Raw genomic sequence first — 46,486 nt, 5'->3', positions numbered from 1 at the left:
GTACCTGGAGTACCGGGCTCACCCTGGGTGCCGGGGGCACCCTGCGTACCCGGCGTACCCGGAGCACCCTGCGTACCAGGCGTACCGGGAGTGCCCTGCGTACCAGGCGTACCGGGAGTGCCCTGCGTACCTGGAGTACCGGGCTCACCCTGGGTGCCGGGGGCACCCTGCGTACCCGGCGTACCCGGAGCACCCTGCGTACCGGGAGTACCGGGAGTGCCCTGCGTACCTGGAGTACCAGGCTCACCCTGCGTACCGGGAGCACCCTGCGTACCCGGCGTACCCGGAGCACCCTGCGTACCGGGAGTACCGGGAGTGCCCTGCGTACCTGGAGTACCAGGCTCACCCTGCGTACCGGGAGCACCCTGCGTACCCGGCGTACCCGGAGCACCCTGCGTACCGGGAGTACCGGGAGTGCCCTGCGTACCTGGAGTACCAGGCTCACCCTGGGTGCCGGGGGCACCCTGCGTACCCGGCGTACCCGGAGCACCCTGCGTACCGGGACCGCCCTGGAAGCCCTGGAAACCCTGCGTACCGGGAGCGCCCTGCGTACCCGGCGTACCAGGCTCACCCTGCGTACCGGGGGCACCCTGCGTACCGGGGATACCGGGGGCGCCTTGTGGGCCCTGCGGTCCCCGCGGACCCGGGTAACCTCGCGGCCCCCTCTTGTCGTCAAAAAGCTGCACCTTCAGCGTCTTACTGGATTCGAGCCCCAACGCCCCGTTAGGGCCTGGCACTCCGTGGCTTTCCGGCACAGCCTTCCCGTCGGCCGGGACAGCGCTGGCGGCGAACGCCTGGCTGACTCCCATAGGGCCGAGCAGGCAGGTTGTCGCCGACGCCACGAAGATGGCTTTGGCGATGTTCTTGTTCAGAGCGTTACGGTTCACGAAATTGTCTCCATTTGCGCGCATGAGAAGGTGCCGTCGTCAGCAGGAGATCTGCTCCGGGTGACACAGGGGTCGTGATTATTTCGCCGTAACCGCCATCGTCCGGCGGCCCGCCCCTCGCCAAGGGCAGGTCCGCCTATCCGCGGAAACCGACGGGATCCCCCGAGCGATGGCGATCGGACTCGGCGCGGTCAGCTCGACCGTGGGCACTCGAACAGCTAAGGAACGCCGCGGTGGGGCCAGAACGCCGCGGTGGAGGGTCGACAGGATTCGGCGCAGGTTTATCCGCTGACCCTTGAATTACGCAAGAATCCGACCGACGGAGGCAAGGAGCGAAAAGACCGCGGCGAGTAGTCACTCGCACCCCGCCGGAGTTCTTTTCATTCACTTCTTCGCGGGGCAGTGAATCAGAGCGTCGGCAGCCTTGGTCGCCCGCGGCATGACACGGCCGACAGGCCAATTCATCAGGATAGGGCGGCGCCCGGTCATGCCTCTCCATTCTGGTACCTCGGCGGAATCCGACGTCTTTTGTGTTATCCGCCAAACCTCCCGTTCGGCGGATAACAGCCTGGTCCGTCGTCGCCACCACAACGGACTTTCCCGACGACTCAACGGCCAGCGTGACGGCCTCAATCGATATCAGACCCAAGGACCTATGCCCCTGCGGCGCGCCGACCGGCAATCGGCGCGGCGAGGCGATTCGAGCGGCCATGCGCCGCATAACTCCAGGCTCACACCCCGACCACTGAAAAGCGGCGAACGTGCGCTACCAGCGTCATGCCGCGCGGAGACTTCCAACGCCCGATCCGCGAAAGAGTTTGAGAAAACCGGCTACCTGACCCCCAGCGCGTTCGCCGCCGCTAGGAAGATCAACCGACCGGGCGCGGCGCGACGGCGGCAAAGAAGGGACGCCGCGGCGCGAGCGAGGGCGCGATCCACAAAGACGGTTCCGACCGCCGGCGGGCCACCGCGGACCTGGGCCGAAAGAGCGGGAATCGGCAACGCGGGTACCTGTCCGCGAGACCGGCACCGAGGTCACCGAGAAGCTTCACGAGCCACGCCGACGGCAGGAAGACGGCGTCGTCGCCGCGACCGCGGGCAAGAAGCCGCCGACGGTCGGTCAGCGGCGCACGTTCTGGGTCGAATACGTAGCCCGGGGCACTGGTCCGCCCGTCCACGCTCGACGGCTACCGAAGTAAGGCCTTCCGCCGAATCATCCCAATGCTCGGCGGCTACAAGCTCGACGCCCTTCGACCCGAACACGTCGAAGGCTGGCGCAAGGACCTGCTCACCGAAGCGCTCGCCCTCGCGACCATTCTCCGGTGCTTCCATGTCCTCAGCCGGTTGGGGACGGCTGCCGCCGTTTCGCTTCCAGAGCCGCGAATCGCCCGGCCGGGCCCGTGGGGGCCCGGCCGGGCACAGGCGGCTGGCGTCAGTCCTCGATCGGCGAGTCGCCCGTCACGCGGTAGGGCAGCGTGGGCTCGCCGTTCTCGTCGAGCGACGTCAGCAGGGTGTCGCGGATGCAGACCGCCGGCATCAGCGGGCGAGCCTTCCCGTTGCACCGGAAGATCAGTCCGCCGCCGGCGGGCACGGGCATGCTCGGCGCCGCCTTGATCTTCGCGACCAGCGCCTCCGGCGTGAGGTCACCCGTGATGCCCTCGAGTGCCGAGTGCAGCGCCATCATCGTCATGTAGACCGTCGGCCCCATCCCGTTGCTGAGGTCGATGTCGTCGCCGTAGGTCTCGGCGATCGTCGCCCACTGCTTCAGGTCCTGGTTGGCGTCGTCGCCGATCACCAGCGTCGCGCCCAGCGTCACGCCCTCGAGACCACTCCCGATCGCCTTCCGCGCGCTCTCGGTGGTGCAGTGGCTCAGGATGCTGATCGGGCCGGTGAAGTTCACCGCGCGCAGGCCGTTGAAGGCCGCGATGCAGAACGAGTCGTTGCCGATGATGTGCACCTCGGTCGGCCCGCCCGCCGCGATCCCGGCCATCTGCGGGGACATGTCAGCGGTACCCGGCGGCACCTTGACCAGCTTCAACTCGATGCCGGCGTCAGCGAAGATCTCCTTGCCGGTGGTCTCGTAGAAGTCGGTCGCCACCGGCACGTCGATGACGATCGCCGTCACCTTCTTGAGGCCGTTTTCCTTCGCGACCCCGATGGGCACGTCGGCGAGCCCGGCGACCTGGTTCGCCATCACGAAGGTCGAGTCCCGGTCCTCCAGGGCGGACGAATCGGTGGTCGCGTAGGTGAAGACCGGGATCTTGGCGTCGTGCAGCGGTTTCCACACCTGCGCGATGTTCGCGACCTCGCCGAACACCGCCATCGCGACGTCAGCCTGGATGAGCTGGTTCGCGCAGTCGGAGGCCTTGCCCGGGTCGCCCTGGGTCTCACAGGTGACGAGCTCGATCGGGTGCCCGCCGATGCCGTTCCGGTACTCGTTGAGGAACTTGGTGACAGCCTTGGCGGCGTCGATCTGAATCGTGTTGTCGAACGCCGGTGTCTGACCGTCGCTGAGCGTGCCTATCTTGATCGGCGTACCACTGGCGACCTGTCTGGGCCCGAGGGGCGAACTGGCGGCCGTGCTGTCGGTGTCGGCGGGGCCTTCAGAGTCGCCCCCGCACGCCGCGCCGACGAGCGTCAGCACCGCGACGGCCGCCACCGCCGCCACCCGCCGCATCCCGGGCACCCGGCCTAAGCCCGCGGGCCTGCTGGTGTGATCCATGATTCCCCCTGCTGGGTCGACGGCTGGTGAGCCGCGCTGTGACGTGGTCGCCCTGGAACGTGCAGCGAAAGATATATATCTTTCGGGCGCATCTACCGAGGACTCCGCCCGAGGAGGGCCGGCCCGACGCGGCGACGGAGCACCGCCGACAGGCGCCAAGGAGCGGCGCGGCAGGCAACCTCGAGCCCGTCCAGCCGTTCCAAGGCACCGGCCGACACGCCCGCCGGACTCCTCGGTCGCCCGGAGTCTAGGGGATAACATCTATACTTTTCCAGCAACATTTAGATACTTCTCGGCGGTCGCGAGACGGCCCGCAAAGGGCGTCACCGCCGGCGGCGAGCTCACGTCGGGCCACGGAGAATGGCCACAGGACGCGGGCCGCCCCCCGGTGAACGAAACCATTTCGCGTCGTCCCAGCTCGGCCCGCTGACGCCCACGACCGGTCAGCCACGACGGCGGAACAGCGGCCGGCCACCGACGGCCAGCCAGGCGACCAGCGATGGCCGATCAGCAGCGGTCGGTCAGGTCGACCAAGGCGTCGGCCTGACCATCAGTCACCCACGGCGGACCGCCGGCGACCGGCTCCGTCGCGCAGTCGAGTCCAGTATCGCGGCCCGCCGGCAACAGGCCGCGATACATCTATATATTATGCGGCCGAAGCCGCGTTGTCGCCGGGTGGGTCCTCACGGGACGGTCGATCGCCGCTACACCGGCCTCGCCTTCCGGGAACTCACGACACCTTCCTCGACGAGAAGACGACGCAGCGCGTTGACGTCGACCTTTCCGCTGGCCAGCCGTGGGACCCGGTGCGGGTCACGGAGAACCAGCCAGCGGGTGGGGACCTTGAAGCTGCTCAGCCGGGCGCGGGCCTGCTCGGCGAGCTGGTCCGGGTCGTCGAGCGAGCCGGCGACGACGACCGCCGCGACCGCCCGCGTCACCTCGCCAGCGCCCTGGGCCGCGCCGGTCCCGCCGGTCGCGGTGGTCTCGCCGGGGGTGGGAGTGCCGGCGGGCCTGGCGGCGGCGCCGGCGGGGAGGTCGGTGACGTAGGCGTCGGTGACGCCGGGCAGGGCGCGCAGCGCCGCCTCGACCTCCATCGGGTAGACGGTGGCGCCGGAGACCTTGAACATGTCGTCGAGGCGGCCTCGGTACCAGAGGTAGCCGTCGGCGTCGAGCATCCCGCGGTCGGCGGTCGGGTAGAACCCGTCGGCGTCGAACACCTCGCCGCGCTGGCGGCCGTCGATCCCGCGCATCACGTTCGGCCCGCGCAGGCGGATCTCGCCCTCGGCGCCCGGTGGGAGGGCGGCGCCGGTGTCGGGGTCGACGACGCGCACCTCGACGCCGTCGAACGGCCGCCCGCAGCTTCCGCGCTTGCCCGCGGGCAGGTCGGTGTCCAGCGGCGAGCCGCAGTACGGTCCGAACGTCTCGGTCATCCCGAACAGGTTCGCCCGCGCCCCCGGCGCCGGCCGCAGCGCCGCCGGCAGCACGGCGGGCAGGCTCGCCGGCCGCAGCGCCGACAGGTCGGTGGCGGCGAAGTCCGGGTGGGCGGCCAGGCGCGCCGCCTGGTCCGGCCAGCCGCGAAACAGCGTCACCCGCTCGCGTTCCAGGAACCGAAGCGTCCGGGCCGGTTCGGGCACCGCCTCGGTGAGCAGGGTCGCGCCGGCGACCAGCGCCGAAAGCAGGCCGCCACCGAACCCCCCGGTCCAGAAGAACGGCATCGGGATGTAGAGGCGCTCACCGCGCCCGATCCGGCGGCTTTCCAGACTGGACGCGACCGCGCGCAGCCCACCGCCGTGGGTGTGGACCACTCCCTTGGGCGCCCCACGGCTGCCCGAGGTGAACAGGACGACCAGGTCGTCGGCCGGCCGGACCACCCGCTCCAGCCCGTCGACGACCGGGGCCGGCGCCGGCTCGTCGGGCAGCTCGTCCGACAGCCAGATCCGGCGCAGCGACGGCGCGGCGGCGTGCCCGCGGCCGTGGCGGGCCGCGCCGGCCAGCCCGGGCGCCACCGACTCCAGCTCGTCGAGGTAGTCGCGACCACGCAGCTCAGGCACCACCACCAGATGCGAGACCGCGGCGGCCCGCAGCTGGGCGAGCAGCTCCGGCGGGCGCAGCAGCGTGCTCAACGGGACGAGCACCGCCCCGACCCGCATCGCCGCGAGCGCCAGCGTCGCCCACTCGATGCCGTTCGGCATCGCCAGCCCGAGCCGGCTCCCCTTGCTGACGCCGGCACCGACCAGGCGGGCGGCCAGCGCCCGGCTCGCGTCGTCCAGCTCGGCGAAGGTGACCGCCTCGTCGTCGCTGACGAACGCCTGGACCGCGCCGTCATGCCGCCGTCGGGCCGCCAGCAGCGCCGGGATGGTCCACTCGTCCGGCGCCACCACCGCGCCCGGGCTCGTGCCGGCGGTGGGCGGGGTGTCAGCCGGCGGCACGGAGCAGCTCCTTGAGCGCGGGCACGTCGATCTTGCCACTGGACATCGTCGGCACCTCGTGGTCGGCGAGCAGCACGATCCGGCGCGGCACCTTGTACGCGGACAGCCGCTCGGCGAGCTGGCGACGCAGCCCGTCCGCGTCGACGCTGTGCCCCGTCGGCACCCGGACCGCCGCCGCGACCAGCTGGCCCCTGGCGGCGTCCTCGATGCCCACGACGTGCGCGGTCAGCCCGGTGACGTCCCGGATCGTGGCCTCGACCTCGACCGGCGAGACGTTCGCGCCGCCTGTCTTGATGACGTCGCCGCCGCGGCCCTTGAAGTAGAAGAACCCGTCGTCGTCGACGACGAACAGGTCACCGGAGTGGTACCAGCCGTCCGCGTCGAACACCTCGTGCCGCTCGCGCCCGTAGTAGCCCTCCATCAGGAACGGGCCCCGCAGCCACAGCTCCCCCACCTCACCGGGACCCAGCACCCGCCCGTCGTCCGGGTCGACGACCCGCGCCTCGAACCCGGGCGCGGGGCGGCCGAACGAGCCGCGCCGGTGCTCCGGCTGGTCGCCCTCGTCCTCGCTGACCAGGCACACCGACCCCGTCTCGGTCATGCCCAGCATCTGGTGCCGCAGCTGCGGGTCGGCCGGACGGACATCGTCCGGCATGATCGAATACAGGTTGCCGCGCCGGATCGACGACAGGTCCCGGCGGGCGAAGCTCGGGTCCGCCGCCAGCGCCGCCACCGACTGCGCGTAGCCGTTGACCATCGTCGGACGCTCGCGCTCCAGCACGTCGAGAGCCGCCGCGGCGTCCACCGCGTTCGAGCAGACCAGCCGCCCGCCGGCCAGCAAGGTCCCGAGCAACGCGTAGGCGAATCCGCCGATCCAGAAGAACGGCGAATTCGAGAAAAGCACGTCGTCAGCGGTGTAGCGACGGATCTCGTTCAGGTTCACCAGGTGGCGGATCAGCGCGCCGTGCGTGTGGATCACGCCCTTCGGCGCGCTCGTCGACCCGGACGTGTGCACGATCACCAGCCGGTCACTCGCGTACACGGCCTCCTCGGCCGCCTGGGCGACGTCCTCGCCGACCTCCCGGCCGCGCGCCAGCAGCGCGGGCACCGTCCAGGCGGGACCGGCGCCGCCGCCGTCCGCGCTGACGACGGCGGCACCGGTGGCCTCCCGCGCGTCCGCCGTGGCGCCGAAGAAGACGTGGCGTAGCACCGGCATGGACGCGGCGAACAGCGGCGGTGCGCTGACCGCGCCCGAGGCCGCGTCCGACGCGGTGGCCGGCGCGGTGGCCATGGCCGTCGCGAGCTCGGGCACCGCCTCGGCCAGCGCCGCGGCGTAGTCGTGGTCGCGGTACGAGCGCGCGGCGAGCAGCACCCCGACGTCGGCGCCCCGCAGCAGGGTGCGCAGCTCGGCACTGGTCGAGAACGTGCTCAGGGGCACCGTCACCGCCCCGACCCGCGCCGCGGCCAGCCACCCGACGACGAACTCGCTCCCGTTCGGATACAGCAGCCCGACCTGCGTCCCCTTGCCCACGCCCACCGCGAGCAGCCCGCGGGCCAGCGCGCGCGACCGCCGCTCGGCGGCGTCGTAGGTGAGCACGTCGTCGTCACAGGCAAGCAACACACGCGATCCGTGTCGTTCGGCCTGCTGGCGCAGCAGTGCCGGGACCGTCAGCGGGACGCTGTCCCCGGCATCGACGGTCGCGGCATCGACGGTCGTGGCGATCATGAAATCACCCTTCGTGGCGACACCGCCGGCAACCGGGAACGGTCGCCCTTGACCGCGTCCATCTCCGCCTCGCACAGCACGACGTCGCCGGCCAGCAGCTGGCCGGTCGACCGGATCCGCGTTCCGTCGGCGGACCGGGTCAGCGCGAACCGCAGGTCGGTGAGCAGCGGGGTGGGCCGCCGGTAACGCAGCGACAGCCCCGCCGTCTTCCCGGCGAGCCCCAGGTCGCAGTTGTGGTGCTGGATGGCCGCGTCGAAGAACAGCGCGAGGAAACCACCGTGGACCAGGCCCGGCGGCCCCTCGTAGGCCACCGGAAAGTTGACCGTGCCCTCGGCGCGGTCACCCTCGACGGTGATCTCGTACTCGGGGAAGCCGGCGTTGAAGGCGCCGATGTGGCGGGAGTGGTCGAGGTACACGCGACCGTCACCGTCCACCGCCGCGCCGACGCGGGGCGCCTGGTCGGCCGGGACCCGTCCGGCGAGCGCCCGCTCCGCCGCCTCGAGGGCCGCCAGCAGGGTGTCGACCGCCGGGTCCGGACGCTCGAGCGCGAGCACCAGACCGGTGACCTGGCGCAGGCGCGCGGCGGCCTCGATCGTCTGCGCCAACGGCTCGACACCGAACGTCCACGGCGCCGCCGAGTCCAGCTCGGTCACCGCGCTCTCCCGGCCCGCCGGTCTCCCGGCCAGGTCATCCGCCGCGCCGGCCGCCTTCGTCAACCCGTTCCTCCAATGTCCTCGGCGGCGCAGGGAAATCGATGGCCGCTCGGCACCCGTCGCGGGGCGCGCCCCCAGCGGCGCGCGTCGCGAGGATGCTAGCCATCAGACCGTCAAATGTCTATATGTATGCGGGCGCCCACCGAGTGGTCGACCAGTGGGCCAGAGCGCCCAGCTGGCGCGGGCCCGCGCTGTCCAGGACAGTGGAGACGCGCCGTCGTCCCTGGTCCATCGAGCTTGCGCCGGCCGCTCAGAGCTTGCGCGCGACCAGGCCGTAGACCCCGATCTCCGTGTCGCCGTACTCGCCGGAGCCGGCGTCCGGGCGCCACCGATGGATCGGCACCACCCCCGGCTCGACCAGCGCCATGCCCGCCGGGACCAGCGCGGCGATCTCCGCCTTGCTCCGGGCCTGCACCGCGATGCCCCGCTCCCGGTAGATCTCCGCCCCACGGCGGGCCGCCTCCGGAGCGAAATCCCCCGTCCCGTGACTCAGGATCAGACAGCTCCCCGGCGCCAACGCGTCCACGAGACGCCGCACGACGCCGGCCGGGTCATCGTCGTCGGGAAGGAAGTGCAGCACCGCGACCAACGACAACACCACCGCCCGCGACAGATCCAGCGTCGCGCCCAGCTCCTCACTCGACAGGATCGCCTCCGGCGAGCGCAGATCGGCCTCCACATAGGCCGTCCGCCCGTCCGGCGGGCTGGTCAGCAGCGCACGGGCATGCACCGACACCAGCGGGTCGTTGTCGACGTAGACCACCCGTGCCGCGGGGGTGGTCTTCCGCGCGATCTCGTGCAGGTTCGGCGCCGCCGGAAAGCCCGTCCCCACATCCAGGTACTGATCCACACCCGCGTGCGCCGCGTACCGCGCGGCCCGATGGAGAAAAGCCCTGTTCTCCCGCGCCCAGACCCGCACGGAGGGCGCGACCCGCAACACCTGCTCGGCCGCGGCTCGATCCGCCGGAAAGTTGTTCTTCCCACCCAGGAAGTAGTCGTACATCCGCGCCGCATGCGGAACCCGTACGTTCAGCCGAGCCGACCCGGGCTCACAGCTCCCGGACACGCTCACGCCCTCATTCCCTCGTCTCCACCGTCACGCCGCGATCCGCCGCACCGACAGGGCCCCGAGCCACGTCGGGAGGTCGTCCCACGCGACGACCTCCCAGACGATCACTTCCCGCATCGCCGTACCGTCGGCCACCCTCACCGCGTGCGGCACCGCTGAGCGCCTCGCCCCGGCCAGGGGACGGACGCCGCATGTCACGACCGGAAAGCCCGCCCCACGCTCCGCCCGTAGCAGGTCCGCCAGCGCCACCGCCAGCGCCGTCCGACCCGGCGACGCCCCCGCCGGGTGCATCACCACCGACAGCAGATGCGACATCCGCCCCATCGACGCCGCCACCCGCGTCAACTCCGTCTGACGGACCTCGAAGAACTCGAGCCCCTCCGCGTCGCCGACCACCAACGCCGACCGCGCCGCCAGCACCGGCGGACGCCCCGGCCCTCTGACCGGCGGACGCCCCGGCCGCGACAACCGGCGCTCCAGCGGCCGCCGCCGCACGACCAGCCCCGCCTCGTCCGGCGGCGACAGCGACACCACCGCCACCTCGCCGCCCTGGCCAGAGCCATCGACCAGACGCGCCATCCTCGTCATCGACGACCACCCCCCCATGGGTCTCCCTCGTTCCTCGCCGCCGCACGGCACCCGGACCGGCGACACCTGCCGGGCGGCCCGGGAACCACGGCGGGTGTGGATGGGTCGCCCGACCCGCTTCCTTGTCCTGGCCGAGTGGAACGAACCGGACGATTTATTGGAAATCGCGCCGGAATCGGCACTCGGTGCCAATTAGCTCGTCCCGGCCTGTCTAAGGCGCGCGTCAGTTCAAGACCGCTTCCGGTAGCATGATCACGCCCTGTGCACAGCGGAGGAATGCATGACCACCCACCCGACATATGTCAAGACAGGCGTCATAGCCACGAGGCGACCATGACGGACGACGATGACGACATGGAAGCCCTGCTTGGCGCCGAGATAAGGCAGCGCCGCATTGCTGCCCGCCTCTCGCAACAGCGCTTGGCGGCCCGGCTCGGCGTCGACCAGGGACTGATCTCGAAGATCGAGAACGGCGTCAAACGCCCGTCGACCGCCCTCGTCCAGGCGATCGATGAGGCGCTCGCGGCGGGCGGGTGTCTGGTGACCATGCGCGTCGAAGCAGCGGAGGCCGCCCCAGCACCGGCAGGCCAGCGAGACCTGAGTGGTGAGGAGATGGTGTTGATGGCCGCGCGCCGTGCCCGCGAGTTCGCCCTAGCGCACCAAGGTGCTCTGTCCGAGGATGCGATGGAGCAAATTCGCGACGACGTCCGGTCACTGGCGATCGCCTACCCACAGCGACCGCTGCCCACGATCCTGGGTCCGCTCACGGAGGCACAGGAAGCCATCTTCACGCTTCTCGAAAACCGTCAACGGCCCCAGCAGGCACGCGAGCTTTACGCGCTTGCCGGAGTGACCACCGGACTCCTGGCCAAGGCATCCCACGACCTGGCATCGCCCCGGACCGCCATGACCCACGCCCGCACGGCCTTCCTGTGCGCCGACAATGCCGATCATGACGCGCTTCGGTCATGGATTCGAGGGCTGCAATCGCTCATCGCATACTGGGACCACCGCCCCAACGACGCCCTTCGGTACGCCCAGCTGGGCGCCACGCACCTGTCACCCAGGAGCGGAACCGTGGCGGTCTGGCTGCCGGCCAGCGAAGCACGCGCGTGGGCGGCCCTGGGGAACGCGGCTGAGACCCGAAACGCGGTCGACCGGGCCGAACGAGCCCGGGACGATCTCCAGGACGATGACCTGGACACCATGGGCGGCATCTGCTTCTTCTCTGTGGCCCGGCAGCTCTACTACGCCGCCGACGCGCTGTCATGGCTACCCGACGAGACCCAGGCAGCCGAACGGTATGGCGCCGCCGCCGTCGACGCATACCATGACCCGACGCGGCCGGAATGGGCTTTCGGCGATCAGGCGGGCAGCCATGCCGGTCTCGCGCACACCCGCGTCGCGCGGGCCGAGCTGGACGGCGCGGCCGAGGCCATTGGCCCCGTGCTCGACCTCCCGCCCGACCGCCGTATCAACGGAGTCATTCATTCAGTACAGCGCGTCCACGCCGCCCTTGTACGGTCGACGCTCGCGGAAGACCCCGCGGCGCGTGACCTGAGCGAGAGAATCGAGATGTTCGCCCGCACGCCCGCGGCGGCTCTGGGAAGGTGAGCGGATGAGCCAGCCATCCCTTCGCCTGCTCGGACAGCTTGTCACCCTGCGCGAGTTCGTTTCGTCAGATATCGACGCGGCCCTTGCCGTCGTTGGCGACCCGACCGTGACTGACTACCTCTCCTTCGATGCGAAGAGCCGTCCACAGACAGCCGAAATGATCGACGGCATCCTTTCACGGGCGGTTCAGGTGCCACGTACCGAGTACTACCTCGCGGTCGAACACGAGCAATCGTTGATCGGGTTCGCGCGGCTTGGGCTGGCGGGGGTCCAGGCGGCCAAGCTCGGCTACGCGATCCGACCCGACCTTTGGGGCCGTGGCTATGCCACGGACGCCGTGCGCGCACTGGCCACCTTCGGATTTCAACACCTGGGGCTGCACCGGATCAGCGCCGCCATCGGTCCCGACAATGCCGCTTCCGTCAGTGTCGTCAAGCGCGTCGGCTTCACGCATGAAGGCCGCATACGAGACCATGTCTTCACCAATGGTGCCTGGCGGGACAGCCTCCTGTACTCGTTACTGACTCACGAGTGGCCAAGAGATTCTGTCTAGCCGCCGATCTGGCATCCTCGCGGCGGGTCAGGCCCGCCACCAGGGGCCTAGGCGCTTCTCGCCGGCGCTACCGGCGGGCGGAGGAATCCCGGGAACGGCGCGAGCGCGTGCCGACATCGGCGGCGCGACGCTGGTTTCCCTCGGCCGCGGCGGCGCGCTCCTCGGCGACGCTACGGGCGATCAGATCGAGAGTGCGCGAACGCGTGTCGTCGTCGAGGCCGGTCACGAGGCTGCTCAGAAGGCTCACGTCTCACTCGCTTTCCCGTAATGTCGTAATACTTTTGCCCATTTACCCTCGCGGCCCGCCATTACCCTCTTCACATCCCAGATGTGATGTGCGCCATATTGCCGGCTGGCGCGTTTATGGGCGCACGCGGCCTGAACCTCGGGAGACCTGAGGACGGGCTCGTCCGCGGCACGGCCTTCCGCCTCCGCCCCCACTCGGCGGCGACACCCTCGGACAGGGCGACCGGGTGCCCATGGCGGTCCTGCGCTCCGTTGACCAGCGACGGACCGCTGGTCAACGGACCGCCGGTCAGTCGTCCGTGGTCTGCGCGGACCGGATGGCCACGGGTACCCCGACCCACAGGGTGGCGAACAGCGCCAGCGTGGCGAGGCCGGCGGCGACTCCCACGGTGAGGCCCTTGGTCACGTCGAAGATGAGGGTCGCGACGCCGGCCACAGCGACCGCGAACATTGCCAGCCCACCCTGGGCCAGCCGGTGCGCGACCAGGATCAGCGTCTCTTTCTCTCTCTTGCGGAAAATGGCCCGGTGCAGGCTGACCGGAGTCACGAGCAGGCCGGTGGCGATGATCGATAGCGCCACCACGGCAAGATACAGCCACTCCTGGGCGTTACTCAGCGTCGTGAAGCGGTTCTGGAACGGAAGCGCGAGCAGGAACGCGGTGAACAGCTGCACTCCCGTCTGCGCGACGCGCAGTTCCTGCAGGATCTCCGCCCAGTTTCGGTTGCGCCGCTCCTCCGGGGACTCGCGCTGCTCCCGATCACTGGCTTTCCGTTGCTCCGGCGCCTCATCGATTCGCTGGCTTTCCTGACCGGTTGCCGTCGCGCCTTGTTTCTCCATGATCTTCGTTTACCCCGCGTCGCGCGCGTCGATGCCGCCGTGTCGGCACGATCGCGAAGCGAGATGCCAGGAAATCCGCGGCCACGATGCCGTACGCGGCGGCGATCGGCAGCGCGTTCGGCGGGAGGGCCGTTGGCGGTGTCGCGAGGAGCGGAACACGCCCGCGGCGGGCGGCGAGACGCGCCGAGAATCGCTCCGACGAAAGACCGGCAGGCGTGAGCGGGTTGCCGGGTGACGCCGCCGGTCCTGGCGGTCAGGCCCGAGAGCCACGTCGCCGCGGGCGAGATCGCGGACCTGATCGGGCACGCCTCGGCCCCGCGGCGCGGTGGCGAGCGCGGCCCGACAGGCCGACGCCCCGGCCGGGTTCGAACCCGGCCGGGGCGTCGGATGGTGGCGCGTCACGGCGCCGAGATGGTGGGGGCAGTCGGCACTCAGCGGCTGCTGAGGACCTTGTCGAAGAAGTCGCGGTAGCCGCGCAACGCCCGGCGCAGGTCCTCGGTGGACGGCTCGCCGTGCGTGTGCCACGCCTCCCGCAGCCCCGAGTGCTCGCGGCTGATCCGCTCGGTCAGCGAGCGCACGGCATCGTCGACGAGGCGGTCGGCCTTCTCGACGGCCTCCCGCGGATGATCGACGAACTCCAGCAGCACCTGCCGCCAGGCTCCGGACTGCTCGTCGCCGGCGTTCGTGCCGGTGCTGGCACCGGACACGCTCGTGCCGTCGAACGCCTTGGAGCCCAGAGGGTCGGCGGCCACGGGCTCGTCCGCGCGGACGCCGCCGGCGGCGTCATGGGTACCGCCATGGGTGCCAGGGAACGAAGCCGCCGGGGTCGGCGCGCCCGGCCGAGCCGGGGCCACGGTCCGCTGCTTCGCGGTGGCATCCCCGGGGAGGGTGCGGTCCTTGGAAGCCGCGTTGTTCGGGGATCCGGGCCGGTCCGGGGAGCCCGGCGGGTCCGAGGGCCCACGCCGGTCGGCGGGCCGCTCCCCGGGGACGGTGCGGTCCTTGGAAGCCGCGCCATCCGGGGATCCGGGCTGGTCCGAAGGCCCACGCCGGTCCGCCGCCTTGTCCACGGGGACGGGGTCCACGGGGACGGGCCGGGGTGGGGTGGGCGCCTTCATCACGGGCTCCGACCGGTCAGTGGGCCCCGGCCGGTCCGAGGGCCCACGCCGGTCCGCCGGCTTGTCCGCGGGGACGGAACGGTCCGTGGCGGCCGCCTGGTCCAGGGGCCCCGGCTGGTCCGCTGGGACGGGCCGGTCCGCGGGAGCCGCCTCGTCCGTGGTCGGTCGTCGGTCGAACAGGCTCACTTCACGTCCTCCTCGTGAGCGGCGCCGGCCGGGGCGTTCCCGCCCGGCTCCTTCGCCCAGGGCCGCACATGCGGCGCGTGGGCCGGCGGGGTGTGCATGCCCGCGACACCGGTGTCGGGCTCGGGGTTCCCGCCCGGCTCCTTCGCCCAGGACCGCACGCGCGGTTCGTGGGCGGGCGGGGTGTGCATGCCCGCCAGACCGGTGTCGGGCTCAGGGCTGCCGCCCCGCTCCTTCGCCCACCCGCGGACGGCCTTGTGCCCGCCCGCGGTCAGCACGGCGGGGCGCCGCCGGGTGCCGCCGTGGCGGCGCAGATGAAGCCGGTCCAGGATGTTCATCAGTACCTCATCTCAGTTGGCGAGATTTCGGAATGCGGAGTCTCCGGCGCGACGGGTTCTCCGGCCAGGCGGAAACCGGTCGGGCGAGATCTCCGGGTCGCGCAGGTCAGACGCGGCGGTCCGTGCCGGACAGGGCGGGCGACCGGTCACGGTCCTTGGCCTTCGCCCGCTCCGAGCCGTCCACGAGCCACGCGAACAGTTCCCGGTAGTGGACGAAGGCGGACCGCAGTTCCTCGGTGCCCTGGCCGCCGACCTGGCTCGACGCCGCTTCATGGGCCCGCCGGTAAGAGCCGATGATCTCCGGCCGGTCGGCTGAGATCAGCTCGGCTCGCTCGTCGAAGTCCGCCTTCGGATAGCCACGCGCCGCCATCACGTCCGCGATCAGCAGGTCCGCCTGCCGGGTGGCCTCGGCCGGCTCGTCCACGAACTGGGCCTGTAGCGCGTCCCAGCGGGCCGCGTAGTCGGCGCGCTCCCGGGCGTCGAGGGGGCGGATGTCGAGTTCGTCGCGGCGGTGGGCGATCTCCGCGAGTCTGCGCTCGGCCTCTGCTCTGTCACCGCTCTGTTCGACCGCGCGGTCGTATTCGGGGCCGAACCGGCGGCGCAGCGCATGCGCCGAACCGCCGCGCCGGGCGAACACGACCAGGGCCACGGCCAGCGCAATAACGCAGAGCGCCAGAATGGTCCACCCCAATGCTGACACGGCCCAACCTCCATACGATCGCTGTCGTCTGTTACGTTTCGCTGCGGTACCCGGGGGCGGGTGGGGTAAACGCCGGGAATCGGCGGCGTGGTGGCGCTGGTGGCCGTTCGCCCGATACCGGCCGTCCGCCGGCGCGCGCCGGCGGAGCCGCCGGACGTGGGTCGACCCGCCCCGTCCCGCGAGGCCACGACGCGGCTGTCCTCCCGCCGGCAGGCCCTGGACCAGCCATTATCGGTGGGTCAGGCGCGTCGATCAGGGCGTTGACGCCCCCGGGAGACCGAGATCGCAGGCGTTGGACACCCGCTGTGCCCACGGCCGTTTTCGAGCGGATTCGAGAGGGAAGGAATGTTCGTCCAGGTGTCCGTGAAGTGTCCGCGAAGGCGCCGTCGGTCCGTGAAGTCGCCGTCATCGTCGTCGTCTCGCCGCCATCGCCATCGTCGCCGTAACCGCCGGCGTTGACGCTCGTGGCGGCGCCGGCGCGACCGAGGACGGCGACAATGGCGCCCAGGCCGGCGGCCGTCGCCGGGCCGAGAGAATCTCGGGTGCCGAAAGGGAACCCGAGATGGCCCGCCGCGTTCCGAACATGCCGGAAAATCCGACGGTTCTGGACGACGGTCCGAGCCGACATCGCGGTCCGCTGCCAAGGGCGACCATTTCCCCGATCGTTTTACTCAGGGCCGTGACCGGCCGGCATGAAACAGGTGGCGCCTTCAGGTCGCGCCGCCGACGGTGGGCTGCCGGGGTGTCCGTGGCGATCGCGGCGGTGTACCGATCGGCCTCGACCGCGCGCCGTTGGCCACGCACCAAGCGCGACATCACCGCTGGTGGCCGGCGGTTTCGGCCACCAGCGGGCCCGAACCGCCCTGAACAGCAAGCACACCCGCCGTCCCGCGTTTCGATAAAGTTAATCAGAACGTTACATGGTTCTCGACGCGCGTTCTCCGGCCCACTCAATGAAGCGCCAATAGCCCGGGTGTCGCCAACCCGACAGCGGGAAACGCTTTCTGCTTCACGTCATACGATCGTGCCGTGAATGGGCATCTCCTGCGTGGGCGGTGGCCAATTGTTGGTCGAGTGGACAACCTTCGGCTGTTCGACGAATGTCTTGCCGACCGCCGCGTCGCCGCGTTTCTCGTCGTGGGACCCGCCGGCGTGGGCAAGACCCGGCTGGGCGACGAGTGCCTGGTCCGGGCGGCCCGTGGCGGAGCGCCCACCGCCCGGGCGGTCGCCACCCGGGCCGCAGCGAGCATGCCCCTGGCCGCGCTGGTGCACGTCTTCCCGCAGGAAGATGCTCGAGACGAGCCGGCGTCGGCGCGCCCGTCGACCACCGACGACCTGCCGGAGGCGGTCGGGCTCTACCACTGGAGCCGGGAGGCCATCCGGCGGCGGGCCGGCGGCCGCCGGCTGGTGCTGTTCGTCGACGACCTGCACCTGTTGGACACGGTCTCGTTGAACGTCCTCGCCCAGCACACGGCCAGCGGAGAGATCTTCCTCGTCGCGACGCTGCGCAGCTCCGAACCGGTGCCGGAACTGGTCGATGGACTGGTCTCGGCCGATCGGGCCGTCCGGGTCGAGCTCGACGTGCTCGGCCGCGCCGACGTCGACCAGCTGCTGCACCTGGTGCTGGACGGGCCGGTGACGGCGACCGGATCCGCCGCGCTGTGGGCGGCCAGTCAGGGCAACGTCCTGTACCTGCGGGAGCTGCTCCTCGGTGCCTGGGAGGACGGCGGCCTGGTCGCCGACAACGGCGTGTGGCGGCTGACCCGCAAGCTGGTTCCCGGGGGGCGGCTGCGCGACCTGCTGGCCGCGAGGGTCGGCGCCGTCGGGGACGAGGGGCTCGGTGTCCTGCGCCGGCTGGCGCTGTGCGAACCGGTCGGACTCGCGGACCTGTCGAAACAGGTGCCCACCGACCTGCTCGACCGGCTCGAGACCCTCGGCGTGATCGAGGTCCGGGAGGACGGGCGCCGGCGGCCCGTCACGTTGGCCCATCCGCTGTACGCGCAGGTCATCGGCTCCGAGATGTCCCGGGTGCGGACGGACAGCGTGCTGCGCGCCGAGATCGCCCGGCTGCGGGCCCTGGGCGTCCGCCGCCGCGACGACGCGCTTCGGGTGGCGATCTGGCAGCTCGAGGTGGGCGAGGCGGCCGACGCGGGGCTGCTGCTGCGCGCCGCCCGCCTCAGCCGCGACGCCCACGACTTCGGCCAGGTCGAACGGCTCGCGCGGGCGGCCGTCGAGGCACGCGGGCCTGGCGACCTGGCGGCCGAGGCTGGCGGGCTGCTCGCTGAGGCCGTCGGCCACCTGGGCCGGATCGACGAGGCCGAGAAGATCTTCGCCCGCGCGGAGACGCACGCGAGCGCGCCCGCCGTCCGGCTGAGGATCGCCGTGCTGCGGGCCGTGAACCTGGCCTGGGGCCTGCTGCGCCCCACCGACGCGCTGGCGGTGCTCGGGGCGGCCCGACGGGCCCTGCCCGAGCCCGAGCGGGACGAGGCCGCGGAGGTCATCGCGCTCGTCCTCACGCTGTGCTATCGACCGCGAGAGGCGCAGGCCGTGCTCGCGGGGACCAGGGCCGGGCTGGACGGCGTCACCGGCACCGTCGGCGTGCTCGCGCGCGCCGTCACGCTGGCGCTCCTGGGCCGCACGGCGGACGCCACGGCGATCACCGGTGGAGCCGTCGTCGTCACCGCCACGAGTACCGCCGGCGCCGGCGGGGGCGGGGGTGGCGCGGGCGGCGGCACCGAGGCGGTCCTGCATCCGTCGTTCCTCGCCTACGCCCGCGCCACCGCGCTGTACCAGGGTGGCCGGCTGGCCGAGGCGGTCCTGACGGCCGAGGACGGCCTGCGGCACGCGGTCGAGGACCTCGTCACCTCGGGCCACGCCGCGCTCGCCTACCTGCTGGGCCAGTGCCACCTGACGGCCGGTCGGCCGCGTACCGCCGGCCGCTGGTTCCGGGAGACGATCGCGGTCGCGCGCGATCACGGATTCGACGACCCGCGGCTGCGGTCGCTCGCCGGGCTGGCCGTGTGCGCCGCCTATCTCGGCGACGTCCCCACCTGTGAGCAGGTCATCGAGCAGTTGTACGGGCTTGGCGTGCCGGAGGACTACACCGCGCTCGCCGACCGGGCGCATGCCTGGAGCCTGGCCGCCGCCGGCCGCGCCGGCGACGCCGTCGAGCGGCTGCGGCGTTCGGCCACCCACGCCCTGGCCGCGGGCCAGCTGGCCTTTGGCGTCGCGGCCGCGCACGACCTGGCCCGGCTCGGCGCCGCCTCGGCCGCGGCGGTCTGCCTCGACGAGCTGCCCGCGGGTACGGACAGCCCGCTGCTGAGGGCGAGGGTCAGCTATGTCCGCGGTCTCGAGGCCGGCGACGCCCGGCTGCTGACCGCCGCGTCGTCCGCGTTCGAGTCGGCGGGAGCCCTGCTGTACGCGGCCGAGGCGACGGCCCAGGCGCTGCGGTACCAGCGTGGCGGCACGAGGGCGGCCGCCGCCCTGTCCACGCGCGCGCGGGCTCTCGCGGCCAGCTGCGAGGGGGCCGTGACGCCGCCGCTGGCCGACGCCGTGGTCCAGGCCATGCCGCTGACCAGGCGGGAACGGGAGGTCTGCCTCCTGGTCGCCCGGGGCATGAGCAGCCGCGCGGTCGCCGAGGCGCTCACCGTCTCGGTCCGTACCGTGGACAACCATCTCTACAGCGCCTACGCCAAGCTGGGGATCTCCCGGCGCGACGAGCTGGCGGACGCGCTGGGCAGCCAGCCCGGTTGACGCACCGGCGTCCCGTGTCCCGGCAGATCCTCGTCGCGCTGGCGGTCGATCACCCGGTCGTGGCGCTTCTGGCGGCACGCGGCGTCTCGCCCCGCGCGACGGGCCCCACGGGGCCGGGCGGCGCGCGCGGCCCGGCGGCCCGTGCGTCGCGGCGACGCCCGGGCCGCCGTCGAGAAGCGGGCCCACGACCGGCCCATCGGTGATGGGGGCCGGCGTTGGCCGGCCACGTGGGCGATGGAAATCGCTGGTGGCTGGCCGGTCCTGGGATCGGTCCATGGGCTGTGGTGCCCGACGAGGCGGTGTTCGGCACCATGACTTCTGGGATCATGGTCGAACACCCCACAGGTCATGACCAGCCGCCTGTCGGGGCCGTCCCGCTCACCGGTCATGAGGTTCCCTAGTCGCGCAGGTCGAGCAGGCGGCACGCGTACCGGAAGACCTCCTCACGCAGGAGGTCCGGGTCGAGCCCCGCGAGCCCTGGCTGACCGACGGCCGTGATGACGGCGGCGAGCATCGCGGCGGGAATCCGCCAGTCGTCCCCGTCGTCCTTGTCGACGAGCAACGCGTACATCCGCCTGGTCAGGCTGCTGAACGGCTCGTGCTTCGCGAGTACCCGCATCATCGCCGGGTCGCCCTGCCACGCGCGGACCCTCGCGCGGTCGCGCACGGAAACGTCGATCAGCTGCCGTAGCAGGACCAGACGCGCCTCGACACCGCCCCGCGCCGCCTCCGCCTGTTCGACCGCCGCCTCGAGCGCGACCAGTTCGTGGTCGGCGGTCGCGATGACGATCTCCTCCTTGGTCTTGAACTGGTGGTAGACAGCGGCCTTCGTGACACCCATCCGGTCGGCGATCATCTGCAACGACGTTCCGGCCACCCCGTACTCGGCGAAGAGATCGAGCGCGGCGGTGATGATCCGGACCTGGGCCGCGCTGTGCCTGACCTCGGCCAGGCGGGCACGGGAGTGGGGCGGCGCTGTCGAAGCCATGGAAACAGGGTAGCCGATCGGCTAGACAGCCAAATAGCCGATCGGCTACTCTGCCGCCTCATGAGACGAACCAGCGGCGAGTTGATCATCTTATGCGCGCTGCCCGCGGCCGCGATTCTCTGGATCGCCGCTTTCTTCCTCTTCCCCGGCTTCCTGCCGCCGATGTCCCCGGGATCGGCGCCCTCCGAGGTCGCGGCCTTTTACGGGGACCACACCGCCCGCATTCGCTACAGCATGATTCTTTTCAACTGGTTCTGTGTGGCGCTGATCCCGGTCCTGATGCTCATAGTCGAGCGAATGCGCGGCATGGCGCATCGCACGCCGATCATGCGTTACTGCATGATCGGCTGCGCCGGGGCCGCACCCATCGCGTTTCTCACCGCGACCATCTTCTGGCTTCTCGCGGCCTTCCGGCCGGATCGCGCGCCCGAGCTCACCCAGCTCTACAACGACCTCGGGTGGATCACCTTCACCTGCGGCGTTCCCTTCCTCGTCGCCCAGAGCCTCTTCCTGGCGGTGTCGATCTTCCTGGACCAGCAGGAGAAGCCGGTGTTCGGGCGGTGGGTCGCGTACTTCAACGTCCTCGTCGCGGTCGCGCTCGTGCCGGCGGGGTTCGCGGGGCTGGCGCACAGCGGGGTACTCGCCTGGGACGGGCTCCTGTCGTTCTGGGTCAAGAACATCGCGATCGCGCTCTGGATCATCGTGATGTCCGTCGTCCTGGGGCGGGCTCTCCCGCGTGACCGCGCCGTGGCCGAGGCCGCCGCGTGAAGCGTCCCGCCGGGCGCGACGACCCGAAACGTGAGCTCTGGCTCGCGTGGTACGCGATCCTCGTCTTCTACAACCTGTACACGGTCGTCTTCTTCATCCTCACCCGCACCCAGCCGCCGGGTAAGCCGTGGTACGGCGCCGGCGACGCCTCCGGCTGGTTCGCGCACCATCACGACGGCCTGCTCGTCGGGTTCGCGCTGATCTTCGTCCTGGGTGGCCTCTCGGCGACGTCGATCGCGCTGATCACGTACTCGATCCGACGGATGTCGGTCAGCCGCGCGTTCGCGTACTCGTACCTGATCCTGTACTCGGTCAGCGCGGTCCCCGGATTCCTGTTCATCTGCGTGGCGATGACGGCCGGCGCCATGCGGCCGGACCGGGACCCGGCGCTGCAGCAATGGCTCTACGACCTGGGCTTCCTCTCGTTCTCCGGCACGATGGGCGTCTTCCTCGTCGGCTCGTTGATCTGGATGGCCGCGATCCTCCTCGACAAGAACCGGGTCTTCCCGAAGTGGTTCGGCTACCTGAACCTCTGCAACGCCCTCACCGAGGTCGTGGTCGCGCCGTCCTGGATGTTCGACCGCGGCGTCTTCGCGTGGAACGGGCTCATCGCCTGGTGGATCAACGTGGTCGTCTTCGGCCTCTACACCGGAGTCTTCATCAATCTCCTGCGAAACGTGATCATCCGCGAGGACTTCGGCACCGGCCCGCTGCCCGGCCTGCCGAAGCGGGCGCGCGGGCATGCCCCGGCGGAGGTGGTTTCGTGACGACCACCCAGCCGGTGACCGCCACGGCGAAGGAGCCGAGGCGCGTCCCGGGTCAACCGGACATGTGGGTCTTCGTTCTCTTCGAGTCCCTCGTCTTCACCTCGTACTTCGGCGTCTACCTCTACTACCGCGCCCAGCGCGAGGAGGCGTTCCTTCAAGCCCAGTCGCACCTCGACCTGTGGCTCGGGGTCCTCGGCACGATCGTCCTGCTGACGAGCTCGTGGTCGGTGGCCCGCTGCGTCCAGACGGCGCGCGCCGGGCAGTACCGGGCCGCGACACGCGACGCGTTCCTGACGGCGGGCTTCGGCGTCGCCTTCCTCGCGCTCAAGATCGTCGAATGGACCGGCCACGTCCAGGCGGGGCACACGTTCACCAGCGACGACTTCTTCCAGCACTACTTCTTCCTCACCGCGATCCACTGCGTCCACCTGCTGATCGGGTTCGTCGTGCTCGGCGTGCTCGTGCACCAGCTCGCCAGCCCGGACCGACGCTCCCAGGAGACGGTCGAGACCTGTGCCACGTACTGGCACACCGTCGACTTCTTCTGGGTCCTGATCTTCGCGCTGCTCTACGTCGTGAGGTGACTCGTGAAGACCGCACTCAACAAGAAGACCGCGATCGACAAACGGCTCCTCGCCGTCTGGGCCGTACTGTCGGCGATCACTCTGATCTATTTGTGGATCGACCGTTCCGCCGACGACGGCGGCGCTCCGACGGCGAGCACCGCGGTCACCGTGAGCGCGATCATCCTCGCGCTGGTCAAGGTCCGGATCATCATGCGTGAGTTCATGGAGGTACGGCACGCGCCCGCGCTGCTCCGCCGGCTCACGGACCTCTGGGTCGTGCTCATGGCCGCCAGCCTGCTCGGCATGTACTTCGTCGGAAAGGCGGTCGCCTGAGGGCAGGCGCCTACGGCCGTCACGGTTCGCGCAGGGCCGCGAGGGACTCGAGACAGGTGCGCAGCGTCGGATGGTCGGGCGCGACGACCCCGCGCAGCACCCGCGCGCCCTCGGCCCACAGGTCGGCCGCCCGCGCGGTGTCCCCCTCGGCGAGGTGGACGGCGGCCAGGTTGCAGGCCGTCGAGGCCAGGTCGGGGTGGTCGCCGTGCAGCGCCCGCCGTTTGAGCGCGAGGCCGCGGCGCAGCGCCGCCGCGGCCCGTGGCCGGTCGCCGGCCAGGAAGTAGGCGGTGCCGAGGTTGTGCAGGGCGACCGCCACCTCGTAGTGCTCGGATCCGTGGATGCGCTCGAACGCCCGCAGCACGCCTTCGAGCATCCCGACGGCCTCCTCGACGCGGCCGCGGTCGAGGACCACGGCGGCCAGCGCGCCCAGGTCGCCGACGGTGGCCGGATGCTCGTCCCCGAGCAGCCGGCGCCGCGTGTCGAAGGCCCGGCGGCTGGCGTGCTCCGCCGCGGCCAGGTCCCCGCGGGCGTGCGCCAGCCCGCCCAGGTTGTGGTCGACGGTCGCGAGCTCGAGTTCGAGCTCCCTGGGCGGCCCCTCGCCGCCGACCGCGGTCAGCAGCGCCCGGGCACGGCCGTAGCAGTCGGCCGCCTCATCATGTCGCCCCCGGTACCGAAGGGTGATGCCGAGTTCGTTCCAGGCGCGGCCGACGTCCGCGGGCCCCAGGCCGGCCGTCCCGGTCGCCGCCTCGACGGCCCCGCGCAGGTGGAACTCGGCGTCCAGGTAGGCGCCCCGGTCCCGCAGCAGCGCGCCGACTTCGATCAGCGCGTGGAGCCGCAGCCGAGCACCGAGCTCCCCCGGGGCACGCTCGGCCCGCCCGGCCGCCGCGGCGAGCAGTTCCAGCGCCGCCTCGGTGTCGCCGCGCGCCGCGGCGACCAGCCCCTGGACGAGCGCCAGGTTGGCCAGGGTGGCGGCGTTCGGGCCGCCATCGTCCTGGCCCGCGACGTACGTGCCCGCCTTGGCCGCGGCCTCGTCAACCAGGAGCTGAGCTCCCTGGACGTCGCCGAGCGCCCGGCGCTCCAGGCTCGCGGCGAGCTTCGCGGCGACGGCCGGTTCGACGCCGGCCGGTCCGGGGGCAGCCGGCTCGACGGCCGCCGGCCTGACGGCCGCCGGTCCGACGGCGCTCGGCTCGACAGCGGCCGGTCCGACGGCGGTTGACTCGACTGCGCCTGGCTCGACGGTGGCTGACTCGACGGTGGCTGTGATCGTTCGCGCGGCCGGGGCGGCGGCGTTGGCGCTCCCGCGCGTCTGGCCGGTGGCTCCGGTGGATGGGTCCGTCATGTCGTCGCCATCTCCAGCCCTTCGCCGAGGTCCACCGAACGGGCGCGAGGCGCCGCGCCGCCGGCGGTGTCCTCTCGGGCGGCGGCGGTGTCCGTGCCCGTCGGCAGGTGCCGACCGAGACCGGTGGCGCGCCAGGCGAGCAGGCAGCAGCATCCGGCCGCGCCGACCAGCAGGACGCCGCCGCCACCCGCGTCGAGAACGGGGCCGGCGACGGCGGGGCCGACCGCGAAGCCAGTGGTGTAGGCCAGCGCCGAACCGGCGTTGTACCGGCCGCGCAGCTCGTCGGTGGCCAGTCGGTTGACCAGGGCGGGCACCGTCTGCGCGAGCATCGTCTCGGCCAGCGCGAAGGTCACGGCGGCGAGGACGACCAGGCCCACGGCCGGCGCGCCCTCGGTGAGCAGGGCGATCCGCATCAGGAGCCAGGTGCCCGCCCAGACCGCGGCCACGGCGGCGAGCACCGAGCTGGCGCTTCGACCAGCGATCATGCGGGTGATGATCGGTTGGCTCACGACGACCGTGGCCATGTTGGCCGCGAACGCGAGGCTCAGCACCTCGGCGGACAGTCCCACGCCGACGGTGACCAGCACCGGGAACGCCGAGTTGAACAGGCCATACCCGACCGTCACGAGCGCCGCCGTGAGCAACCAGAGGTGTCGGAAACCCCGGTCGGACGCCAGCCGCCGGTAGCCGTCGCGGCGCCGGTCACGGCGTGAGCGTCCCGGCCGCCGGTCCCCCGACGGCCGCCCGTCGTCGCTCCGGTCCGCGCGCCGGTTGACGCTCCGGTCGGCGCTCCGGTCGGCGCTCGGGCTGGCCGGACCGCGCTGGTCCGGTAGCCGCACCAGTGCCAGCAGTGGGGCCGCCAGAACGAAACTGGCCGCGTCGAGCAGGTACAGCCGGACATAGGACGGCTGGGTCCCGCTGACCAGCAGCCCGGCGAGGACGGCGCCGGCGGCCAGGCCAAAGTTCATGGTCGCGAAGCGTGCCCCGAATGCCGTCGCGCGGAGCTGTTCGGGAACGAGCCGCGCGAGCAACGCGTCCGAGGCCGGCCATTGGACCGCCACCGCGAAGCCCGACAGCGACGCGGCGGCCAATGCCTGGCTCGCCGTCGTGGCACCCGCCAGCGCCCAGGCTCCCGCTCCGGCCGCGAGCAGCCCGGCCGCCGTCGTCGCGCGTGGGCCCACCCGGTCGGCGAGCAGTCCGCCGACCGGGTTGCCGACGAAACTCGCCAGGGCGACGAAGGCCGCGGCGGCACCGGCCACCGACAGGCTCAGACCGCGTTCGGCGTGGAGGTAGACGACGAGGAACGGCAACGTCATCCCGGTTCCGACGGCGGCGAGAAGGTCGGCGGTCAGGAGGACGCGAACCGCCCCGCCCAGTCGAGGGCTGCGCGCGGTGGCGCGAGCGGATGCCGTGTCGGCTGGACCAGCGGGAGTGGCACCGGCGGGAGCGGCACCGGCGGGGGACGTCGTGGCCGTCGAGGGCTCGGAGATGGCTGTCATAGCGCGTGGCTGGTCCCGTCAACGGCTCGTCCGACGGAGATGGCGTGACGCTGGCGGGACCCGGACGATTCGCCGGGCCCCGCCGGCGTGAGGGACGTCGCGGTCAGCGGGCCGTCGCGACGAGGACGACCTGGTTGTGGTTCGTGCTCAGCCCCGTGAGCACCACCTGGCTGTGGTTCGTGCTCAACCCGGTGAGCACCACCTGGCTGTGGTTCGTGCTCAGCCCCGTGAGCACCACCTGGCTGTGGTTCGTGCTGAGACCGGCGAGAGCCAGTGCCGAGGTGGCCGGGGTGGTACTGGTGGTGATCTCCACGATTCCTCCTGAGCTCGCGGCCTGGCCTCCGTGCCACCCGCCGGTGCGGGGGGCGTGCCTGACCGTCGGCGCCAGTGAAACCTGGCTCGGGAGCGACCTCATGAGCAGGCGATACCGGACTTGGCCGCCCTGCTACTCACTGCCGGCGAGCGTTACTCGCGCCGGTCACCGCTCGCGCCGCCGCGCGGGCCTGCCCACGCATGATCGCCGCCGCTGGCGAGCGCCGCGCCCAGCGGGGCCGCCGCCCGGACGGGCTGTCGCCGGACTGACGGCCCTGGTCCCGGCCACGTCTGGAATCATCGGCGTCATGTGGTCCTGGTTCGCGGCTTCTGTCCGGCCGAGCCCGGTTCAGCCGGGCTGGAGATGACCGCCCGGCTCGCACCCCGCCCGACACGCGATGAGCAGCGGCTCCTCGACGGATACTCACGGATGAAGGCAGGAATCAGCATATGAGTCTCAGGTGGAGAAAGAACGCTCCCAGGACTTTCGTCGCCGTCCTGGTGGCACCGCTTCTCATCGTGGCGATGGTACTGACCGGCTGCGGGTCGAAGAACAACGCGAAGAAGTTCGCCGACAAGCTCAAGGCAAACGGGTTCGGCTCGGTCGAGGTCACGTCCGACAAGGAGAAGAAGGGCTCCAAGACGGTGCTCGTCGCGTACGACGCACACGTGTCCGTGAACACGGACGCCGATCCCGCCGCGTGCGACGTCGAGCTCGAGAACGACGCCAGCAAATCCAGCCTGGCCAACTACTTCGACGTCGACGACGTCCGGGACGCCAACGGCAGGGACCACGACGTCGAGAACGACAAGAGCTGGCCCGACAACCCCTCGCTCAGCGTGCTGAGGGCCGAGCTGAGCGAGCACGGCATCGACTGCTGACCAGCGGCAGGAAGCACGTCTCCGTCGCGGCGTCCTGATCAGTGGAAGGGTGCGTGTGCCGGCGGTCGAACGACCCACCAGGATCCGCGAGGAGGGTGCCTTACGCGTCCTTCAGCCAGGGAAGGCTTTTGGCGCCCATCTCCGCAGGTACTCCTCCACCGGACGGTGCTCCGTCTCCGCCAGCTGGCGATGAAGCTCCATCCAGGGCTTCGCCAGGGCGGTCGCGATGGCTGGGCCGAAGAGCTCGAACCGGGTGCAGGCCGACACGCAGGCGCGTAGCTGGTCTCCGGAGAGATGGAGCAGCGCGGTGCGCAGCACGTTCTGCAGCCACGCCCGGTGATCTGGGCGGTAGGGAGCCGTGGCACGGAACCTGTGGGTCACCAGGGACTCCGGAACGCCGAGCAGCGGGTGTCCCGCTCGCCACCACCTCAGCGCGAGTTCCACGTCCTCGACGCCGAACCCCTCGAAGTCGGCGAATCCGCCGGCCGCCATGAACGTGTCGCGCCTGACCGCCAGGCATCCTCCCGGCACCAGGCCGACCTCGACCACCCCTTCGTCCGCGGCGGCCCGGCGCCACCGGTAGGTGAACAACTCGTCGACGATCTCGGCGCCGCAGCCGACGTAGCGCCGGTCGTCGGCGTCTCGCACCGCCGGCCCGACCAGTGCTCGAGGCGCCTCGCCAAGCACCCGCAGCAGGGGGCGCAGCCACGGCCCCTCGACGGCGCAGTGCGCGTCCAGGAAGACGACGACCGGCTGGGTCGCGACGCGCGCCCCACGGTTGCGCGCCGCGGCGATGCCGTGGTGCGCCTGCCGAAGGACCCGGACCCGCGCTGGCCACGCCCGGTCGCAGCTGCCGTCGGTACTGCCGTCGTCCACCACGATGATCTCGTGGGGCGCGTCTTCCGCCTCGTCGAGTGACGCGACGGTCGCCGCCAGCGCGTCGCCCTCCTGAAACGTCGAGATCACCACGGAGACCGGCTGGTCGCGGCTCATCGCCTGAGTTCCGCTGGGAGTTGGTCCGCCGCCGAGTCCGGCGTCTGGAGGCGGCTCCAGAACGTCCGGCATTCCGGGAGCGGATCGGTGTCCCGCACGTCCACCCACCGGTAGTGGTCCGGTTCGGTCAGCAGGACGAAACCGCGCAGCAGCGCGACCTCGCAGAGGCGGTGCGGCGCGGTGGCCCGCGCATAGGAGGACAGCGAGACGCCGTGCCGGGCCTCGCAGTATCTCCGGAGCGCGGGGTAGACGTGCCGGGGAAGCGTCAGCGGCGGCGGGGCCGTCAGGTCCCAGTCGATCGGCCGGCCGAAGAAGACCTCCGGGCACCGGCGCCATCCGTCCGGTCCTGGTCTTCGCCCGCCGGTGTCGTACGACACGCGTGGCAGGGATCCGCTGAACAGCCGCGCCCGCAGGTCACAGGGCTCGACGAAGACCTGGTCGGAGTCGAGGTGGAGGATCACGTCCGCGGCGGAGTACCGGTCGGCGTGCAGTTTCGTGATCTGCTGGCCCACGTAGTCGTCGGGGTAGTCGCGGCAGACGCGCAGCCGCACTCCGGGCCTGGGCAGCGGAATCTCGCTGGGGATTCTCGGCAGGCTGCTCCGCGGAACCACGACGACGACCTGGTCGTGTCCCGTGGCGAACCTCTCGATCGAACGCAGCGACAGGTCGAGCCAGCGGAGGTCACGGTAGTAGGAACGGATGACGATCTCGATCGACGGCGCCGTCATCGGGGCGGCCAGCTCACCTATCGACGATGACCACCGGGTCGACGGGGTCGATCGCCGGCCCCGGAGTGCCGGTTATCCCGCCCGGCGGCAGCGTCGCCCAGTCGATGAACCCGGGGAACACCTCGGCCCAGCGCGCGCGGTCGGCCCAGTAGTTGGTCAGACCGGCGGCGAGCGAGAGATGAAACGCCGTCAGCCGGGAGATGTGCGCCCGGTCGAGATTGAGGGCGAGGACGTCCCCGAGGCGGGTGTCGGCGAGCCCCAGCGACTCGAGCACGCCGGTCGGTACCGACGCGAACGCCGTGAACTCCGTCTCCCCGGTGACCACCCTGGCGGCCCTGGGTTCGAAACCCGCGCCCATGAGCTCGCCCGCGACCACCTTCGACCGCTGGTTGACGAATATCGTGACCCATTCCGTGCCATCGGCCGCGAGATCCTCGAGCAGGATCTTCGTGAGCGCCGCCGCGAGCCCGACGTTGGTGACGTGCTGCGGCGACAGCACCACTGGCGTCAGCAGGGACTGGCCGTCGTCGCTCACGACGGCCAGCGCCACCCCCCGCAGGGCCCGGGCACCGACTCCCGCGGGCGGCCAGGCCCGTTCCTCGTAGGCGACGGCCACCCTCGTGCGGGCGGCGGTGGTCAGCGGCATGAACACCTCCTCGAGGAGGCGGCCGAGGTCGAGGCTCCCCAGGAACGCGGCCAGCTCGGGCCTGAACTCGCCGACCAGGTCGGCCGTGACCCGAAGCTCCATCCGCTCGTTGACGTCACCGTGAATACTGGCCACTGGTCTCCTCATCCCTGGTGCGGTTCCTGGTGCGCCGGTGTCTTCTGGAAAAGCCAGCCGATCGCCGAGTAGCGGATGCCGCCGCGCACCGGCCGGACCTCGTGCAGCAGATCGGCCGCGAACACCGCGACGGATCCGGCCCTCATCGCGATATTCCGCGGTTCGCGGCGCCCGTCCCCGAGGGGCGCGTGGATGACCAGTACTCCGCCGTCGAATGCGGGCAGCTGGTCGGACGGGTCGTCGTCGTTGAGGAGACAGACGACCGAGAACTGCCGTCCTCGTACCACGCCGGGGTCCGCGGGATCCTCGGAACGGTCATTGTGGGCGCGGAAATAGCCGCCGGGCGGGTAGCTGCAGAACTTCGGGCCGTCGAACCCGACGCCATCCAGGGAGCCGGGGTCGAGTACCTGGTCGACGGTCGTCCGCATCGCCGACAGGACGGCCGCCGCGTCCGTGGCGGACACCTGGTGTTCCAGGCATCGACGCATCCGGAGGTCGACGCTGTCATGGCTCTGGCGCAGCACACCGCCCATGACCGTCGAGGCGTTGGACATGCTCTCGATGACCACGCGGCAGTCTTTCCGCGGCACCGCGCCGTGGCGTACCCATATCGGGCATTCGACGAAGGAGGGGAGGTTCGCCCCAGTTCGCACGCCATCCCCCCGAGGCGATCCAAGCCGTGATCGGGATCTTAGCAGGCCGGCGGCCATTCACCCCGAAGGCGGCACCGCGGCCGGAGAAAGGCGCGCCGAGGCCCGTCGACGGAACCCGTCGCGCCCCGCCGACAGGGCGCCAGGAAACGCGGGGCGTCCATTTCGGACATTTAGCCGGGAACATCCTTCCGGCCATCGGCCCGTGCCTCGCCCGGCCTCGTGGGATCCACCGTCGGCGGCTCGCGAATCCCATCCGCCGGCGAAGGGAGATGTGGCGCGCGCCGACGTCGTGGAACCGCGAGTTCGCGGACCGGCGTCAAGGCGCCGATGCGCGGATCTGGCCGCCGGCCGGCGTCGAATGACTTCAGGCTGAGCTGGCTTCAGGCTGAGGGCGATGGCTTCGGGTGGCGTCAGCGGCTGACGCCGTGAAGAGCGGCGTCGTCCGCCAGGCGCCGCGGCCAGATCGCTCCGGCCTCGTGCCGGCGGTAGAGGGCGACCGCCGCTTCGAACGGCTCGCCCGCCCGCGCGCGCTCGCCCGCGCGGGCCAGGGCCAGCCCCCGCTGGTGCAGGGCGTCGGCCTCGTCGGCTACCAGCCTGAAGTGGCGCAGCGTCGCCAGGGCCCGCTCGAACCGGTCGTCGGCCTCGTCGGGCCGCGCCTCGAAGCTCAGCAGTACCGCCTCGGCGACGTCCACGATGCCCCGCCTTCCACGCCACTCCTCGCCGTCCGCGATGATCTCGCGGCAGCGATCGATGTGCCGGCGTGCCTCGTCCAGACGTCCCGTTTCGGCGTACGCGCGGGCGAGGTCGGGAAGGACCCACAGCTCGAAGTAGCGGGCGCCGCCCTCCTCGACGATCCGGCGCGCGTGCTCGAGCGACCGCGCGGCCGGCCCGGGCCGGCCGCGCGCACTCAGCACGCGCGCGGCGAGGTGATGCGCCGCCCACTCGTCCCACCGGTTCGCCGTTCGACGACTCGTCTCGAGCACCTGGCCCGCGAGCGCCTCGACCCGATCCCAGTTCCCTTCCCACAGGTCCACCAGCGGCGCCAGCGAATGGGTGAAGAAGGTCGGCCTGGCGTCGGACAGCAGCGCCCGCGCCTGTGCCAGCTCGCCCCGGGACATGTGACAGCGGCCGATGCCGTCGGCGAACACCTGGCGGTGAGCCGTCTCGCCGGCGTACGGCAGGCCGAACAGTTGCTCGAAGTAGGCCTGCGCGCGATCGGGGTCGCCCAGTCCCCAGGTCATCTGACCACGAATCTGGAGGGCCATCGAGGCGAGGAACGGTCTTTGTCCCCGATCGGCCACCTCGAAGGCGCGATCTTCCGCCTCGAAGGCTTCGCGTAGCTCGCCGGCCGCGAACTTGTGCCAGCCGTAGGCCGTCGTCGCGGCCGCCCAGAGGCCCTCGTCGCCGAGCCGCTCGGCGATCTCCATCGCGCGGCCCGCCGCCTCGATCCCGGGCTCGATGCGCAGCCCGTAGGTCAGCGCCGTGGCGACTCCCGTCTCGAGATGGCCGCGGGCCGTGCGCGCGGGCCCACGCTCGAGCACGGACCGCGCGGCGTCGAAGTGGCGAAACGCCCGGCCGATGTCGAGGTGCTCGGCGTAGATGGAGTCGATCAGCGAATGGGCCATGCCGAGGCGTGAGTGCACCTGCGCCGCCCGCTCGTCGTCCGCCAGGCCCAGGTAGAGGTCGAGCGCCCGCTCCAGGTAGTCGATCTCGCGGGCCAGGTCGCCCAGCACGGCGCAGACGACCGCCAGGGTCACGAGCAGCCGCGCCCGGTCGGCCGGCTCGGCGCCGGCGCGCTCCATCAGCGCCAGCGCCCCGGCCCAGTGCGCCGTGGCCTCGTCCCAGGCGAACAGCTGGCGGGCGCGTTCCCCGGCGCGCAGCGAGTAGTCGATTCCCTTCGCCGGATCGACCGTCGGGCCCGCGAGCCGGTAGTGCAGCGCGAGGGCGGCGACCCGTGCCTCCGGGTCGGACGCCGCGGCGCCCTCGATGGCCCGCGCCGCGCGCGCGTGGATCCGCTGGCGACGCGGCGCGCTGAGCGCTCCGTAGAGCGTCTCGCGCACGAGCGCGTGCGTGAACGCGTAGACCAGGCCCTCCTCCTGCTCCACGACGAGCCGGGCCCCCAGCGCCTCCTCCAGCGCGCCGATCACCGGCTCCTCGCCGAGCTCGGCCATCGCCACCAGCAGGTCGAACGGGAAGTCGCGACCGAGGACGGCGGCCTGGGCGAGCACGCCGCGACAGGTCTGCGAGAGGCGGGCGAGGCGGCGCGCGAGCACCTCCTTGACCCCTTCCGGGACACCGATCTGCTCCGGGGTGAGGGCGGAGCCCCAGCGGCCCTCGCGCCCGAACATCACGCCGGTCTCGATCAGGTGGCGCACGACCTCCTCGACGAAGAACGGATTGCCCTCGGTCTGCGCGTGGACGGTCCGCACCAGCGCCGAAGGCGTCGCCTGGCCGGTGTGTGCCGCGATCAGCGTCTCCACGCCACGCGAGTCGAGGCCCTCGAGCGGCAGCCGCTCGAACAGGCCGTCACGCCGCAGGTCCGCCAGCAGCTCGGCCAGCGGATGCTCGGGGGCGACCTCCAGGTCCCGGTAGGACCCCACGACCAGCAGCGCGGCCTCGTGCGGAGCCCGGACCACGTGTCGCAGGAGCTGGAGGGTCGACCGGTCCGCCCAGTGCAGGTCGTCGAGGACGAGCAGCACCGGGGCCCGCGCGCAGGCCTCGGTCAGCAGCGCGGAAACCGCCTCGAACATCAGGTACCGGCGCGTCTCGGGGTCGTCGGACTCCGGCGCGCCGTCACCAGGCCCCCGGTGCGCGAGCTCGGGGATGAGCCGCGCGAGCTCCCCCCAGCCCGGCCCGAAGCGGCGGCGCGCGCCGTCGAGGTGCCCGCCGCGCACGTACTGCCGCAGCGCCTCGACGAAGGGCTGGTAGGGGACGAGCGGATCCTCCTGGCAGCCCGCGTACAGGACCGTGCCGCCGGCATGCGCCTCGCGCGACAGCTCGCCGGCCAGGCGGGTCTTGCCGATCCCCGGCCCGCCGCACAGCAGGACCAGCCCGCGTCGTCCCGCGCGGGCGCCGTGCCAGGCCCCGCGCAACAGCTCCAGCTCCCGCTCGCGCCCCACGAACTGCCCGCGTCTGCGCGCCAGGAACGCCGGAAGCGGCACCCGCGGCGGCCCGGCAGACGCCGGCGCCGGCGCTGGAGCCGGGGCCGGTCGAGGGCCGGCCGCCCCGCCCGCGAGCAGCCGCGCGTGCAGCGCCCGGACCGCCGCGCCCGGCCCGGTCCCGAGCTCCTCGCGCAACGCCACCCGCAGCTGCTCGTAGGCGGCGAGCGCCTCCGCCTCCTCGCCACGGGCGGCGAGCGCCTCCATCAGCAGCCGGTGGCCCGCCTCCCGCAGCGGAGCCTCGCGCGTCAGCTCGCGCGCGGCCCGCTCGGCGCCCGCCAGCCGGGCGCCGCCGAGCGCGACTCCCGCCTCGGCAACCGCCTCCAGCGCGCCCAGGCGTAGCTGTTCGAGCTCGCGGCGCCGGTCGTCGACCCAGGGCGCGTCCAGGCCGACGAGGAACCCCTGGCTGGCGGTCTCGAGCGCGGCCGAGCCCGCCGCCCACGCCGCGGCGAAGTCACCTTCCGCGATCGCCGCCCGCGCCCGCTCCGCCGCCGCGAACGCCCGCTCGAGGTCGACCTCCGCGTCCGCCGGCAACGTCAGGGTGAGCTCCCGCCGACCCGACAGCGTCTCCCGGCCGACCGCTCGGCGCACCTTCGACAGCAGCGCGCTCAGCGCCTCGTCGGGATCGGCCGGCGGCTCGCCGGGCCACAGCGCCCCGATCAGCTCGTCGCGCGCGACCGGTCGGCCACGGTTGAGCACCAGGAACGCGAGGACGAGCGGCCCCTGACGGCCCGGTAACCGGTTCTCGACCCGCTCCCCGCCCAGCTCGATCTCCAGGCGTCCGCAAAGCCGGACCCGCGCCCCCATGGTCCGCACGCTAGGGCGCCCACACAGGCCCGGCAAGCACCGGCACAGGTCGCGACAGGGTTCGCGCAGGGTTTCGCCAACCCCCGCGGCGCAGACTCGCGGCGTCGGACTCGAAAAGGAGAACAAGCCATGACCGCCGTCGCCGAACTCAAGCAGTCTCACCGGGCCACCTGGGCCGCGGGCGACTACGCCGCCGTCGCCGAGCTGATCGACGAGTCACCCCCGCGCGACCTGCTGGCCCGCGTGGAGCTGGCACCCGGCGCGCGGGTGCTCGACGTCGCCACCGGCACGGGCAACGTCGCGCTGCGGGCCGCCGCCGCGGGCGCCCGGGTCGTCGGCCTCGACCTCACGCCCGAGCTGTTCGAGACCGCCCGGCGACGCGCCCACGAGCACCGCGTGGCCGTCGACTGGGTCGAGGGCGACGCCGAGGAGCTGCCCTACCCCGACGCGAGCTTCGACCTCGTGCTGTCCGTCTTCGGCGTCCAGTTCGCGCCGCGCCACGAGCTCGCCGCGCGGGAGCTGGCGCGGGTCTGCCGGCCCGGCGGGCAGATCGGCCTCGTCAGCTGGACCCCCCAGAGCCAGATCGGCGAGTTGCTCAAGCTCATCGGCCGCTACCTGCCGGCGGCGCCGGACTACGCGTCGCCGCCGCCGCTGTGGGGCAGCGAACCGCATGTGCGCCGGCTGTTCGCCGGCAGCGGGGTCGAGCTCGAGTTCACCCGCGGCCACAACCCGTGGCGGTTCGACTCACCGGAACGGTTCGTCGCGTTCATGGAGAGCCACTACGGCCCGACCGTCAAGGCGCGCGAGCGCCTCACCGCCACGGGCCGCTGGGACGAGTGCCGCGCCGAGATCGTCGCGATGGTCTCCCGCCGCAACGACGCCACCGACGGCGGCCTGCTGATGCGGGCCGAGTACCTCGTCGCCGTCGGCCGCAGGACCGGCTGATCGAAACCACGACATCCGACGGCGACGGAGCGGAGCGCACGGGAGCGCCGGTTCGGTTCCGGACCGGAGCCGGAAGGACTCCTCTTCTCTCCGGTTCGCTCCGGGACCGTCGGACACCGTTTCTCTCCGGTTCGCTCCGGTGCCGTCGGACACCGTCGCGATCCGTGCTCGCGAGCCAGGCAGGAGGACACCAATGATCACCACCTCACGGGCGTCGGCACACGCCGGGGCACGGCCCACCGTCGCCGAGCTGGCCGCGTTTCCGCTGCCGCGCGCCGCGGAGCAGGCCGAAGGGCCGACGACGCGCGGCGCGTCCAGCGACGTGACGACGCAGATCCGGCTGATCGGGCCGCCGGCCATCGAGCGAGGCGGCCGGCCGGTTCCGCCACCGCGAGGGCGCAAGGCCTGGGCGTTGCTGTGCTACCTGCTGCTCGCCGACCGCGCGCCCAGCCGCCGCCACCTCGCCGACCTGCTGCTGGGCAACGCGGCGGACCCGCTCGGCGCGCTGCGCTGGCTACTGGCCGAGCTACGCCGGACACTGGCGGCGCCGGACGCCTTCCGGGGCGACCCGGTGCGCACGGCGCTCGGGGCCGACGTCTGGGTCGACGTCCTCCTGCTCACCCACGGGCCGGCCGGCCCGGACGCGTCCCTGCTGGAGCTCGACGGCGAACTGCTCGACGGCGTGCAGCTGGCCGCCACGCCGGGATTCGACTCCTGGCTGCTGGTGGCACGCCACCAGGTGGCCGCCACCCACGAGGCCCGGCTGCGCGACGCGACGGCGGCGCTGCTGGCCGCCGGGCAGGCGGACGACGCGGTCCGTTACGCCGCCCGCGCCGTGGCGCGCAACCCGCTGGCCGAGGGCAACCACGACCTGCTCGCGCGCGCCTTCGCGATGGCCGGCGACCACACCGCGGCCCGCCGCCAACTGGTCCTGGCGGGCGAACTGCGACGACGGGAGCTCGACGACGCCGGCCCGGCAGGATCGCCGCCGACAACGGCCACTGCCGTGCGCGCCGGAACGACGCGCGCCTCAGGCGCCCGGTGGGACCGGGCGGGCGTCAGGACCTGGTCCGTGACCAGTCCATCCCCGCGAGAGCCTCGGACGAGGCTTCGTGCCGCTGACCGTTGATGCGCACCTCGGCCGTTTCAAAGCTGTCCGAAGCCGCGAGACAGACCTGCGGCCTACGCCGGTCGGGGTCTGACCATCAAATCGCGCTGATCCCCTCGTGACGATCCGGCGTTGGTGCCATCTCCAGCGCCGTCAGCCCTGTCGCTCCTCATCCGTGCCGTGGCTGGCCCTCGAAGTGTCAGCGAGAACGCGAGCTATGGATCGCGAATCAGCGGACAGGTCGGCGGCCCGGTTTGAGCCCTGACCATCCCAGATCGCGACCGCTGACACGATTCCCCTGACGATGCTCGGACAGGACGAGCGCGCGGCCGCGCGGGCACCGGGCGAACGTTGCCGGGCATGGCACTCGCGCCCCATCAGGCGAGGGTGGTCCGACCCGGAACATCGTGGGAATCCCCCAGGCCATCGGGCGCGCGCGAGCCGCGTTCCCGGCGCTGCCCGGGACGCCGGGCCGGGCCGAGAGGACGGGCGTCGCGCCTGATCGTCGGGAGGAAGACCGAACACGGCTCGCTGGGGACCGAAACGGGTCACACTGCGGTGATATGACCGATCGGCGCCGGAGCCGGCCGGTCCGGCTTCTGGGATGGCGCCATGTTCGAACGGTTCTCCGACGGCGCGCGTCGGGCCATCGTCGCCTCCCAGGAGGCCAGCCGGTCGCTCAACCACCGCTACATCGGGACCGAGCACCTGCTGCTCGGCCTGATCGCCGCGCAGGGCGACGTGGCCGGCGAGTTCCTCGCCGCGCGGGGCATCACCGACGAGCGGGCGCGAGCAGCGCTCGTACAGATCGTCCCGGCGGGCGACCCGGCGGCGTCCGGCCATATTCCTTTCACCCCACGCTCGAAAGCGGTTCTGGAACTGTCCCTGCGGGAGTCGCTCGCCCGCGACGAGAGGATGATCGGGAGCGGGCACCTGCTCGCCGCCCTGCTCGTCGAGGGGAAGGGCCTCGCCGTCCGCGTCCTCGAGATCCTCGACGAGGACGCCGCGGAGCTGCTTCGCCAGACGCATGCCTGGATGGACACCCATCCCGCGGACGCCGAGGGACCACCTCGCCGGGCCCAGGTCCCCTCGTCCTACCAGTCCCCATACCAGCTGTCCGACGCGGCCGGCACCCCGCAACCTCTGTTCACCACGACGGCCCGCCGCGCGTTGCGGGCCGCCCGATCGGCCGCGGACCGGCGCGAGGCGCCGGTGGTCGACCTCGGCCACATCCTGCTCGCCCTCCTGGAGCAGCCGGACGGGGTGCCGGTGCGGGCGCTCGAGAGGCTCGGCGTTGACGTCGCCCAGCTGACGCGGACCGTCGAGGACCTGCTCGACGCGTCAGGACCCGAATCCGGACCCGATCCCGGGCCCGGCTCCGGCCCGCCACCTGGACCGGCGGATCCGCGTCCCGGCCCGGTCTGACCTGAGGCGGCAGAACGGTGCCGTTCAGGTCGACAACGCGCGGACCAGCGTCGGCGCTGATCAGGGCGGCGGCTCGCTGAGGGGGGGCGACGCGGCTGGTCCGCGCGATGCGATCATGTGCGGCACGGGTGGCGGTAGGCCGGATTTGTCAGTGAGGCCACGGTGGGCAGAGGGCTTGACGACGAGCAGATCAAGGCGCTCGCGGAACGGTGTACCACGTCCGGGGAGGCCGAGCTGCTCCTCGCGGAGGCGGGCTACCCGCGGGCTCAGCTGCCCATGGACGCGCGGACCCCGTTGGTCTACTGGAGGCAGATCTCGGCATGGATCGCCGACGGTGTGGTCGTAGACGGACGCGCGCGGCTGCTCGCGGTGGCGTACGAGCGGTATCCGGATGCCGACGTGTTCCGGGAGCACACCGGATCCCGACGGGTGGACGAGATGCCGGTCAGGCTCGCGGAGCGCCCATGGCGGGCCAGGCCTGTCGCGCGCGTGGCGCGGACCCCCGCGCGCGGTGCGCGGGCGCTGGACGCGGCCGCCGCGGAAGGCCGTCGGCGGCCGTCGGCGACGAGACCGCGGCGTGGCCTGGGACGGCCGGTCTCGAATCTGGCCCACCCGTTCGCCTACGGCGTGCACCCGGTCGTCGAGGACCCGGACCGCCCGCCGTCCGTCTTGCCCGACTACATAGTTCGCGATCATGACGAATTGCTTCGGGCGGCCGTCGATCACGCGATCGGTGGCCGCGGCAGCCTCGCGGTGCTTGTCGGCGGGCCGGCCACGGGCAAGAGCCGTGCCTGCTGGGAGGCGGTCCAGTCCGTGCCGGACGACTGGCGGCTGTGGCATCCGCTGACGGCGCGCGACCTCGTTGACGGGTTGCCGGCGGTCGAACCGGGCACGGTCGTATGGCTCGACGAAGCCGAGCGACACCTCCTTACCCCTGGCAGGAAGCACGGCGAGCTGGCCGCGCTTGGACTTCGAGAACTGCTCAGGGACCCGGATACGAGCTGCGTGCTCGTACTGGGCACGCTCCTGCCCGGCGACTGGAGGGCGCTGACGTCCGACCCGGATGACGAGCGGGCCGAGCCGCATCCGCATGCGCGGGCGCTGCTGGCTGACGCGACCATCTCCGTACCCGATGCCTTCACCGGGCCCGCTCTGGATGCCGCGCGGGTCAAGGCGGCCGGTGACGCCCGCCTGGCCGGGGCCTGCGCGCACGCCGACGACGGACGGCTGGCCCAGTACCTGGCCTCCGGGCCCCGGCTTCTTGATCACTATCGCCATGCCGGACCCGTGGGGAAGGCGCTGATCGAGGCGACGATGGACGTCCGCCGCCTCGGGCACGGCCGCGCGCTGCCGCTGCCCCTTCTCGAGGCGGCCGTGCCGGCGTACCTCACGGACGCCCAGTGGCAGGACCTCCCCGACAACTGGTTCCGCCGGGCCCTGGTCGCGACGAGTGAGCGCTGGCGAGGCCTGCCGGGGCCGCTTTCCCGTGATCGCGCTCGTCCAGGCCAGTTCGAGACGGCGCCGCGCGCACGGCTGGCCGCCTATCTCGACCGGTACGGCCGCCAGGCCCGACGGACGCTGCGTCCGCCGGGCCTGCTCTGGGAGGCGTTGAGCGAGCATGCGACCGTCGAGGAGGCGGCCCGCCTCGGTGACAGCGCGTTCGACCGGCTGCTGTATGGGCACGCGATCTCGCTCTACAGGCGGGCCCGGTACGTCGACGACGACCGGGCCATGGCGCGGCTGGCCGATCTGCTGGCCCTTCGGGAGGATCTGGACGGGCTGTTGGAGCTCACCGAAATCGGGGGTTCGGACGACCATGCGGCGATGCGGCTGGGCGAGTTGGTCGCGCGGCTGCCGAATGCCGAGGAGAACCGCGGCTTCCTGTGGGACGAAGCCGCCCACGGCGCGGGCTGGGCGGCGCGCAGGCTGGTCGAGCTGGCCGGGGCCATTCCCGACTCGCCCTCGGTCTCGGTGGAGCCCGAGTCGGAGCCCGAGCCCGAGCCCGAGCCGACTCTGCGGGAGTTCGCCGACCTCGGCAACGAGTGGGCCGCCGTGCGCCTGGCGGAGCTGCTCGCCGACCGTGGCGACATCCAGGCGCTGCGCGCCCGGGCCGACGATGACGTCTGGGCGGCGCTGATGCTCGCCGACCTGTTGACCGAACGGGGTGACGACATACCGACCGCGGTGAAGGTTCTCGAGCGGCACGCCGCGGCCGGCAACGGCTGGGCGGTTCTACGAACGGCTGATCTGCTGGTGTCGCTCGGGAACGTCAGCGAGGCGGAGATCCTTCTGAGTACCCGCGCCGCGGCGGACCCGTGGGCGGCCCTGCGGCTCGTGACGATTCTCGAGATGCGCGGCGACCGCGCCCGTCTGCGTGAGCTGGCCAATCTGAGCGCGTGGGCAGCCATGCGGCTGGCCAGTCTGGCCGCCGAGCGCCACGACGAGGAAAGCCTTCGGGAGTGGGCCAGCGACGGCGACGGATCCGCCGCCAGGCGACTGGCGGAGCTACTCGCGGAACGCGACGACGTCGAAGGCGTGCGCGAACTCGCGGAAGGCGGCGCCGAATGGGCGGCGCTGTGCCTCGCCGTCCTGCTGGCCCGGCGCGGCGACGCGGGCGGGCTTCGCGCTCGGGCCGCGATGGGCGATCGGTGGTCCACCCTGCTGCTCGCCGACCTGCTGGTCCAGCGGAACGACGTCTCGGAAGCGACGACGATCCTGCGGCGCCTCGCCGAGGATGGTGACTGGCTCGCCGCCGACTGGCTGGCCGACGGCCTCGCCGAGCGGCGGGACGCCGACGGGCTGCGTGCCCTCGTCGACCTGGGCCACGGCTGGGTCGTCCGGCGGCGGCTGGCCGACACCCTCGTCAGGCTGGGCCGGCCGGAGGAAGCCGACCGGCTGCTTCGATTCGGCCTCACCGACACGGGTGACACCGCGACCGACCCGTTCCCCGGGCGACGCCGGATGTGGCGACCTCGTGGCAAGTCCCAGGCAGGCCCGCCCGGCTCGAACGCGCATCCGCCGCCCGCATGGCCCACCCAGATTGAGGCAGATCGGCGTCTGTCCGAGTGGCCTTCCTCGACCGGGACCAACGATCCGACGGGTTCCATACCCGGGGGGAGGCGTCCGGGTGGGGCACAGGCACCCGCGGACGAGGACGAGGAGCCCCTCGAAGGCCCCCGGCCGCCTGATCCGTGGGACATCTCGGACACGCTCTGGTGACAGCGCAGGTCGGTCGACCGGGCGTCGACGGCAGAAGCAGGCGGCCCGTCTTTCGCCGTCCGTCACCCATCGTCGCCGACGATGAAGATCGAAGTGAGGCATGAATCGGCGACAGCGGCCGCGTCAGTGGTGGAAGGCCGACGTGGCCTCGGCGCGGGGCGGCGCGGGGCGGCCGGAGGCCGTGAGGCGGTCGACGGCGCGGCCGAGGTCCGCGGCCAGGAGATCGGCCAGATCCGGGCCGAATCCGTTGCGCACGACGACGCGCAGCACGGCGAGTTCCTCGAGCGCCGGCGGGAAGTGGTAGGCGGGAACCTGCCAGCCCCGGGTGCGCAGGAGCTCCGACACGTCGAACACGCTGAACCCGGCGCTGGCGGCGTCGCGGACCGTGAAGGCGAAGACGGGAATGCCGGTCGCGCCGTCCGAGACGAGCTCGAACGGACCCATCGCGGCGATCAGGTCGGAAAGGCGGCCCGCGACGTCGCGGCAGCCCTCCATCACCTGTCGGTAGCCCTCGCGGCCGTGGCGCAGCAGCGAGTAGTACTGCGCGACCACCTGGGCGCCGGGGCGGGAGAAGTTGAGCGCGAACGTCGGCATCGTCCCGCCGAGGTAGTCGACCTTGAAGACGAGCTCCGCGGGCAGGTGGTCGTGGTCGCGCCAGAGCACCCAGCCGACCCCCGGGTACACCAGGCCGTACTTGTGGCCGGAGGCGTTGATCGAGACGACGCGGTCGAGCTGGAAGTCCCAGGCCAGGTCCGGGTCGCAGAACGGGGCGACGAACCCGCCCGACGCGGCGTCGACGTGCAGCGGCACGTCCGGCCCCCCGCCGGCGGCGAGCCGGTCGAGCGCGGCGGCGATCTCGGCGACGGGCTCGTACGTCCCGTCGAAGGTCGAGCCGAGGATGGCGACCACGCCGATCGTGTTCTCGTCGCAGCGGGGCGCGGCCTCGTCGCCGGTCAGATGGGTGCGACCGGGCGCGAGCGGCACGAGCCGGGGCTCGACGTCCCAGTAACGGGCGAACTTCTCCCAGCAGACCTGCACGTTCGCGCCCATCACCAGGTTGGGCCGGTCGGCCGGAAGGCCCGCCGCGCGGCGTTTCGCCCGCCACCGGCGCGTCATCGCCAGGCCGGCGAGCATGCATGCCTCGGACGAGCCGGTCGTCGAGCAGCCGACCGCGTCGCGGGCATCCGGCGCGTGCCAGAGCTCGGCAAGGATGTTCACACAGCGTGATTCCAGCTCGGCGGTCTGCGGGTACTCGTCCTTGTCGATCATGTTCTTGGCGGCGCACTCGGCCATCAGCCGGTCGGCGTGCGGGTCCATCCAGGTGGTGACGAAGGTGGCCAGGTTCAGCCGCGCGTTGCCGTCGAGCATCAGCTCGTCGCGCACCAGCTGGTAGGCCGTCTCCGGGTCCATCGGCCCGGCCGGGATCCGGTAGCGCGGCAGGTCGCCGCCGGCCTCCCCGCCCGCGCGCCCCGGCCGTGCCGGCCATCGCAGCTGCGGCCGGACCGCCAGGTGCGCGTCCGCCGACTCCCTCATCGCCTGCCTGTGCAGCGCCACCCGGCCAGGCTAAGCGGCTGGCGACCGGCGGCTGGGCAGGACGGCGCCGCGTCGGCCGTGCCGCGTGGGCGGCGTGATCGCCCGCGCCGGCGCTACCTGGGCTTCTGGGAGGCGGCGGCCACCGGCCGCAGGTCCTTCAGGGCCAGTCGATGCGCCGGCTCCTCGGTGAGCACGATCCCGCGGGTGATCCGCAGGTCGGGCCCGGCGTGCAGGAGCTCGCCGGGTTCCATCGGCCGCCACGCGGGGTTGTCGTCCATCGGCTCGCTGGCGACCACGACCGCGGGCGTCGCGACCAGGTCGCGGGAGTGGACGCGCAGGTGGCCGGCGGTGCCGCTGTGGTCGAGGTGACGGTCGCCGTGGTGGCCGCCGGCCGGGCGTTCGAGCACGTACAACGGGTTCGTGTCGGGATAGCGCAACGCCCAGAGCTCCCCCGGGGTCGCGATGATCAGGTTGAGGGCGTACACCGGCAGATGCCTGGCGATCCAGCGGGCCGCGCCCTCGATGCCGCCAGCCACGTCACCGGCGCCGCTTCTGATCTCCCGGGTGATCAATGCGAAGAACCGCTCGGAGTCGGTGTCGCCGTGCACCATCGACACGTCCGGGCCGAGTTGCCGCTCGAGCTCGTCCAGACCTTCGAGCACGCCGTTGTGCGCGAAGAGGCGGCCGTCCTGCTCGAAAGGATGGGTATTGCGCTGTTCCAGGCCTCCCGTGGAGGCGAATCGAATGTGGGCAAGAAACGTGGTCGATTCGACCTGCTTGGCCTCCTGGGCGAAACTCCGGTCCTCGTAGGCGGCTATCGGGGCCTTGTGGAGGATGGGAGCGCCGTCGGCGTCGAAGAAGCCGAGCCCGGTACCGTCCGGCTCGCGCCGGCTCTGGTCGCTGAGGCTGTCGGGGGCATCCAGCAGCCAGAAGGTGGCGTGGGCACGACGCGGAGAACTGCTCATGCCGAACAGACGACACATCCGATATCGCCCTCCTCGTCGGTTCGACGTTCTCCGGCCGCGTCGACGAGAGTAAACCGTGCCACCCAGCCCGGCGTCATTCCCGGCGGGCGAACCGTCACCGTGGATCGACGCGGGCCAGCGCTGTCGGACGAGGTCAGGCCGCCCAGGCGCGGCTGCCCAGGCCGAGATCGAGAGCCCGGCCCGGCTGACGCCGGCGCCGGTCCGCCGGTCCCGACCGTCCGGGCCGGGTGCCCGAGGTGCCGGTCACGGCTCGGGGAGGGTCCAGGGGGCCTGGTCGACGCGCAGCCGCTCGTTGCGCTTGGAGCTGATGCGCCACCGGCCGTCCGGGCACTTCCGGTAGGTCTCGACGTAGTGGCCGTAGCCCTTGATGCTCAGCCGGCCGCCCGGCCCGGCCAGCTGCACGTAGTCCTGCATCGCCCAGACGCCCGTCGCCTCGGTCTCGCTGAGCAGCGTGATCTCCGGCATGTGGCCGTGGTGCGTCGTCACCCCGTTCGACAGCAGCGGGATGGTGGACCCGAAGTACTCGTCGTTGGTCTGGAAACGCCGCTCCGACTCCTGCGGGAGGATGTGCTCGCAGTCGTCGGTGAACAGCTCCCGGAAGGCGTCCCAGTCCTTGGCGTCGAGAAAGCGGAAGTACCGGGCCTTGAGCTGCTTGATCTGCTCGATGTCCCACAACGCCTGCGCGTCAAGGGACACCGGTCCCGACGGCCCATCGCCGCCGCCCGGCGAACCAACTCTCATGTCACCCTCCAGAGGCTGGGCCGACGGGCAGCGTGCCGCCGGCGACCAGTGTCAGGACCGTTCCATCCGGTCGAATGCCGACGCCATCGCCGCGCCGAGTCCGGAGCCGCCGCCGGTGACGACCGCGACCTTCCCCGCCAGTTCCACCATCAGATCCGCCCTCCGTCCACGTCCGAATGCCGAGCCACCACTGCCGCGCGCGGCGGCTAGTCGCGCGGCGTCGCGCGGATCTTGATGACCTCCATCGTCGACCAGCTCCTGACCGGCTTCGGACCGCCTTCTTCCCGCACGGTTCCGTGCAGCCAGGCGATGCCGAGGGAGACCGCGGCCGCGGCCGCGTTGTGGGTGCCCTCGAAGCTGAAGGTCCGGCCGCCGAACGTGAGGCTGGCGAGGCGTGGTTGGCGCACGTCGCCCTTCGTCTCCCAGATGACCTTGGACTCGACCTCGTCGTTGGTCGCGATGATCGGGGGCTCGCCGTCCCGCTGAAACGTGGCGGTCGCGTAGTTGCCCGTGCCCAGCATCGCGTTGCCGGTCTCCCAGCGCCCGTCCTCCAGGATCGACCCCCAGACGAACCAGTAGTGCTCGAGCTCGGCGATCTTGGAGACCATGGCGCTGAGGCCGGGTAGGCAGTACATCCGGTCGAGTCCGCCGTAGCCTCCGGTGATCTTCGACCCGGCGATGCTGCCCGTCACCGTGCAGCCCGAGCTCGTGTAGCCGACGTCGTCGGGGAGCCCGGGAACGTAGATGGTCGTCACGTTCATCGGTCGCGGCGTCAGGACGACGTCGATGAGGCCGCCGTCCTCCTTCCACACGTATTCATCGGGGCCGAGCGAGACTTTGAGGCTCTGCTTCGCGGTCGAGTTCAGCGGGAAGACGGTCTGCCTGCCATCGCTGTCCAGCCACAGAATGGGTCCCCAGTACAGGTCGCTCTCGAACGGGAACCGCACGGTCGTCGGATGGGCCCACAGGTCGGTGGGGCATTCATGGAGGATGAAGTCGAACGTTCCGCTCGCCGACAGCATGCGGATCAGCTCGTAGCGCTTGCCGTTCTCGGTGTCGACCATGGCCCAGAGGAACAGCAGGTCGTTGTGAAGCCCCGGGAACTGCCTGTCCCGTGTCGAGTGATCCTGCACCGACGCGTCCGCTAACGACACGTACGGAACGATGTTGACCTTCGACAGATCGAATTTGGGCATGCTTCCTCTTTCAGCTCGCGACCAGGCAGAACACGTCGACGCTCCGGCGAGATGCCCGGCCCGGGACGACGCGACACGCGGCGACGCCCTGCCTCGTGAGGTGCTCGGGCGCGTCGGCGCCGCCGCCGGGCGGCGCTCGTTCCGCCCGCGACAACCAGGCCGCCAACTACAGGACGAGCGTCCCTTAACCGACATCTGTCGGGCTAACTATGGTGGAGGAGTGCCCGCGCCGCAACCCCTCGACCGCCGGATCCGGCGGACCCGCTCGGCCCTGGAACGAGCGCTGCTCGACCTGATCGCCGAGCGCGACCTGGTCCAGATCTCGGTCTCCGACGTGACCAAGCGGGCGGACGTCAACCGCACGACGTTCTACGAGCACTACACCGACGTGCACGACCTGGCGGCCAGCGCCTGCACCGCGATGTTCGACGAGTTGATCGCCACCTCACCCGTCATCGCCCCCAGCCGCGCCCCGGCCCGGCAGCTCCGGGAACGGGAGGCCCTGGTCAGGGTGCTCACCCACATCCGCGACCGGGCCCGCCTCTACCGCGCCCTGCTCGGCGAGGACGGCAGCGCCCGGGTGATCAACCACCTGCAGCAGCGGCTCGCCATCTCGCTGCACGTCAACCTCACCAGACCCGGCGCGGGCACCCATGCCGACGACCCGGCCGAGATCCCCTACGACCCCACCGCCGCGCTGCTGGCCGGCGCCCTGCTCGGCCTGGTCCTCGACTGGCTCCGCCACGGCTGCCCGGGAACCCCCGAGCACGTGTGCGCCACGATCTGGCCGCGCCTCGCCAGGACCGAGCGCCCCGGCGACGGACCACCAGAGGCGACGGATCAGCAGGATCGCGGGGCGGGCCCGAGGTGAGCCGGGGATCGACTGGGGACCGGAGCCGCCACCCAGCCGGCCATTGGTACTGTCGCTTTTGCGATCGGAGTATGGCACTTTACTGATGGAGGCCCGGGAACACCGCGCCGGCACCGCCCCTTCCGCGACGTCCGACGCGGGCCGCGGACCGGTGTCGTCCGCTGACCGCGTCCCGGTCGGCGCGCCGGCCGGGGCTCGCGCCGCCGGCTCGTGCCCCGGGCCCGGTGGCACCGCGAACTGAGGCTTGGCGTCGGCCCGCTGCCCGGCTAGAAACGTCTATATCTCTTGCCCACAGGGAGGCTGCCATGGCGAGTGAGCAAGGGCACGTGCCGGCGTTACGGCCGGTCGACGCCGACAACCACTACTACGAGACGCTCGACGCGTTCACCCGCCACCTCGACCGCAAGTTCCGCC

38 protein-coding genes and 1 pseudogene are annotated in these 46,486 nt (G+C 72.0%); 14 read left to right on the top strand and 25 right to left on the bottom strand.

What is annotated here, in order from left to right; translation table 11 throughout:
* On the bottom strand, positions 1 to 445 hold a 445-nt coding region (locus tag I6A81_RS43315; RefSeq protein ID WP_238441499.1), incomplete at its 3' end, for a hypothetical protein.
* Between the two features lie 1,603 nt (positions 446 to 2,048).
* Between I6A81_RS43315 and I6A81_RS46145 the strand changes: the two are divergent.
* A pseudogene (locus I6A81_RS46145) lies at positions 2,049 to 2,162 on the top strand (tyrosine-type recombinase/integrase); the annotation flags it as partial.
* Between the two features lie 157 nt (positions 2,163 to 2,319).
* Here the strand turns inward: I6A81_RS46145 and I6A81_RS13195 are convergent.
* The 6 genes from I6A81_RS13195 to I6A81_RS13170 form a co-directional block, all read right to left on the bottom strand.
* Positions 2,320 to 3,609 carry an ABC transporter substrate-binding protein gene (locus tag I6A81_RS13195; RefSeq protein ID WP_203006748.1) on the bottom strand — a complete coding sequence of 430 codons (1,290 nt, stop codon included), beginning with the start codon at positions 3,607 to 3,609 and terminating at the stop codon, positions 2,320 to 2,322.
* Between the two features lie 704 nt (positions 3,610 to 4,313).
* Positions 4,314 to 6,038, bottom strand: a complete 1,725-nt coding sequence (locus I6A81_RS13190) for a class I adenylate-forming enzyme family protein (RefSeq protein WP_203006747.1) — start codon at positions 6,036 to 6,038, stop codon at positions 4,314 to 4,316.
* Positions 6,025 to 7,764 carry a class I adenylate-forming enzyme family protein gene (locus I6A81_RS13185; protein ID WP_203006746.1) on the bottom strand — a complete coding sequence of 580 codons (1,740 nt, stop codon included), beginning with the start codon at positions 7,762 to 7,764 and terminating at the stop codon, positions 6,025 to 6,027. Before I6A81_RS13185 ends, I6A81_RS13190 begins: the two co-directional genes overlap by 14 nt.
* On the bottom strand, positions 7,761 to 8,408 hold the full coding sequence (locus I6A81_RS13180) for a hypothetical protein (protein WP_203006752.1): 648 nt from the start codon (positions 8,406 to 8,408) through the stop codon (positions 7,761 to 7,763). The genes I6A81_RS13185 and I6A81_RS13180 overlap by 4 nt, the downstream gene beginning before the upstream one ends.
* A gap of 319 nt (positions 8,409 to 8,727) precedes the next feature.
* On the bottom strand, positions 8,728 to 9,549 hold the full coding sequence (locus tag I6A81_RS13175) for an SAM-dependent methyltransferase (protein ID WP_307874641.1): 822 nt from the start codon (positions 9,547 to 9,549) through the stop codon (positions 8,728 to 8,730).
* Positions 9,550 to 9,573: 24 nt separating this feature from the next.
* A complete protein-coding gene (locus I6A81_RS13170; protein WP_203006745.1) occupies positions 9,574 to 10,134 on the bottom strand; it encodes a hypothetical protein in 561 nt (186 codons plus the stop codon).
* 333 nt (positions 10,135 to 10,467) lie between these two features.
* Between I6A81_RS13170 and I6A81_RS13165 the strand changes: the two genes are divergently transcribed.
* Both I6A81_RS13165 and I6A81_RS13160 read left to right on the top strand, forming a co-directional pair.
* Positions 10,468 to 11,748, top strand: a complete 1,281-nt coding sequence (locus I6A81_RS13165; RefSeq protein ID WP_203006744.1) for a helix-turn-helix domain-containing protein — start codon at positions 10,468 to 10,470, stop codon at positions 11,746 to 11,748.
* Between the two features lie 4 nt (positions 11,749 to 11,752).
* A complete protein-coding gene (locus I6A81_RS13160; protein ID WP_203006743.1) occupies positions 11,753 to 12,301 on the top strand; it encodes a GNAT family N-acetyltransferase in 549 nt (182 codons plus the stop codon).
* A gap of 67 nt (positions 12,302 to 12,368) precedes the next feature.
* On the opposite strand, the gene I6A81_RS13155 is transcribed toward I6A81_RS13160, so the two are convergent.
* From I6A81_RS13155 to I6A81_RS13135, 5 genes are all read right to left on the bottom strand, one after another.
* A complete protein-coding gene (locus I6A81_RS13155; RefSeq protein ID WP_203006742.1) occupies positions 12,369 to 12,548 on the bottom strand; it encodes a hypothetical protein in 180 nt (59 codons plus the stop codon).
* Positions 12,549 to 12,836: 288 nt separating this feature from the next.
* Positions 12,837 to 13,385 carry a DUF6328 family protein gene (locus tag I6A81_RS13150; protein WP_238430698.1) on the bottom strand — a complete coding sequence of 183 codons (549 nt, stop codon included), beginning with the start codon at positions 13,383 to 13,385 and terminating at the stop codon, positions 12,837 to 12,839.
* 431 nt (positions 13,386 to 13,816) lie between these two features.
* The gene (locus tag I6A81_RS13145; RefSeq protein ID WP_203007962.1) at positions 13,817 to 14,500 is read right to left on the bottom strand and encodes a hypothetical protein; all 684 of its coding nucleotides are present in this window, start codon (positions 14,498 to 14,500) and stop codon (positions 13,817 to 13,819) included.
* Positions 14,501 to 14,682: 182 nt separating this feature from the next.
* Positions 14,683 to 15,021 (bottom strand): hypothetical protein, encoded by a 339-nt coding sequence (locus tag I6A81_RS13140; RefSeq protein ID WP_203007960.1) that lies wholly within the window; start codon positions 15,019 to 15,021, stop codon positions 14,683 to 14,685.
* Between the two features lie 106 nt (positions 15,022 to 15,127).
* The gene (locus I6A81_RS13135; RefSeq protein ID WP_203007958.1) at positions 15,128 to 15,721 is read right to left on the bottom strand and encodes a hypothetical protein; all 594 of its coding nucleotides are present in this window, start codon (positions 15,719 to 15,721) and stop codon (positions 15,128 to 15,130) included.
* Between the two features lie 1,074 nt (positions 15,722 to 16,795).
* Between I6A81_RS13135 and I6A81_RS13130 the strand changes: the two genes are divergently transcribed.
* Complete coding sequence (locus tag I6A81_RS13130; RefSeq protein WP_203010191.1) at positions 16,796 to 19,474, top strand: LuxR C-terminal-related transcriptional regulator; 2,679 nt, start codon at positions 16,796 to 16,798, stop codon at positions 19,472 to 19,474.
* Positions 19,475 to 19,871: 397 nt separating this feature from the next.
* On the opposite strand, the gene I6A81_RS13125 is transcribed toward I6A81_RS13130, so the two are convergent.
* Positions 19,872 to 20,462, bottom strand: a complete 591-nt coding sequence (locus I6A81_RS13125; protein ID WP_203004793.1) for a TetR/AcrR family transcriptional regulator — start codon at positions 20,460 to 20,462, stop codon at positions 19,872 to 19,874.
* Between the two features lie 60 nt (positions 20,463 to 20,522).
* On the opposite strand from I6A81_RS13125, the gene I6A81_RS13120 reads away from it, so the two are divergent.
* The 4 genes from I6A81_RS13120 to I6A81_RS13105 all read left to right on the top strand — a co-directional run bounded on the left by I6A81_RS13120 (position 20,523) and on the right by I6A81_RS13105 (position 22,896).
* The gene (locus I6A81_RS13120) at positions 20,523 to 21,230 is read left to right on the top strand and encodes a hypothetical protein (protein ID WP_203004792.1); all 708 of its coding nucleotides are present in this window, start codon (positions 20,523 to 20,525) and stop codon (positions 21,228 to 21,230) included.
* Positions 21,227 to 21,997, top strand: a complete 771-nt coding sequence (locus I6A81_RS13115) for a hypothetical protein (RefSeq protein WP_203004791.1) — start codon at positions 21,227 to 21,229, stop codon at positions 21,995 to 21,997. Before I6A81_RS13120 ends, I6A81_RS13115 begins: the two co-directional genes overlap by 4 nt.
* A 62-nt stretch (positions 21,998 to 22,059) precedes the next feature.
* A complete protein-coding gene (locus I6A81_RS13110) occupies positions 22,060 to 22,581 on the top strand; it encodes a cytochrome c oxidase subunit 3 (protein WP_238429670.1) in 522 nt (173 codons plus the stop codon).
* Positions 22,582 to 22,584: 3 nt separating this feature from the next.
* Complete coding sequence (locus tag I6A81_RS13105) at positions 22,585 to 22,896, top strand: cytochrome C oxidase subunit IV family protein (RefSeq protein WP_203004789.1); 312 nt, start codon at positions 22,585 to 22,587, stop codon at positions 22,894 to 22,896.
* A gap of 19 nt (positions 22,897 to 22,915) precedes the next feature.
* Here I6A81_RS13105 and I6A81_RS13100 read toward each other — a convergent pair whose 3' ends face one another.
* The 3 genes from I6A81_RS13100 to I6A81_RS13090 all read right to left on the bottom strand — a co-directional run bounded on the left by I6A81_RS13100 (position 22,916) and on the right by I6A81_RS13090 (position 26,047).
* Positions 22,916 to 24,235, bottom strand: coding sequence for a tetratricopeptide repeat protein (locus tag I6A81_RS13100; protein WP_203004788.1), 1,320 nt, complete (start codon positions 24,233 to 24,235; stop codon positions 22,916 to 22,918).
* Entirely contained in the window at positions 24,232 to 25,734 is a 1,503-nt protein-coding gene (locus tag I6A81_RS13095; protein WP_285222644.1) for an MFS transporter, read from the bottom strand. Before I6A81_RS13095 ends, I6A81_RS13100 begins: the two co-directional genes overlap by 4 nt.
* 103 nt (positions 25,735 to 25,837) lie before the next feature.
* Entirely contained in the window at positions 25,838 to 26,047 is a 210-nt protein-coding gene (locus I6A81_RS13090; RefSeq protein ID WP_203004786.1) for a hypothetical protein, read from the bottom strand.
* A 524-nt stretch (positions 26,048 to 26,571) separates the two neighbouring features.
* On the opposite strand from I6A81_RS13090, the gene I6A81_RS13085 reads away from it, so the two are divergent.
* Positions 26,572 to 26,928 (top strand): hypothetical protein, encoded by a 357-nt coding sequence (locus I6A81_RS13085; RefSeq protein ID WP_238429668.1) that lies wholly within the window; start codon positions 26,572 to 26,574, stop codon positions 26,926 to 26,928.
* A gap of 111 nt (positions 26,929 to 27,039) precedes the next feature.
* Here the strand turns inward: I6A81_RS13085 and I6A81_RS13080 are convergent, their stop codons facing one another.
* The 5 genes from I6A81_RS13080 to I6A81_RS13060 form a co-directional block, all read right to left on the bottom strand.
* On the bottom strand, positions 27,040 to 27,921 hold the full coding sequence (locus tag I6A81_RS13080; RefSeq protein ID WP_203004784.1) for a glycosyltransferase family 2 protein: 882 nt from the start codon (positions 27,919 to 27,921) through the stop codon (positions 27,040 to 27,042).
* The gene (locus tag I6A81_RS13075) at positions 27,918 to 28,649 is read right to left on the bottom strand and encodes a hypothetical protein (RefSeq protein ID WP_203004783.1); all 732 of its coding nucleotides are present in this window, start codon (positions 28,647 to 28,649) and stop codon (positions 27,918 to 27,920) included. Before I6A81_RS13075 ends, I6A81_RS13080 begins: the two co-directional genes overlap by 4 nt.
* A 13-nt stretch (positions 28,650 to 28,662) precedes the next feature.
* Entirely contained in the window at positions 28,663 to 29,430 is a 768-nt protein-coding gene (locus I6A81_RS13070) for a hypothetical protein (protein ID WP_203004782.1), read from the bottom strand.
* 8 nt (positions 29,431 to 29,438) lie between these two features.
* The gene (locus tag I6A81_RS13065) at positions 29,439 to 29,999 is read right to left on the bottom strand and encodes a 2OG-Fe(II) oxygenase (protein ID WP_203004781.1); all 561 of its coding nucleotides are present in this window, start codon (positions 29,997 to 29,999) and stop codon (positions 29,439 to 29,441) included.
* 494 nt (positions 30,000 to 30,493) lie between these two features.
* On the bottom strand, positions 30,494 to 34,048 hold the full coding sequence (locus tag I6A81_RS13060; protein WP_203004780.1) for an ATP-binding protein: 3,555 nt from the start codon (positions 34,046 to 34,048) through the stop codon (positions 30,494 to 30,496).
* Between the two features lie 129 nt (positions 34,049 to 34,177).
* Between I6A81_RS13060 and I6A81_RS13055 the strand changes: the two genes are divergently transcribed.
* The 4 genes from I6A81_RS13055 to I6A81_RS13040 all read left to right on the top strand — a co-directional run bounded on the left by I6A81_RS13055 (position 34,178) and on the right by I6A81_RS13040 (position 40,745).
* On the top strand, positions 34,178 to 34,993 hold the full coding sequence (locus tag I6A81_RS13055; RefSeq protein ID WP_203004779.1) for a class I SAM-dependent methyltransferase: 816 nt from the start codon (positions 34,178 to 34,180) through the stop codon (positions 34,991 to 34,993).
* Between the two features lie 193 nt (positions 34,994 to 35,186).
* On the top strand, positions 35,187 to 36,122 hold the full coding sequence (locus tag I6A81_RS13050; protein ID WP_203004778.1) for an AfsR/SARP family transcriptional regulator: 936 nt from the start codon (positions 35,187 to 35,189) through the stop codon (positions 36,120 to 36,122).
* Between the two features lie 591 nt (positions 36,123 to 36,713).
* Positions 36,714 to 37,526, top strand: a complete 813-nt coding sequence (locus tag I6A81_RS13045) for a Clp protease N-terminal domain-containing protein (RefSeq protein WP_203004777.1) — start codon at positions 36,714 to 36,716, stop codon at positions 37,524 to 37,526.
* Between the two features lie 162 nt (positions 37,527 to 37,688).
* Positions 37,689 to 40,745, top strand: a complete 3,057-nt coding sequence (locus I6A81_RS13040) for an effector-associated domain EAD1-containing protein (protein WP_203004776.1) — start codon at positions 37,689 to 37,691, stop codon at positions 40,743 to 40,745.
* 123 nt (positions 40,746 to 40,868) lie between these two features.
* Here the strand turns inward: I6A81_RS13040 and I6A81_RS13035 are convergent, their stop codons facing one another.
* The 4 genes from I6A81_RS13035 to I6A81_RS13020 all read right to left on the bottom strand — a co-directional run bounded on the left by I6A81_RS13035 (position 40,869) and on the right by I6A81_RS13020 (position 45,201).
* Positions 40,869 to 42,299: a glutamate decarboxylase gene (locus I6A81_RS13035; protein WP_307874640.1), complete on the bottom strand. Its 1,431-nt coding sequence runs from the start codon at positions 42,297 to 42,299 to the stop codon at positions 40,869 to 40,871.
* Positions 42,300 to 42,391: 92 nt separating this feature from the next.
* Positions 42,392 to 43,261: a class II glutamine amidotransferase gene (locus I6A81_RS13030; protein ID WP_203004775.1), complete on the bottom strand. Its 870-nt coding sequence runs from the start codon at positions 43,259 to 43,261 to the stop codon at positions 42,392 to 42,394.
* Between the two features lie 246 nt (positions 43,262 to 43,507).
* A complete protein-coding gene (locus I6A81_RS13025) occupies positions 43,508 to 44,005 on the bottom strand; it encodes a nuclear transport factor 2 family protein (RefSeq protein WP_203004774.1) in 498 nt (165 codons plus the stop codon).
* A 206-nt stretch (positions 44,006 to 44,211) separates the two neighbouring features.
* On the bottom strand, positions 44,212 to 45,201 hold the full coding sequence (locus I6A81_RS13020; protein WP_203004773.1) for a hypothetical protein: 990 nt from the start codon (positions 45,199 to 45,201) through the stop codon (positions 44,212 to 44,214).
* A 220-nt stretch (positions 45,202 to 45,421) separates the two neighbouring features.
* Between I6A81_RS13020 and I6A81_RS13015 the strand changes: the two genes are divergently transcribed.
* Positions 45,422 to 46,072, top strand: coding sequence for a TetR/AcrR family transcriptional regulator (locus I6A81_RS13015; protein WP_203004772.1), 651 nt, complete (start codon positions 45,422 to 45,424; stop codon positions 46,070 to 46,072).
* The last annotated feature ends 414 nt before the right edge of the window (positions 46,073 to 46,486 follow it).

The sequence above is a fragment of the Frankia nepalensis genome (assembly GCF_016786325.1).
Lineage (GTDB): Bacteria > Actinomycetota > Actinomycetes > Frankiales > Frankiaceae > Pseudofrankia > Pseudofrankia nepalensis.
Note: the sequence above shows the minus strand (reverse complement) of the source record. Positions and strands in the feature narration are given on the sequence as shown.

What these genes read in the sequence shown, in the direction of transcription:
- I6A81_RS13195 (WP_203006748.1), bottom strand. Translation starts at nt 3,609, where the DNA reads ATGGATCACACCAGCAGGCCCGCGGGCTTAGGCCGGGTGCCCGGGATG.
- I6A81_RS13185 (WP_203006746.1), bottom strand. Translation starts at nt 7,764, where the DNA reads ATGATCGCCACGACCGTCGATGCCGCGACCGTCGATGCCGGGGACAGC.
- I6A81_RS13170 (WP_203006745.1), bottom strand. Translation starts at nt 10,134, where the DNA reads ATGACGAGGATGGCGCGTCTGGTCGATGGCTCTGGCCAGGGCGGCGAG.
- I6A81_RS13165 (WP_203006744.1), top strand. Translation starts at nt 10,468, where the DNA reads ATGACGGACGACGATGACGACATGGAAGCCCTGCTTGGCGCCGAGATA.
- I6A81_RS13160 (WP_203006743.1), top strand. Translation starts at nt 11,753, where the DNA reads ATGAGCCAGCCATCCCTTCGCCTGCTCGGACAGCTTGTCACCCTGCGC.
- I6A81_RS13150 (WP_238430698.1), bottom strand. Translation starts at nt 13,385, where the DNA reads ATGGAGAAACAAGGCGCGACGGCAACCGGTCAGGAAAGCCAGCGAATC.
- I6A81_RS13145 (WP_203007962.1), bottom strand. Translation starts at nt 14,500, where the DNA reads ATGAAGGCGCCCACCCCACCCCGGCCCGTCCCCGTGGACCCCGTCCCC.
- I6A81_RS13140 (WP_203007960.1), bottom strand. Translation starts at nt 15,021, where the DNA reads ATGAACATCCTGGACCGGCTTCATCTGCGCCGCCACGGCGGCACCCGG.
- I6A81_RS13125 (WP_203004793.1), bottom strand. Translation starts at nt 20,462, where the DNA reads ATGGCTTCGACAGCGCCGCCCCACTCCCGTGCCCGCCTGGCCGAGGTC.
- I6A81_RS13120 (WP_203004792.1), top strand. Translation starts at nt 20,523, where the DNA reads ATGAGACGAACCAGCGGCGAGTTGATCATCTTATGCGCGCTGCCCGCG.
- I6A81_RS13110 (WP_238429670.1), top strand. Translation starts at nt 22,060, where the DNA reads ATGTGGGTCTTCGTTCTCTTCGAGTCCCTCGTCTTCACCTCGTACTTC.
- I6A81_RS13100 (WP_203004788.1), bottom strand. Translation starts at nt 24,235, where the DNA reads ATGACGGACCCATCCACCGGAGCCACCGGCCAGACGCGCGGGAGCGCC.
- I6A81_RS13095 (WP_285222644.1), bottom strand. Translation starts at nt 25,734, where the DNA reads ATGACAGCCATCTCCGAGCCCTCGACGGCCACGACGTCCCCCGCCGGT.
- I6A81_RS13085 (WP_238429668.1), top strand. Translation starts at nt 26,572, where the DNA reads ATGGTACTGACCGGCTGCGGGTCGAAGAACAACGCGAAGAAGTTCGCC.
- I6A81_RS13080 (WP_203004784.1), bottom strand. Translation starts at nt 27,921, where the DNA reads ATGAGCCGCGACCAGCCGGTCTCCGTGGTGATCTCGACGTTTCAGGAG.
- I6A81_RS13075 (WP_203004783.1), bottom strand. Translation starts at nt 28,649, where the DNA reads ATGACGGCGCCGTCGATCGAGATCGTCATCCGTTCCTACTACCGTGAC.
- I6A81_RS13060 (WP_203004780.1), bottom strand. Translation starts at nt 34,048, where the DNA reads ATGGGGGCGCGGGTCCGGCTTTGCGGACGCCTGGAGATCGAGCTGGGC.
- I6A81_RS13055 (WP_203004779.1), top strand. Translation starts at nt 34,178, where the DNA reads ATGACCGCCGTCGCCGAACTCAAGCAGTCTCACCGGGCCACCTGGGCC.
- I6A81_RS13050 (WP_203004778.1), top strand. Translation starts at nt 35,187, where the DNA reads ATGATCACCACCTCACGGGCGTCGGCACACGCCGGGGCACGGCCCACC.
- I6A81_RS13045 (WP_203004777.1), top strand. Translation starts at nt 36,714, where the DNA reads ATGTTCGAACGGTTCTCCGACGGCGCGCGTCGGGCCATCGTCGCCTCC.
- I6A81_RS13030 (WP_203004775.1), bottom strand. Translation starts at nt 43,261, where the DNA reads ATGTGTCGTCTGTTCGGCATGAGCAGTTCTCCGCGTCGTGCCCACGCC.
- I6A81_RS13025 (WP_203004774.1), bottom strand. Translation starts at nt 44,005, where the DNA reads ATGAGAGTTGGTTCGCCGGGCGGCGGCGATGGGCCGTCGGGACCGGTG.
- I6A81_RS13020 (WP_203004773.1), bottom strand. Translation starts at nt 45,201, where the DNA reads ATGCCCAAATTCGATCTGTCGAAGGTCAACATCGTTCCGTACGTGTCG.